This is a genomic window from Mesorhizobium sp. CO1-1-8 (assembly GCF_020164875.1).
Lineage (GTDB): Bacteria > Pseudomonadota > Alphaproteobacteria > Rhizobiales > Rhizobiaceae > Mesorhizobium.
Genome location: NZ_JAIUGZ010000028.1, coordinates 1 through 57428, shown reverse-complemented (window position 1 = coordinate 57428; position 57428 = coordinate 1). Strand labels below are relative to the sequence as shown.

The 57428-nt window shown below is 60.7% G+C and carries 53 protein-coding genes and 10 pseudogenes (1 of these 63 running past the window's edge); 22 read left to right on the top strand and 41 right to left on the bottom strand.

The window, feature by feature from the left end; all coding sequences use genetic code 11:
* The 4 genes and pseudogenes from LB558_RS32020 to LB558_RS32005 form a co-directional block, all read left to right on the top strand.
* Positions 1–1395 carry the 3' portion of a recombinase family protein gene (locus tag LB558_RS32020; RefSeq protein ID WP_318011691.1) on the top strand. 174 nt of this gene lie to the left of the window's left edge, so only the last 1395 of its 1569 coding nucleotides appear in the window; its start codon lies off the left edge, out of view; its stop codon occupies positions 1393–1395.
* Entirely contained in the window at positions 1395–2282 is an 888-nt protein-coding gene (locus LB558_RS32015) for a plasmid partitioning protein RepB C-terminal domain-containing protein (RefSeq protein WP_224701286.1), read from the top strand. Before LB558_RS32020 ends, LB558_RS32015 begins: the two co-directional genes overlap by 1 nt.
* Positions 2279–3181 (top strand): plasmid partitioning protein RepB C-terminal domain-containing protein, encoded by a 903-nt coding sequence (locus LB558_RS32010; protein ID WP_224701284.1) that lies wholly within the window; start codon positions 2279–2281, stop codon positions 3179–3181. The genes LB558_RS32015 and LB558_RS32010 overlap by 4 nt, the downstream gene beginning before the upstream one ends.
* Before the next feature lie 399 nt (positions 3182–3580).
* Positions 3581–3792, top strand: a pseudogene (locus LB558_RS32005) (hypothetical protein); the annotation flags it as partial.
* 178 nt (positions 3793–3970) lie between these two features.
* On the opposite strand, the gene LB558_RS32000 reads toward LB558_RS32005, so the two are convergent.
* Positions 3971–4426, bottom strand: coding sequence for a hypothetical protein (locus LB558_RS32000; protein ID WP_224701282.1), 456 nt, complete (start codon positions 4424–4426; stop codon positions 3971–3973).
* Positions 4427–4927: 501 nt separating this feature from the next.
* On the opposite strand from LB558_RS32000, the gene LB558_RS33285 reads away from it, so the two are divergent.
* The 4 genes and pseudogenes from LB558_RS33285 to LB558_RS31980 form a co-directional block, all read left to right on the top strand.
* The gene (locus tag LB558_RS33285; RefSeq protein ID WP_224701280.1) at positions 4928–5161 is read left to right on the top strand and encodes a metalloregulator ArsR/SmtB family transcription factor; all 234 of its coding nucleotides are present in this window, start codon (positions 4928–4930) and stop codon (positions 5159–5161) included.
* Positions 5106–5264, top strand: a pseudogene (locus LB558_RS31990) (SOS response-associated peptidase); the annotation flags it as partial. The gene LB558_RS33285 and the pseudogene LB558_RS31990, both read left to right, overlap by 56 nt.
* A gap of 5 nt (positions 5265–5269) precedes the next feature.
* On the top strand, positions 5270–5980 hold the full coding sequence (locus LB558_RS31985) for a hypothetical protein (protein WP_224701270.1): 711 nt from the start codon (positions 5270–5272) through the stop codon (positions 5978–5980).
* A gap of 97 nt (positions 5981–6077) precedes the next feature.
* A pseudogene (locus LB558_RS31980) lies at positions 6078–6392 on the top strand (phosphatase PAP2 family protein); the annotation flags it as partial.
* A 70-nt stretch (positions 6393–6462) separates the two neighbouring features.
* Here LB558_RS31980 and LB558_RS31975 read toward each other — a convergent pair.
* The 6 genes from LB558_RS31975 to LB558_RS31950 form a co-directional block, all read right to left on the bottom strand.
* Positions 6463–9072 (bottom strand): EAL domain-containing protein, encoded by a 2610-nt coding sequence (locus LB558_RS31975; RefSeq protein ID WP_224701306.1) that lies wholly within the window; start codon positions 9070–9072, stop codon positions 6463–6465.
* Between the two features lie 659 nt (positions 9073–9731).
* Complete coding sequence (locus LB558_RS31970; RefSeq protein ID WP_224701268.1) at positions 9732–10025, bottom strand: hypothetical protein; 294 nt, start codon at positions 10023–10025, stop codon at positions 9732–9734.
* Between the two features lie 314 nt (positions 10026–10339).
* Positions 10340–10849, bottom strand: a complete 510-nt coding sequence (locus LB558_RS31965) for an EF-hand domain-containing protein (RefSeq protein WP_224701266.1) — start codon at positions 10847–10849, stop codon at positions 10340–10342.
* 375 nt (positions 10850–11224) lie between these two features.
* Complete coding sequence (locus LB558_RS33090; protein WP_224701264.1) at positions 11225–11653, bottom strand: DUF4112 domain-containing protein; 429 nt, start codon at positions 11651–11653, stop codon at positions 11225–11227.
* A 32-nt stretch (positions 11654–11685) separates the two neighbouring features.
* Entirely contained in the window at positions 11686–12159 is a 474-nt protein-coding gene (locus LB558_RS31955; protein WP_224701262.1) for a YidB family protein, read from the bottom strand.
* 171 nt (positions 12160–12330) lie between these two features.
* Positions 12331–12540 (bottom strand): DUF3072 domain-containing protein, encoded by a 210-nt coding sequence (locus LB558_RS31950; protein WP_224701261.1) that lies wholly within the window; start codon positions 12538–12540, stop codon positions 12331–12333.
* Between the two features lie 865 nt (positions 12541–13405).
* Here LB558_RS31950 and LB558_RS31945 point away from each other — a divergent pair.
* The 4 genes from LB558_RS31945 to LB558_RS31930 all read left to right on the top strand — a co-directional run bounded on the left by LB558_RS31945 (position 13406) and on the right by LB558_RS31930 (position 18165).
* The gene (locus LB558_RS31945; RefSeq protein WP_224701259.1) at positions 13406–14692 is read left to right on the top strand and encodes an SDR family oxidoreductase; all 1287 of its coding nucleotides are present in this window, start codon (positions 13406–13408) and stop codon (positions 14690–14692) included.
* Positions 14693–15172: a DUF2269 family protein gene (locus tag LB558_RS31940; RefSeq protein ID WP_224701257.1), complete on the top strand. Its 480-nt coding sequence runs from the start codon at positions 14693–14695 to the stop codon at positions 15170–15172.
* Positions 15173–16259: 1087 nt separating this feature from the next.
* Positions 16260–16514, top strand: coding sequence for a hypothetical protein (locus LB558_RS31935; RefSeq protein ID WP_224701255.1), 255 nt, complete (start codon positions 16260–16262; stop codon positions 16512–16514).
* A gap of 547 nt (positions 16515–17061) precedes the next feature.
* Positions 17062–18165, top strand: coding sequence for an alpha/beta hydrolase family esterase (locus LB558_RS31930; protein WP_224701304.1), 1104 nt, complete (start codon positions 17062–17064; stop codon positions 18163–18165).
* An 84-nt stretch (positions 18166–18249) separates the two neighbouring features.
* Here the strand turns inward: LB558_RS31930 and LB558_RS31925 are convergent, their stop codons facing one another.
* Complete coding sequence (locus LB558_RS31925) at positions 18250–19305, bottom strand: PAS domain-containing protein (RefSeq protein WP_224701253.1); 1056 nt, start codon at positions 19303–19305, stop codon at positions 18250–18252.
* A gap of 376 nt (positions 19306–19681) precedes the next feature.
* Between LB558_RS31925 and LB558_RS31920 the strand changes: the two are divergent.
* Positions 19682–20134 (top strand): annotated as a pseudogene (locus LB558_RS31920) (ABC transporter permease); the annotation flags it as partial.
* A pseudogene (locus tag LB558_RS31915) lies at positions 20107–21103 on the top strand (ABC transporter permease). The pseudogenes LB558_RS31920 and LB558_RS31915, both read left to right, overlap by 28 nt.
* A gap of 216 nt (positions 21104–21319) precedes the next feature.
* On the opposite strand, the gene LB558_RS31910 reads toward LB558_RS31915, so the two are convergent.
* The 10 genes from LB558_RS31910 to LB558_RS31865 form a co-directional block, all read right to left on the bottom strand.
* Positions 21320–21748, bottom strand: a complete 429-nt coding sequence (locus LB558_RS31910; RefSeq protein WP_224701252.1) for a DUF1810 domain-containing protein — start codon at positions 21746–21748, stop codon at positions 21320–21322.
* A 470-nt stretch (positions 21749–22218) separates the two neighbouring features.
* A complete protein-coding gene (locus tag LB558_RS31905; protein WP_263495482.1) occupies positions 22219–22962 on the bottom strand; it encodes an amino acid ABC transporter ATP-binding protein in 744 nt (247 codons plus the stop codon).
* Positions 22959–23933 (bottom strand): amino acid ABC transporter permease, encoded by a 975-nt coding sequence (locus LB558_RS31900; protein ID WP_224701250.1) that lies wholly within the window; start codon positions 23931–23933, stop codon positions 22959–22961. The genes LB558_RS31905 and LB558_RS31900 overlap by 4 nt, the downstream gene beginning before the upstream one ends.
* Before the next feature lie 69 nt (positions 23934–24002).
* On the bottom strand, positions 24003–24830 hold the full coding sequence (locus tag LB558_RS31895; protein WP_224701248.1) for a transporter substrate-binding domain-containing protein: 828 nt from the start codon (positions 24828–24830) through the stop codon (positions 24003–24005).
* Positions 24831–25074: 244 nt separating this feature from the next.
* A complete protein-coding gene (locus LB558_RS31890) occupies positions 25075–25461 on the bottom strand; it encodes a carboxymuconolactone decarboxylase family protein (protein WP_224701246.1) in 387 nt (128 codons plus the stop codon).
* Positions 25454–26275, bottom strand: coding sequence for an alpha/beta fold hydrolase (locus LB558_RS31885; protein ID WP_224701244.1), 822 nt, complete (start codon positions 26273–26275; stop codon positions 25454–25456). Before LB558_RS31885 ends, LB558_RS31890 begins: the two co-directional genes overlap by 8 nt.
* Before the next feature lie 5 nt (positions 26276–26280).
* Positions 26281–27357, bottom strand: a complete 1077-nt coding sequence (locus tag LB558_RS31880; protein ID WP_224701242.1) for an LLM class flavin-dependent oxidoreductase — start codon at positions 27355–27357, stop codon at positions 26281–26283.
* Positions 27358–27393: 36 nt separating this feature from the next.
* Positions 27394–28905 carry an aldehyde dehydrogenase gene (locus LB558_RS31875; RefSeq protein WP_224701240.1) on the bottom strand — a complete coding sequence of 504 codons (1512 nt, stop codon included), beginning with the start codon at positions 28903–28905 and terminating at the stop codon, positions 27394–27396.
* A gap of 17 nt (positions 28906–28922) precedes the next feature.
* Positions 28923–29930 (bottom strand): flavin reductase, encoded by a 1008-nt coding sequence (locus LB558_RS31870; RefSeq protein ID WP_224701238.1) that lies wholly within the window; start codon positions 29928–29930, stop codon positions 28923–28925.
* A gap of 160 nt (positions 29931–30090) precedes the next feature.
* Positions 30091–31884 (bottom strand): helix-turn-helix domain-containing protein, encoded by a 1794-nt coding sequence (locus LB558_RS31865; RefSeq protein WP_224701237.1) that lies wholly within the window; start codon positions 31882–31884, stop codon positions 30091–30093.
* Positions 31885–32063: 179 nt separating this feature from the next.
* Here LB558_RS31865 and LB558_RS31860 point away from each other — a divergent pair, with 179 nt between their 5' ends.
* A complete protein-coding gene (locus LB558_RS31860; RefSeq protein ID WP_224701235.1) occupies positions 32064–32651 on the top strand; it encodes an amino acid synthesis family protein in 588 nt (195 codons plus the stop codon).
* A 133-nt stretch (positions 32652–32784) separates the two neighbouring features.
* Here LB558_RS31860 and LB558_RS31855 read toward each other — a convergent pair.
* From LB558_RS31855 to LB558_RS31830, 7 genes and pseudogenes are all read right to left on the bottom strand, one after another.
* A pseudogene (locus LB558_RS31855) lies at positions 32785–33156 on the bottom strand (conjugal transfer protein TraG); the annotation flags it as partial.
* A 29-nt stretch (positions 33157–33185) separates the two neighbouring features.
* Positions 33186–34911, bottom strand: a pseudogene (locus tag LB558_RS31850) (relaxase/mobilization nuclease domain-containing protein); the annotation flags it as partial.
* 363 nt (positions 34912–35274) lie between these two features.
* The gene (locus LB558_RS32995) at positions 35275–35613 is read right to left on the bottom strand and encodes a lytic transglycosylase domain-containing protein (RefSeq protein WP_263495481.1); all 339 of its coding nucleotides are present in this window, start codon (positions 35611–35613) and stop codon (positions 35275–35277) included.
* Positions 35614–35647: 34 nt separating this feature from the next.
* Positions 35648–35869 carry a transglycosylase SLT domain-containing protein gene (locus LB558_RS32990; protein WP_318011690.1) on the bottom strand — a complete coding sequence of 74 codons (222 nt, stop codon included), beginning with the start codon at positions 35867–35869 and terminating at the stop codon, positions 35648–35650.
* A 427-nt stretch (positions 35870–36296) separates the two neighbouring features.
* Positions 36297–36578 carry a DUF736 domain-containing protein gene (locus LB558_RS31840; protein WP_224701233.1) on the bottom strand — a complete coding sequence of 94 codons (282 nt, stop codon included), beginning with the start codon at positions 36576–36578 and terminating at the stop codon, positions 36297–36299.
* Positions 36515–37080 (bottom strand): annotated as a pseudogene (locus LB558_RS33280) (S26 family signal peptidase). Before LB558_RS33280 ends, LB558_RS31840 begins: the two are co-directional and overlap by 64 nt.
* A gap of 78 nt (positions 37081–37158) precedes the next feature.
* A pseudogene (locus LB558_RS31830) lies at positions 37159–37622 on the bottom strand (DUF2840 domain-containing protein).
* A 520-nt stretch (positions 37623–38142) separates the two neighbouring features.
* Here LB558_RS31830 and LB558_RS31825 point away from each other — a divergent pair.
* Positions 38143–38661: a MucR family transcriptional regulator gene (locus tag LB558_RS31825; RefSeq protein ID WP_224701231.1), complete on the top strand. Its 519-nt coding sequence runs from the start codon at positions 38143–38145 to the stop codon at positions 38659–38661.
* A 98-nt stretch (positions 38662–38759) separates the two neighbouring features.
* On the opposite strand, the gene LB558_RS31820 is transcribed toward LB558_RS31825, so the two are convergent.
* From LB558_RS31820 to LB558_RS31810, 3 genes are all read right to left on the bottom strand, one after another.
* Complete coding sequence (locus LB558_RS31820; RefSeq protein ID WP_224701229.1) at positions 38760–39071, bottom strand: DUF736 domain-containing protein; 312 nt, start codon at positions 39069–39071, stop codon at positions 38760–38762.
* An 825-nt stretch (positions 39072–39896) separates the two neighbouring features.
* Entirely contained in the window at positions 39897–40181 is a 285-nt protein-coding gene (locus tag LB558_RS31815; protein WP_412033510.1) for a hypothetical protein, read from the bottom strand.
* Between the two features lie 79 nt (positions 40182–40260).
* Complete coding sequence (locus tag LB558_RS31810; protein ID WP_224701227.1) at positions 40261–40662, bottom strand: hypothetical protein; 402 nt, start codon at positions 40660–40662, stop codon at positions 40261–40263.
* A 215-nt stretch (positions 40663–40877) separates the two neighbouring features.
* Here LB558_RS31810 and LB558_RS31805 point away from each other — a divergent pair, with 215 nt between their 5' ends.
* Together LB558_RS31805 and LB558_RS31800 are read left to right on the top strand one after the other, a co-directional pair.
* The gene (locus tag LB558_RS31805; protein WP_224701225.1) at positions 40878–41633 is read left to right on the top strand and encodes a hypothetical protein; all 756 of its coding nucleotides are present in this window, start codon (positions 40878–40880) and stop codon (positions 41631–41633) included.
* Positions 41633–42013 (top strand): hypothetical protein, encoded by a 381-nt coding sequence (locus tag LB558_RS31800; RefSeq protein WP_224701223.1) that lies wholly within the window; start codon positions 41633–41635, stop codon positions 42011–42013. Before LB558_RS31805 ends, LB558_RS31800 begins: the two co-directional genes overlap by 1 nt.
* Here the strand turns inward: LB558_RS31800 and LB558_RS31795 are convergent.
* Positions 42010–42609 (bottom strand): SOS response-associated peptidase, encoded by a 600-nt coding sequence (locus tag LB558_RS31795; RefSeq protein WP_224701221.1) that lies wholly within the window; start codon positions 42607–42609, stop codon positions 42010–42012. The two genes, LB558_RS31800 and LB558_RS31795, sit on opposite strands and share 4 nt — an antisense overlap.
* 365 nt (positions 42610–42974) lie before the next feature.
* Positions 42975–43169, bottom strand: coding sequence for a hypothetical protein (locus LB558_RS31790; RefSeq protein ID WP_224701219.1), 195 nt, complete (start codon positions 43167–43169; stop codon positions 42975–42977).
* A gap of 122 nt (positions 43170–43291) precedes the next feature.
* Between LB558_RS31790 and ligD the strand changes: the two genes are divergently transcribed.
* The 3 genes from ligD (at position 43292) to xth (ending at position 46747) form a co-directional block, all read left to right on the top strand.
* Positions 43292–45064 carry a DNA ligase D gene (gene ligD / locus LB558_RS31785; protein ID WP_224701217.1) on the top strand — a complete coding sequence of 591 codons (1773 nt, stop codon included), beginning with the start codon at positions 43292–43294 and terminating at the stop codon, positions 45062–45064.
* 340 nt (positions 45065–45404) lie between these two features.
* Positions 45405–45896: a TerB family tellurite resistance protein gene (locus LB558_RS31780; protein WP_224701215.1), complete on the top strand. Its 492-nt coding sequence runs from the start codon at positions 45405–45407 to the stop codon at positions 45894–45896.
* A 74-nt stretch (positions 45897–45970) separates the two neighbouring features.
* Entirely contained in the window at positions 45971–46747 is a 777-nt protein-coding gene (xth, locus tag LB558_RS31775; RefSeq protein ID WP_224701213.1) for an exodeoxyribonuclease III, read from the top strand.
* A gap of 43 nt (positions 46748–46790) precedes the next feature.
* On the opposite strand, the gene LB558_RS31770 is transcribed toward xth, so the two are convergent.
* Positions 46791–46928 (bottom strand): hypothetical protein, encoded by a 138-nt coding sequence (locus tag LB558_RS31770; RefSeq protein ID WP_224701212.1) that lies wholly within the window; start codon positions 46926–46928, stop codon positions 46791–46793.
* A gap of 205 nt (positions 46929–47133) precedes the next feature.
* Between LB558_RS31770 and LB558_RS31765 the strand changes: the two genes are divergently transcribed.
* Entirely contained in the window at positions 47134–47628 is a 495-nt protein-coding gene (locus LB558_RS31765) for a hypothetical protein (RefSeq protein WP_224701210.1), read from the top strand.
* Positions 47629–48416: 788 nt separating this feature from the next.
* Here the strand turns inward: LB558_RS31765 and LB558_RS31755 are convergent.
* The 10 genes and pseudogenes from LB558_RS31755 to LB558_RS31710 all read right to left on the bottom strand — a co-directional run.
* Positions 48417–49521, bottom strand: a protein-coding gene (locus tag LB558_RS31755; RefSeq protein ID WP_224701208.1) for an IS3 family transposase whose coding sequence is annotated in 2 segments (ribosomal slippage) — positions 48417–49269 and positions 49268–49521 — 1107 coding nt in all. Because the reading frame shifts where the segments join, the coding sequence is not laid out codon by codon here.
* A gap of 496 nt (positions 49522–50017) precedes the next feature.
* Complete coding sequence (locus tag LB558_RS31750) at positions 50018–50647, bottom strand: flavin reductase family protein (RefSeq protein WP_224701206.1); 630 nt, start codon at positions 50645–50647, stop codon at positions 50018–50020.
* 91 nt (positions 50648–50738) lie between these two features.
* On the bottom strand, positions 50739–51515 hold the full coding sequence (locus LB558_RS31745) for an SDR family NAD(P)-dependent oxidoreductase (RefSeq protein ID WP_224701204.1): 777 nt from the start codon (positions 51513–51515) through the stop codon (positions 50739–50741).
* Between the two features lie 205 nt (positions 51516–51720).
* Positions 51721–52545, bottom strand: a complete 825-nt coding sequence (locus LB558_RS31740) for an SDR family NAD(P)-dependent oxidoreductase (protein ID WP_224701202.1) — start codon at positions 52543–52545, stop codon at positions 51721–51723.
* Between the two features lie 14 nt (positions 52546–52559).
* Positions 52560–53063 carry a VOC family protein gene (locus LB558_RS31735; RefSeq protein ID WP_224701200.1) on the bottom strand — a complete coding sequence of 168 codons (504 nt, stop codon included), beginning with the start codon at positions 53061–53063 and terminating at the stop codon, positions 52560–52562.
* Between the two features lie 89 nt (positions 53064–53152).
* On the bottom strand, positions 53153–54124 hold the full coding sequence (locus tag LB558_RS31730) for a LysR substrate-binding domain-containing protein (protein WP_224701300.1): 972 nt from the start codon (positions 54122–54124) through the stop codon (positions 53153–53155).
* A 92-nt stretch (positions 54125–54216) separates the two neighbouring features.
* Positions 54217–55170 carry a LysR substrate-binding domain-containing protein gene (locus LB558_RS31725; protein ID WP_224701198.1) on the bottom strand — a complete coding sequence of 318 codons (954 nt, stop codon included), beginning with the start codon at positions 55168–55170 and terminating at the stop codon, positions 54217–54219.
* Positions 55171–55361: 191 nt separating this feature from the next.
* The gene (locus LB558_RS31720; protein ID WP_224701298.1) at positions 55362–56513 is read right to left on the bottom strand and encodes a branched-chain amino acid ABC transporter substrate-binding protein; all 1152 of its coding nucleotides are present in this window, start codon (positions 56511–56513) and stop codon (positions 55362–55364) included.
* 284 nt (positions 56514–56797) lie between these two features.
* Positions 56798–57148, bottom strand: a complete 351-nt coding sequence (locus tag LB558_RS31715) for a DUF6867 family protein (protein ID WP_224701197.1) — start codon at positions 57146–57148, stop codon at positions 56798–56800.
* A 17-nt stretch (positions 57149–57165) separates the two neighbouring features.
* A pseudogene (locus LB558_RS31710) lies at positions 57166–57428 on the bottom strand (ABC transporter ATP-binding protein); the annotation flags it as partial.

The following is a 57428-nucleotide window of genomic DNA, read 5'->3' as shown; positions in this document are numbered from 1 at the left end:
GACGCGGGTCGCAGCGGCTTGAGCCTTGAAGGTCGCGCCGGCTTGCAAAGGCTGTTGGCGGACGTGGAGGCGAAGATAGCGGATTTCGAAATCGTCATCGTCTACGACGTGAGTCGCTGGGGGCGATTCCAGAACCCCGATGAGAGTGCGTCGTACGAGTACCGGTGCCGTGCTGCCGGCGTGCGGATTGAATACTGTGGAGAACAGTTTGCAAACGATGGCAGCATCGGGTCAGACCTGCTCAAGGCGATAAAGCGCAGCATGGCTGCAGAGCACAGTCGAGTGTTGTCGGTCAAGGTGTTTGCCGGCCAGTGCAGGCTCATTCGAATGGGATACCGGCAAGGAGGGTCGTCCGGCCTGGGTCTGAGGCGCCAGCTTATCGACCAGCATGGGCGCACAAAGACCATGCTCGCTCTCAAAGAGCAGAAGAGCCTCCAGACGGATCGGGTGATCCTCGTGCCTGGACCAGCTGATGAAATCACGACGGTGCGCTGGATCTATAATGAATACGTGAAGGCTGGCCGGACCGAGCTCCAGATTGCGCGGTCGTTGAATGCCAAGGGCGTGGTCACCGATCTCAATCGATCGTGGAAACGCCACTCCATTCATCAGATACTCAGCAACGAAAAATATGTGGGCAACAATGTCTGGAACCGACAGTCTTTCAAGCTCAAGCAAAGGAAGGTGACCAATGACACTGCCCAATTGGTGCGCGCTGATGGCGTCTTTGAACCCATTGTAGACCGCAGACTTTTCGAACGGGCTCAAGTCATAGCCGACGCCCGCTCATCTAAGATGAGCAACGGTCAGATGTTGGTTGTGCTCGCCGAACTTCTGAAGAGGCGCGGCACCCTTTCGGGCCCGATGATTGACGCGGCGGCTGACTGTCCGCCAAGCAGCCGCTACAGGAAAAAATTCGGCAGTCTGCTGCGAGCCTACAAGCTCGTTGGACACGATCCGTCCCAGAACTATCGTTTTCTTGATATCAGAAGGCGGCTTCGGGAGATCTTGGAAGAAATCGTCCAAACGATAGTCGCGACCATTGAGCGGGCGGGCGGGTCTGCGGTGCGTCAGAGCGGTCTCGGCGTGCTTCGCGTCAACGAGGAATTCACCGTATCCATTGCGATGGGCCGCTGTCGCAACACGCCGTACGGCTATCCTCATTGGGTGGCCTCTGCGGAGCGAGGCCCCACTGCGGACCTGAAGGTAGCCATTCGCATGAGCCCGGATAACCAGACGATCCTCGATTACTTGATTGCGCCAGCAAATGAGATTGGCGGAAAGCCCTTAAACCACGCCTTGAACAAAAGACTGGAATTCAACACTTTCTTCTTCAAATCGCTGGATCCGCTGTTCGCCTTGGCTGAACGCGATGCCGTCGCGGTCGCCCGCTGATGGTCACCGCCAAAAGACCAATCTTGCTCCTACGCCTCGACGAGATCAAGATTACCAACCCGCGTGCGCGAGGCAAAAAGTCCTTCCAGGAGATCGTCGACAGCATCAAGAGCGTCGGCCTGAAGCGCCCCATAACAGTGACCAAGAGAGATGTCTACGAAAGCGCTTTCACGCACGACCTGGTGTGTGGTCAGGGGCGGATCGAGGCCTTCAGGCTGCTTGGCCAGACCGAGATTCCCGCGTTTGTGATAGAGGCAACCAAGACCGAGGCGCTGGTCAAAGGGTTGGTGGAAAATTGTGCTCGCCGGTATCACACCGCTTATGACCTTCTTCGCGACATCGGGCGGCTGAAAGAAAACAACTATTCGGACGCCGACATCGCAGCAAAGATCGGTCTTTCGACCGAATATGTCAGAGGGGTTGCACGCCTGCTGTCGCAAGGCGAACAGCGGCTTCTGCGGGCAGTCGACTCAGGCCAGATTCCGCTGTCGGTAGCAGTCGATATTTCCACCGCCGACGAGCCCGGGATCCAGGCCGTTCTTCAGCTTGCCTATCAAAAAAACCAGCTGCGTGGTCATAAGCTTGTGATAGCGCGCCGCTTGATTGAGAACCGCCGCAGGCGCGGAAAAGGCCTGGGAACGTTACTGCCAGAACGCACGAAAAATCCTTCAGCGTCAGCGCTGATCAAGGCTTTCAAAGCGGACACTGACAGGAAACGCATTCTGGTCCGGAAAGCGGATGCAACGCGAAACCGCCTGCTGTTTGTCACCCACGCCTTGCGGCAGCTCTTGGCAGAAGAGGCATTCCAGGACCTTCTTGCGGCGGAAGGACTGGACACCCTTCCACGAAACCTGGCGGCCCGGATCAGCAGGGTTGAGCCCGCATGACCACAAAGCGTCCTACCCTTCCGGACGTAAAATCCGCTTTTGAGCGCGATACAATCTGCCTTCGGCTTGAAGACATCCAGCCGCTTCACCTGATCGCCGAAAGCGCCAGGGAAACCCCAAAATACCAACAGGTCAGGTCGTCCGTTCGCGAGATCGGACTGGTGGAACTGCCCGTTGTGGCAAGGGACAAGGATACGCCGGGAAAGTACCTCTTGGTCGACGGCCACATGCGCATCGAGATCTTGCACGAGATGGGCGCCACTGAGGTTGATTGTCTGGTCGCCAATGATGACGAGGCATTCACCTACAACAAACGGGTAAGCCGGCTCGCCACCATCCAGGAACACTTCATGATCCTGAAGGCCATCGACAGCGGCGTCCCTGAAGAGACCATCGCCAGGACCCTGAATGTCAATATTGCCCAAATCAGGCTTAAAAAGCATCTGCTGAAAGGGATATGCCCGGAAGCGATCGACATGCTCAAGGACCGCTTCGTTCCGACCAACACGTTTATCGAACTGCGAAAGCTGGCAGCCGTCCGTCAGATCGAGGCGGCGCAACTAATGATTGCCATGAACAAGTTCTCGATCAACTACGCAAAATCCCTGGTGGGCGCGACCTCGCCCTCCCAGCTTGCCGATACGTCGCAGCCGAAAAAGCTAGCCGGACTGAGCGATGCGCAGATCGCTTTGATGGAGAACGAATCAGCCAAACTCGATAAGGAATACCGGCTTGTCGAGGAGAGCTACGGATCTGACCACCTGGATCTGGTGGTGGCCACTGGATATCTCAGCCGGCTGCTGGAGAACGCGCGTGTTGTTCGATATCTCGCGCAGAGTTTCCCGGAAATCCTTTCTGAATTTCAGAAAATGACCACTTCTGTCCAAACGCCTGTCTGATTTCTGCGAAGAGGGCATTCCCACTGACAACATCAGCAATCCGCCCGATATGGATGACGCCTGCTTGCCGCTGGTTTTCCAAGTGGTCTTGGCAAGTGCCTCAACTTGGGGCGCGCGGCCTGATAACCGGGCGCGCCGTTCGACGGCACCTACTTGCCGCCCGTACGGCGTTTCAATCGAGGATGCCGGCCTTTCGCAGATTCACCAGGAGTCTGGCAGGGGCATCATTGTAGCTGATGGACCACTGCTCGGCCATGCTCAGCGAGCACAAGGCCGCTATTTTGGCAATCCATCGGCTGGCGCGCTGCGGGCCGAGGCGCAAACCTGCAGAGGATGTCGTAGGCGTTCAAAGTCGTGCTGAGCTGATGGCTTGCCCTGGGCACTGTAGACGACGTGTTCGGGAGCACCCTGGCCAGCGTAATCTGCACAAAGGAGGCACGAACGGCGCTCGGAGGCAACATCCTGAACTTTGAAAACGGATGGGTTGGATTTCCCTCTCGGCCTACTGGCACTCAGTCATCCGGGGGCTCTACCTGCTGGTCGTGGTGCTGCTACAGGCGCGGCTGACCGGAAGGCGCGGCAGCTGGCCCGGAACAAGAAGTGGCGTATGAGCGCCGCAAGGTCCAATCGCCAATTGCCGTTTGTGGTATCTGATCGTTTGCCGAAGAAACCAAGCGGATTCTCCTCCTCGATACGCAAGTCGCAGAAAGCTGGTCCCGGGTTCCACACGAGCGTCCGGAAAATGCTGCGGCACCAGTAGTCGTTGCGCCGCATTACCCGCCACCCAACTTAGCAGCCTTGTGCCTTCAGGGACCGGACCATGCGCACGACAACAGGGTCATATGGTTTCTTTTCGGACTTCCTGTAATTCATCGTGAAAAGAGCGGCGCGGTCGCCGCAGACCATGATTGCGCGGACATAGCGAATCTCGCCATTCTTGACTCCCGAGTAGCTGGCCCACCTGGGGGCTATGCGTCGATAGGTCAGTCGCCAACCGGCCCTTTCGTCCTCGATCATGCGATGCTCAATCTCGGCGCGAAAACTGGCTTTGCCCAATTGTGCGCCCCAAACGACTAGGAACGCTTCTCTCGGCCCCTGAAAAGCCGCTCCCTGATCCGAATGCTGGCTCAGCACGAAACCCGGAGGAATATCGAATGTAAAGCCAAGCTGCCGGACGCCGAAGGGCTGCCATGCTTCGGCCTGAAGCAACGTGCTGCAAAAGAGACAAACTGTAAGGCCCAGCAAGAAGCGTCGCATCCCTCTGATTTAGCGTCCGCTAACATGGCGTCCAGACGGACATCGTCCGTGACGTAAAAAATTCCGCTCAAAGCCAAGCTGACCTGCGCGGGGATCGAGGAAGAGGCGAGTCGTACAACCCTAAATTCGTAATCCGAAATTCCTGCCCCGTCCCGCCACATCGGCCAGATCGCTGATGGGACAGGCGGGTAATCCCTAGCTAAACTGTGACCCCTGCCCGCTGCCGAGAGGTGGCGGGCGTCTTTGAATTGACGGGCGCCAAGCCTCCACGCAACGGTCCGCTTGTTAGGGCAGCACCCACCCCCCAATATGCCTGCCCTTTCAGGAGCCCGCTACCGTGATGGTGGCGGGCTTTGGGGCGCCACCCGCTCCGCCAAACAAATTGGCGTTGAACCATTTAGCACTCTGGGTTTAAGGCACGTGCAAAGCGGCGAGCGTAGGCAACTCGAAGTTGCTGATACATGCTGATGAGGCATCTGATTTCCTCACGTGGTAGGAAGCCCACATCGGCTGTTGATCTTCCGCCATTTGCGCAATGGAGAGGTCTCGCTAAATGCCATTGGCGACAATTTGCAAATTCGGCAGTCGTCGCTTTCAACGCATCTCCGCAAGTTGCGAAGGCTCCGTTTGGTTTGGACCCGCCGGGATAGCCAACGGGTTTACTACCGGCCCGGACGTGGCGCCCATCCACAATCGGCAGATTGTGGTGCTCCGCCCGGATGATTGGGTGGCATGGATTCACCTCACGAAACCCGAGCTGGAGCTGTTGAATGGCCTGCCGGCCGGCTCGTTGGCGGTAGAAACCGTGCGACAAGGAAGCGAGTAGCACAGATGCCCGTGCGTTTTGCGCGAACCCGGAAGATTCGTGGCTGCATCGCTGCGGCTATTGTGACTCCTCGAGATCGCGGCTCTCGCCAAAGCATCAGCACCTCGTTGTCACTGATTGCCGAGTGGCCACTTCAGCCATCAGCGACGCTTGGCTCGTCGGTGCGCACGAAAGGTATCGAGCGTGAAATACGTGCCCGCCTGCCATGGGCGGTGAGGAGGTACATCAAAGCCGAGACTGGTCGCATGACATTGCGGATGCGCGAAGACGATGCCGAAGAGTTCGAGGCCGCCTCGAACAAGATCGCCAAGATGCTGGAAACCATCGAAGTACTCCCGGTCCTGCCGCGCGAGGCCGAGGACATCCTCGCGATCTCTTCGCGTGAGCGTCACAAGTGGCTGAAAGACGGACGGCTGCAAAGCATTGGCACCCGCACCGTGAAGATGCGCGGTCGATCCAAGGCCGTCACCTTCCACGTGTTCGATCCCAAGCACATCGAGGACATCCTTGATCGTGATCTGCCAAGCCTTTGGCGCGAAGAGGACGCGCAGCAAGTTACAGAGAACAGGCGACGCGGTGCCGGCAAGGCTGCCCTGACGCGGGCGGGAAAGGGTAGCGAGAAGGTTCGCGGTGCCGGGAATAATTCCAGAGATGACGCTCCCGGGCCTAAGTTGAAGGGCTGGGACGCGTTCGACGACGAGGGCCTGCTCCGTTAGATCGTCTTGAAAGAGCGAACCGTTCGGAAAAGACAGGGTGTCGGCTTACTCGGAAGGCCGGCTTCGCAAGCAAGCTGCCGGCAATATCAATCCTGGTTTTGATCGCCAGAGACCCGACATTTTCCACACCACCAGGGTCTTTACCGCCAGTTTTCCGAGCGGCCGCGCGATGTTGTCCGCTGTCACTTTCCTTAGGCTTGGAGCTTTGCTGGCCAAGGCAAATCCTGATCGCCGGGTGAAAGGGTATTTCGTTGCCCTGGCCGTGTTCCTGACCATCATGGTCGGAATGAGCCGGATATATCTCGGCGTTCACTACCCCACAGATGTACTTGCGGGATGGTGCGTCGGATCAGCTTGGGCAATCTTTTGCTGGTCGGGGGCCCTTTGTATCGAACAGCGGCGCGGGTCCTGATCCGCCCCTGGACTTGCTGTCGCACGACCTTGTATTCGTGCAAGATCACCAACTCCGCGACACGAGACCGCTATCCCGCGGCCGGCCATTTGCGAGATTGGGCGAAGGATTCTAAAGCCTTAGCGCCCATCGGGCGGCCGAGCGCGTAGCCCTGCAGCAGGTCGCAGCCGAGCTCTTTCAAGATGCGCGCATGCTCCATCGTCTCGACGCCCTCGGCAACCACTTCGATGCCGAGCGATTTGCCGATCTCGATGATGGATGACACCAGGCGCCGTTGCGGCAGCGAGCCGGTGATGGGTGTGATCAGTTGGCGATCAATCTTCAGTCGGCGCGGCTGAAGCTTGAGCAAACTGACGATCGAGGCGTAGCCGGTGCCGAAATCGTCTATCTCAATGTCGATGCCGAGGTCCTTGATGTGCTCGATGTTCCAGGCGACGAGGTCGTCATTCTCATCGAGGAAGATGGACTCGACCAGTTCGAAGGAGACCATCCCTTCGCGGATGTTGAGCTTGCGAAGACCATCGATCAGGTCCTTGTCCTCGAGCCGGCGTGCCGAGACGTTGACCGAAACGCGTGGAATGTTGAGGTGCTGAAGCTGCCAGCACTCAAAGTCAGCCAGCGCCGCTTTGAGGACCGTTCGGTCGATCAGGGCGACAACGTTCAGTTCCTCCGCGACCTTCAGGAAGACGTCGGGCGTCAGGATGCCGCGCGTCGGGTGCTGCCAGCGGGCCAAGGCCTCCACGCCGACGATTTCCAATGTGCCGGCGTCAAACTGCGGCTGGTAGAAGACGATGAATTCGTTGCGCTCGAGGCCGCCCAGGATCTCGTCGGCGGTCCGCTTGGTTTCCACGATTTCGCTTTGCAGCTCCTCGTTGAAGAACTCGTAGCGGTTCCGGCCTGAGCTCTTTGCCCGGTAGAGGGCGAGATCGGCGTTGACCAGCAGCTGCCTTGCGTCGAGCCCCTCGCCCGTATTCGCCGCAACGCCGATGCTGACGCCGAACCGGCACTGGTGGCCACGAAAATTGACGGGTTGCCGCATCTCTTCGATGATGCGGTCGGCTAGTGCGGCGAGCTCGGGATCGTCGCGCCCGCCGCAAATGACCACGAACTCGTCGCCGCCAATGCGCGCGACGAAGTCGGCGGCTCCGGCATTTGCCTTGATGACCTTCGAGGCATGCATCAACATGGCGTCGCCGGCCGCATGCCCCAGCGTGTCGTTGATCTGCTTGAAGCGGTCAAGGTCCAAATGCAGGAGCGCGGTTCGTTCTCCTCGACGCGCGCTCGTCGCCAGCATTTCGTCGAGATAGCGGCGGTTCGGCAGCCCGGTGAGCGAGTCGTGCAGCGCCACATGTTCGATGCGCCCCTTGGCCACTTCAAGCTCAGCGTTCCTCAGTTCGGACAGCTGTCTTTCTCGTACGAGGTTTTCGTTGAGCACGACGTCGCTCGTGACGTCCCATTCAGCGCCGATCATCTTGGGCGTGTCGTTGCGGCCCTGGAAATAGGTCGCACGCGCGCGCACATGCCGGATCTCACCATTCGGGTGGACAATCCGGTACTGCGAGGAATAGGGGCCCTTTACCGCCGCCGCGGCATCGAAATCCTGCTGCGCCCGTTCGATGTCGTGCGGATGAATCGCTGAGGCCCAGTCATCATAGCCGCGTGGCTTCCGGTCAGCCGGCCTGCCGTAGATTTCGTTGACGCGGTCGTCCCACACCAGCTCGTTGGTGGCGATGTTGTGCTCCCAGACACCGATTCCCGACGCATCCAGCGCGAGCTCCAGGCGACCGGACAATCGCCTGAGCTCGGCGAAGTTTTTCTGCCTTTCGCCGAACAGCCGCCCCGCAACGAGAATGGGCAGAACGACGAGCGCACCGGCCAATGCCATGATGGCCCGCAAGGCCCAGGGATTCTTCGCTGATGCGGCCCAGCCACCTCTGGGGATGGCGGCGATCTGCCAGGAACCGGAGGGCAGATGCACCTCTGCGGTCACCGGGTCGGCACGCGTGACGCGCTCGCCACCAAAGAAGCGATCACCCGTCCCGCCAAGGCCGTCCTTGCCGGTCAGGGCGATTTCGATGTCGAGATCGGCGTCAAAAAGGCCGCTTGCCTTGTAGAGGCGCTCAACGTCAACAACGACGGAGACGATGCCCCAGAAGCGCTCGCCACCCCCCGCCGTCTTTACGAAGACCGGAAAGCGGCCGATGAAGCCTTGGCCGCCCTGCGCCAGGTCGACTGGACCGGCCAGCACGGGCACCCGCAGGTCGCGCGCCCGGAGCGCGGCGGTGCGTTGGGCATTGTTCTTGCGGTAATCGAGGCCGATGGCCTTCTCGTTGCCAGGCATTGGATACATCAGCGAGATAACGAGGTCCGGCGCGCCGGCGATGTTGCGCAGCTGAGATTCCTGCTCGAACAGGTTGCTGGCCAGGGCCGCAAACCTCTGTTGCCCCATATAGGGTTCGGTCACGATCGCCGAAACCAGACCCCGCGTAAGCTGGAGATTGCCGTTGATGTTGCCTTCCAGCTTGGCCCTTATGATGTTAACCTTGGCCGAGACGTCGGCGCGCGCCAATTGGTCTGAAACGATCCTGTTTTCCCGGTCCGCCAACACGGCGCAGATCACAAGCACCACAAAAGCGATCGCCGCCGGCAGGTTCGCTGAAGACAAAACGGAGTGTCTCAACCGGCTGAGACTGGATGCGGTGTTGGCCAATTGACCCAAATACCTTTCTCGGGCAATACCCCTGGGCCGAGCCTAGCCGAAAGTACTTAAATTTGGTTTTCCACCAAGCCCGGTAATTTAGCATTAGGTGGCGCTCTCAAGGAGTTCAGGAGTCGAGCTTGGCGTCCGCAGACAGCGGCACCCTTGGAGCAGCGCTCCGCGACGAGCATTCCCCAACCGCGCGAACGAGCCAGACGAGGCGCTTTCTGGGTGCATTGATGGCGGAATGGCAATTTTCTGGCGCGGCCGGCAGCTTGGGAGCGGGTCGTCGGCCCCCGGCGCGCTCACTTCCGATATCGCGCCATGATTGCGCTCAGCCAGCTGAACAGGCTGATTTCCTCCAGTCGCCCATCTAGTTCCTGAATGGCGGTGCGCAGCGTGATCTCCACCAGATCATCTGCAGCCTCAACGGATTGCGCTCGATAGGAGCGGGCGACAAATCTGAGCACTGCTATCAGGCGTGGATCTGTTACGTCGCAACATTCATCTGCCGCAAAATGGGCAATCTTTCGGATATTGCTTTGTTCGGCATGAATGATGCGGTCAAGCTACTCGAACTTACCCTCGGTGAGGAGAAAGAGACCGACGAAGTTTGACGCAGCTACCTAACTAGGCAGGAGCTAGACCAAAGCCATTGGTAAATATCGAATTACAACCTGCTCCTGGCGGAACCGCCGCTCCAGTTCCAAACGCCGCCTTCGCCAATCGTGCAGATCGACTTCTTCAGTCATGACCTCGAAGATGACAATCTCGTCTGCGCCATCCCGCCACACGCCTTCCGCGGGCGCCCGCAAATAGGCGGTGACTCCGTCGAAGCGAAGCGCGAGTTCCTCCTTTACCCGGTCGAACTCTTCCTTGGCGAAGGGCTTTCCCTCGTTGTCGGCGCGAGGAAGCAGTATCTGGATGAGATGCATGTTTACCCCTAACCTCGCAATGCGTGGTCTGAGACCTGCGGCTTGGACCACGCAGGCAAGCTCCCTTTTTCATCTCTGGCCTATCGCCGATGATCCTCCTTCGCGTCGACGGGGATCTGGTAGGTCGATGAATTGGCTCATCACGAGCTGGAACAGCCGTCCAGCCCCCTGCGAGCATTGCGCAAGTCCTACCTCGTTGCTCCTGGCGGGTATCAGGAAGCACGACGACTGCTCGGAGCCAACACCGCCTTCAAGCCATCGCCTGTGGCCCCTCGCTTCAGACGTCGGGCAGGCCGAGGTACAAACCTGTCGACTTAACGCCGGTCCTGGTCTCCTCCGCGATGGAAAAAGGATTGGAGTTCCTGCATGTCGACGCTTTCATCGCCGTCCTCGTCGACAGCGTTGAAGATCCGCCCGATGAAATCCTGAACCTCCGTCCGCGACAGCGTACCATCACCGTCGGTGTCCATGATGGCGAACATGATTCTCATTTTGGCACCCTGCATCATATCGGCTCCGGCCCTGCGGCCATGCCTCATAGGTGCCACATCACGATCGCCCGTTCCGTCGTCTTGAAGCGTTGGGCCGCTATGTCGCCAATCCGGCCCGGGGTCTCGGTCCTTTATTGATCTCTCCTGCAGCATCTCATCCATCATCTCGCGCATCATTTGGCGCATGGCTTGCTGGTTCTGTCCGGCTTCGCCGGCGGTGCGATCCTGGGCTGGTGGCGGAGGTTTGGGAGCATCCCCCGATTGAGCAAAGACTGACGAGGCGAGCATGGCGAACGCGGCGGCCAAAACCGCAGTTCTGACAGGTCGTGTCATTGGGTTCTCCTTTGTGATTGCCACGCCGACCACCCGGCGTATCGACCCAACCAGCAGCTCGGTTCATGGTTCCTGAGCTTGGACGAAAACGGGCACATCTCCGATCATGCGAGCAAAACCCTGCTGTCTTTGTCGCAATTTTTGAACCTTACAGTCACTTATCCGCTGCGCAGATTTCCCGGGGAGCGACAAAGATCGGCCTGCGTTCCCTTCGCCGAACGGCTCGAACCACATTCGGTGCGTAGATCCCGGTCCGACCCCGGAGTCCGGCTAAAAGGATCCAGTCCAAGTCGCGGCAGTGGCATCGTCTCGGGCCGCGACCGCTCTCTTGCCCCCTGGCGATAGAGACGTGCGGAGCGGGCAACGAAGATGACGCTACGGTCCAGCAACCTGACGGCCGAGATGGGCACGAAGCAGTTGGATGTTGCGATTGTTAGCCTTATAGTACACGTCGAAGATCGATCCGAGGATGGGCACACTTCCCAAGACAGTATCAAACAGCACGTTGGCCAACATCCGAGCAACCAACAGGTTTCCAGCGCCGCATTTGCGGGCTCGCAGGACAATGTAGGCCGAAACCAACCCGGTTGCTGTGTCGCCCAGCACGGGCACCAGGCCTACCAGCGCATCCAATCCGAACCGAATGGACGTTCCCGGGATGCGCCAGCGCGAATCAAGCAGTACTGACAAGATGTCGAGCTCGGCAATTGCTTTGGCAGTCTGGCAATCCGCAATAGGCTTTTCGCGTGTCTCTGCATTTCCGACTGGCTTTGCTCGCTCGATCCAATCTCCTCGGTTTCGCACTGCCCTTTCCAGTCCGCTTCCATCACCTGGACTTAACTTTGTTTCGGCCGGGAAGGCACGTCGTCGAGCAGGTTGGGCTGGTCTGAGGCATTTGTTTGCTGGTCTGCTGGAAGGGTACCGTCTGGGGTCATCTGGTTAACCGCATCGGGCAGGTCCCTGGTTATCCTTGCAATCAGCTCCTCGCGCGAGAGGCCGGTCTGGCTGGAAAGGGCCTCGAGCGTCTGCGCGTCAATGGCTGTTTCCACCTCGTGCGGCTCGATTGGCTGGTTCGGCCCAGTGCCAACCCAAGAGTCCACCTTGGAGCCGGCGCCTGCATTTCGAAAGCGATCGAGAATATCGCCGAGTGCGGTGCCGGATACGCTCTTCGAGACCTGCTCCAATATCCCACCCTGGGGATTGTTGGGGCCGCGCTCTGCCGCTCCGCGGATCACCTCTGCGATCTTGTCGCGGTTTTGATACGCCAGGACCCCCAGCATAGCGATCGCAAGTCTTCCTAGATTGGCCACTCTTTCCTCCTGTGGTTTCGAACATGGAGAAGGTCTCGGCCTGCCGAAAGTTCCGCGATTGGCCGGTAATATCAGGGTGGAGTTGGGAAGCGCGGTCGTTCCTATCCCACACGTATCGCGCTTGCCCGCGGGAGACCGAGGGTTCGGAACGGTAGACAATCGATCTGGTGTTTAAAGGTTCAGCTTTGCCCGTAGTGCATCTATGCGCTTGGAGGCCTCAGCCTTGCTGAGGTTGTCCGCAAAGCTTTGCTGATCCTGTGCCTGCTCACAGAGCGTTTTCAGATAAGACGCCTGCGACGGGGTCATCGGGTCGTCACCACTCACCCACTCGTCGGGATCTCTCTCGACGTTTGCATCGGTTTTTGCGCGCAAGTCTTCCATTGCAATCTCCTGTCGTAGCAGTGAGGAATGCGCTTGATCTCCTTTTGTTCCTCCTGATGTTGGCTTTGGCGCGGTGGAGCGTAGCCGGGCATTGCAATCGCTGCATGGTAATCGATCGAGCCGGGCGACAGCCTCTGTGCTGGGACGTGTCGCGAAGCGCCTGGTCACGCATCGCATGATGGCAGGCCTCAGACCCGTCGGTTTTAAATGAAGGGTCGCCGGAGAAGCAGGGCTCCGCGGCGTCCGTGCTTGTCGATTTCCGACCGCCTCCTATTTCACTCTTGAGCTTAATCCACGCTGCACGAGGTCCAATCTAGGTTGGCGTCGACGCACTGCGAGGCTTCCAATCTGATGTGACGCGGAAAGCAGTACGGCGCCGGCACCCCCCACGCACGAGTTTGATTGGATGCCGGCGGAACTGAACGCAAGCGACAGTGTTGGGTGGGGCCGTGCAACTGCTTCGAAACAAGTAAGGAAAATCTTTGCAGGGCTCCCCAGAGAATCCGAAGAGCCTGGTTGCCACTCCCGCCTCGAGTGGCTTCGAGCAATCATGGGCGCGGTCATGCTTAGACCACGCCTCAAGTTTCGACGGCAAGGTCGCTCCCGATTCCGGCTCCCGCTCCCCACCCGGCCAACGCCAACCATTAGTGGGTTCCCTCCAGCCTCGTGCTGACGATCAAACTATCTACGCGTTCTTGCACGTTTTCTCCGGAACTCGCCGCCCAAGCGAAATTGACGCGCGGCCGGTGCTGGAATGTCGAGGTTTCATGAACGCCAAGTGCAGTGCGACCGATCGCGAGTTTAGGGCGTCCGATCCAGCTACCAAGCACAGCGCGTTAGACCGCTCCATGCCAGGTTTGGGGCGATGAAGGCCCTCGTAGCGGGCGCAACTGGTCTGATTGGCACTGCGCTATGCGCGCGGCTCAACCAGGAAGGCCACGAGATCTATCGGATCGTTCGCCCTGGCCGATCGCACCCTTGGGCAGGCAGCCGGGAGATAGTTTTGGATGTCGCGCGAGCTTTAGATCCGGCAGACTGGCAGCCGCATCTGTTAGGGATGGACGCCGTCGTCAACTGCGTCGGCGTGCTTCAAGACGGTCCGCATGATGACCCAGACGCGGTTCACCGCAGCGCGCCAGAAGCGTTGTTCAGGGCATGCGCGCAAACTGGTGTCACGAAAGTCATCCATTTTTCCGCAATTGGGGTGGACCGCCTACAACCCTCGCCTTTTTCGACTAGCAAGCTAGCGGGCGATGAAGTGCTAACGACCCTTGACCTTGACTGGATCATCCTGCGACCCTCTGTCGTACTTGGACGGCCCGTCTACGGCGCGAGCGCGCTGTTTCGCGGGTTGGCCGCTTTGCCACTCCTCCCCCTAATGCCAAATACCGGCCGCCTCCAGGTCGTCCAACTCGAAGACGTCGTGGCCACGGTCATCTTTTTTCTCCGCCCCGACAGTCCATCGCGGCTAGCACTGGAGTTGGCCGGACCGGAGACACTCTCGATGAGTGACGTCATCGGCCAGTATCGTCGCTGGTTCGGCTGGAGAAAGGCTCGAGAGTTCACCATCCCGGACTGGGCGGCCAGCTTGCTCTACGGCGCGGGCGATCTGGCGGGCATGCTCGGGTGGCGACCAGCGATGCGGACCAATGCCGCGAAGGAGATCACGAGAGGTGCGACGGGCGACCCTCAGCCTTGGATTCGCACGACCGGGCTCCGACCGTCGAGCCTGTCGAACGCACTTGCCACCAACCCCGCGACGGTACAGGAACGCTGGTTTGCTCGCCTCTATTTCATCAAGCCAGCGATTTTCGTCGTGCTTCCTTTCTTCTGGATCATGACTGGCATCATCTCGCTCACGAGCGGCTGGCGTAGCGGCGTCGAGCTTCTGATCACCACGGCGGTCAGCGCACTTGCCCAGCCGGCAGTCGTGGCCGGCGCGCTTGCCGACATTGCGGTCGGGACGCTGATTGCCTGGCGACCAACTGCCAGCCTGGGACTTTGGGGCGCGATCGGCATCTCGTTTTTCTATGCCGTTTGCGGCACGATCTTGCGCCCGGACCTTTGGAACGAGCCGCTCGGGCCGCTGATGAAGATCCTGCCAATCCTTGTCATGCACTTTGTCGCGCTGGCGGTCCTGGAGGAGCGCTGAATGGTCTACTTCCTGCTGAAATTCCTCCACATCGTCGGCGCCGCCGTGCTACTCGGCACGGGCGCTGGTATCGCGTTCTTCATGCTGCTCGCGCATCGGACAGGCAACGCCGCGACAATTGCCGCAGTGGCCCGCATCGTCGTCATCGCGGATTTCCTGTTCACCGCCACGGCCGTTGTTGCGCAGCCTGTGACGGGTGCCGCGCTCGCCTGGCAAGCTGGTTATTCGCTGTGGGAGGGCTGGATCGTCCTGTCAATTGGGCTCTACATCGTGACGGGTCTTTTTTGGCTTCCAGTCGTTTGGATGCAGATGGCGATGCGGGATCTCGCGACTCAGGCGGCGGCCGCCGCCGGCCAGCCTCCAACCGAGCGCTATTATCGTTTGTTCCGCCTATGGTTCATCTTCGGCTTTCCCGCATTCGCAGCCGTCATCGCTATTTTCTGGCTGATGATCACGCGACCCGTCATCGAATGGATCTAACGCTACGGCCATTTGAGAAGTCGCGCCTTCGCCGTTTGCCCTCGGTCTCGCTTCATCGGCCTGCCACCTATGAGCTGATGCTGCGCGGACTCGCCGCTACGCGCCCGATGCAAAGCGGCTTGCGGAGCGCATACAAGCGCCTCGTGCTGGCAAACATGCGTGGGCAGCGCTCAACGCTCTCGCCTAGCTGACACGCAACATCGAACCGGCAGGCGCCAGAAGATTTAAATTAGTGCCGAGGTTTTCCCACTTCTCCGCGGCCACTACACAACTCCCCGAAACGGGATCCGCGCAAGGCATCTCGCGAGGGGCGTTGTTTGCCCAGGATAGCCGACATGAGTTAGCCGCCTGCGTAGTCAACCACCCAGCCCGTTGAGGACAAGTCGACCCGTATCACCTAACCGCTTGCCTGGTCGGCCGGCAAGTGCCACTCGCTTAGCACCAAGGCCACTTGAGCATTCATAGCTTTTACCTGGTAATAGCAAAAGCACGACAGCCCCTAGGCGATGCTTGCCGTTCGATTGCGCCGATGATCCTTTTTACGGTGAACGTTGGGTGATACCAGTCGCATTCGGCCGAGGTAGCCAAGCACGCTCCGCTCGGGTGCACTTCTTCTCGTCGGGGCAGCTTCGCAGGCCGCCTATTTTCTTTCCCCTTCAGCGCTCTCACCTGACGGGCGAGGAGGCACGCCATCGTGGATTTCGACATTTGCATGCAGAATGGAACGTTGCCCTAGCCGATCGGTCTTTAGACGAGCCGTCTTCGCTTCGCGGGCTTTGCGCTCCGCATCGATGACGACGCGAGATTCCCGGTCAGTACGTTCGTGCCTGAGCTTATCGACCTTACGTGGCATATCGGTCCCTTAAAACGGTCGCCGCGCCCCATCAGGCGCCCAACCCGCTGTGGTCGTTTAGGTTCCAAACGAAGGCGCCGGCCGCCTTTGCCCATCGCAGTGGGCCCGCCTCACTAGCGAGGGAAGCGAGCCCGGCCAGGTATTGGGGCGCCCGACAATGGAATCCAGAGCGGGGTGCGGCTAGCTGTTGCGCACGGGGTGCTGGAGCGCGCGGGGCTGCTTCAAGGCGTCAACATGAGCTTGCCTTCTCCTCCGATTTCGCTCGGCCCCCAGGAGCTCTTCCTCCCCGATGAGACCGTTCAGGAAAAGCTTCAGGATATGAGACGCAAGCGCCTGCGCCTGTGGGCTATCAAGCGAAAGATCTTTCTCTGTGCAGGCGGTCCGGCATACGCGGGCGAGCATGCCCAATTCGTCGGGCATGACGACTCGACCAGGAAACAACATGGTTTCCTCCTTCTCAAAAAACGTGAATTGGACGCCAATACATGACTCCGCCTGCACCTCCAGTCATTAAGAAATGACAGCGCGGGCAACTTGGTCCGAAATGGTACAGTCTTTCCTCGGAAGCGCGAAGGGTGAAACGGCCAGTGGCCGTTGCCGCAAGGTTGCGATCTGGTCCAGCCGTGGTGCCCTGATCTCGAGGCGGGGTTACGAAGCGCGGTGTGCGCGATGAAGGGCTTATCGCGCAAGCCAAAACGCCGCCAAGACCAGGCCGCCAAGAGGCCAGGACGCAGCAGAAGGACGCGAAAGGCTACGGGCAATCCCTCTGTGGCGCCTGTTCCCCAAGGCCGGCGTGCTGCGACGGGGCGGAGCCCGTTCAGGCGGGCCCTCACTGGCCCCCGCTCCGGAGGACGAGCCTTTCTCGGCGGAATGTCTAGCCTGGATCATGATCAGTTGAGGCAAGTTCGCCGGACTTGCGGAAGGCATGGCGAGGATCAAGGTCCTTGTGCAATTTATGCTGCACCGCAGCAACCAACCTGAAAGCATAGCGTTCCGTTGGTTGGTCCGCTTTGGATTGACGCAAAAGGATGCCAACATGAGAAGTCTCGCCGACACCGTTGCACGCTTGGCTGCTCGGCAAAAGCAGATCGACGGCGTCTTGAATGGTCACGACGAAAACCACCGCTTTTCCCAACTTCAGGAATTCGGGTCAAATCCCGGACACTTGCGAGGCTGGACATATCGTCCCAAGGACCTTGCAGCGCATGCCCCTCTGGTCGTCGTTCTCCATGGCTGCACGCAGTCGGCTGCATCTTATGACCGCGGCGCCGGCTGGTCGAGGATGGCGGACCGCAATGGCTTTGCCTTGCTCCTTCCAGAGCAGCGGCGCAGCAACAATGCCAACCTTTGTTTCAACTGGTTTATCCCAGAGGACACCCGACGGGGCTCGGGTGAGGCACTTTCGATCCGCCAAATGATAGAGGCCGTGGTCACCGCCCACGACATGGACCGCACCAGGATCTTTATCACCGGACTTTCCGCTGGCGGGGCAATGGCCGCCGCCATGCTAGCGATTTATCCGGAAGTCTTTGCGGGCGGGGCCGTCATAGCTGGTCTACCCTATGGCAGCGCCAGCAGCCTGCCACAGGCCTTCGACCGGATGCGAGGTCGCAGCGGCCCAACCGCGAGGCGATTGGCGGCGACCGTCCAGCAAGCTTCCGGTCATTCCGGATCCTGGCCGAAACTCTCCGTCTGGCATGGAAGCGCCGACACAACAGTCAGCCCGGTCAACTCCGATCAACTCGTCGGGCAGTGGCTCACATTGCTGGGGCAGAGTGGATCCCAACCCGAGACCGAGGAGCGTCAGGGCTATCGCCATGACGTCTGGAAGGATGCTGCTAACGAGGAAGTCATCGAATCGTACCTTATCCAAGGCATGGGGCACGGGACACCTGTGGACTCCGCAGACGGATTGGGGCACGGCGGATCCTTTATGATCGACACCGGCATCTCCTCCACCTCGCTGATCTCCCGATTCTGGGGGCTAGAAGATGCGAGCTTCGAGGGCCAGTCGCCAAATGCGCATCTGCCAGCAACATTGGCAGTTGCGCACCCGCCGTTCGAACCGCGCGGCGGTCCGGCCGCAGGGCCTGGTCAGCTTATCGAAAGCGCTCTTCGCGCTGCGGGCTTGATGAAATAGGTCACGGCGAGACTTTGACTCGATCGTCGTCTAGCGCGTGGGCCGGCATGTCATACCGGGCTGCTGGATTAACGCGCGTCGTAGCTACCCTTTGCTGCCGAAATTGGCAGCTGTGCCGGGGATGCTAATGTTGATTTTCAAACCGTCCGATGTCCACTCCCGCAGGATCTCACCCTGAAGCTGCTTTTGGATAATTGCATTGACCATGGTGGTTCCGAAACCGGGCCCCCCTTGCGGAGCTCCAGCTTTATGTCTCCCGGTTTCTTCCCACCGCAGGTTAAAGCCGCCATGACGGCCCGTCGCCTGCCAGCTTACCTGCAACCGCCCCGTATCCTTGGCTAGGGCTCCATGGGTGGCGGCGTTGACGATCAATTCATGGGCGACGAGAGCCAGTGGTTGAACGACCACCGCTGGGATCAGAACTTCAGGACCGGTCATCGCTGTCCTGCCAGACGCGAAATGGGCGACCTGCCTGGAGACGATTTCGTCCAGCGGCACATCGCGCCAGCCGCGCTCGGCCAATAGGGCGTGTGCGACCGCCAAAGCCTGGACCCGGCGTTGAACGGACGCGGCATAGAGCGGTGCGCTGTCTGCCTTGCTCAGCCGAACAATACCATCGACAACCGCAAGAACGTTCTTTGCGCGATGATCGACCTCCATCAGGAGGCGGTGCTCCGTCGCTTCCAGGCTCTGAATTTTGCGATACTTGGTCACATCAATCTGCGACGCGAAATAGTAAAGGAGATCGCCTTCATCGTCCTTGATGGGGCTCAGATGGAGCTGGTTCCAGAACGGCGATCCGTCCTTGCGGAAGTTCAGTATCTCTACATTCGTCTCGCGTTCACGCTCTATCGCCGCTCGAATCTCCGCAACGGTCGCGGGCGATGTTCCCTCCCCTTGTAGGAAGCGGCAATTTCGGCCCAGGACTTCATCGGATGTATAGCCGGTCAGATCGAGGAACGCCCTGTTTGCGAGCACGATGGGATTGTCAGGTTGCCGAGCATCGGTGATGACGATGGGCATGCGCGTGCGCTCGAACGCCGCCGATGCCAACTCCTTGCGATCCGCCCACGCGGTGGTGGCTGCTGCCGCCGGCGCGTCGCCATGTAGGGCCGACGATGATTTGGCGTTGTCAGGCACTCTTTGCTCACTTGACAGAGGTCAGCGATAACGCCCGACTTCCTACAAGGTTTCCAATGTGATGCTTTCGAAGCGGACTGATTACCGGAGTAAAGCCGCGCAACGAAATGTTCACTTGACGCGAGGCACACAGAACTTATGCCCCAGCTTGCAACAAGCATCGCAACATGAGGGTATATTTCCCGCCAGCCGGACGGCGCGACGTTCGAACGTGGCCAACCAGGTCTCATTTTATCGCCGTGATCCTGCCAGCCCTGTCCAGTCGACAATCGACCACGGCCTGCCGAACCTCGACGCCCCCATGCCTCGCAAAATCTATTTGCACCTTGATTGGTGCTGTGAGTGTACCTCCACGCCGCCGCAACAACCCTGCGCTCCTGCCCAGGTCATCATCATGATCGCCCTTGTTGCGGCCGCGGCTTGCGTCTTGAAACGCACCGTGTTCGGGCGGAGTATCCTGGCGGTCGGCGGCAACGAGAAGGCCTCTGAACTCGCTGGCATCGACGTCGCGAAAATCAAGCTGGCGGTCTATGCCATCAGCGGAATTTGAGCCGGGCTGGCCGGCCTCATCGTCTTGCGATCAACTCGTCAAGTGACGCAAATCTTGTCGGGTCGGGTGAACTGGATGCGATCGCCGCGGTTGCCGTGGGCGGAACTTTTGCTCAACGGCGGCAAGGCAACCATCATCGGCACCCTGCTCGGCGCGCTCACCATCCAACTCGTTCGATATACCCTGCTTGCCAACGGGGTGCCCGACGCCGCGGCCCTTCTGGTCAAGGCGATTATCATCGCGCTCGCTGTATGGCTACAGCAACAGCATCGGGCATAGACCGTGAACCGCGCCCATCTGGTCGCATCATCGGCACCTATGGTGTGCTGGTCGCCCTCGCCGCGCTCGTTTTGTTCCGATTCTTACGCTACGGCCCTTCCTGAGCTTCTTTAACGTCATGAGCATCATGCGCTATAATTCGATGTTCGCGCTCGGCGCCCTTGGCATGTGCTTCGTTATCATGACCGGCGGCATCGACCTGTCCGTCGGCTCCGTACCCGCCTTAGGCAGTGTAGCCTCGGCACTGGCCAGTCCTTTTGGAATCTTAGCAGGACTGGCTGCTGGTGTGGGCGTGGGGTTGCCGCGGGTCTGATCAATGCCTTCCTTATCACCCGTGGCAAGCTGATGCCATTTATCGCAACCCTGGCCACGATGCTGGCGGCCAGCGGCTCGGCGTTGCTGCTTACCGGCAATCAAACCGTCTCGGTCTCTTATGACTCGGGCTTCACTAAAATTAGTCAAGGAAACCTCTGGGTGTTTCCTGTCCCGGCGGTGATCGCGGCGGTTGCTTATTTGATCGCCTCGGTTGTGCTGAATTATACCGGCACAGGGCGCACAGTGCTGGCTGTCGCGGTCGCGAGGACGCCTCGCGTTTGATGGGCCTGCGCACGGGCCGCGTCAAGGTTGTCGTGTACGTCGCGAGCGGCGGCTCGCGGGATGGCCGGCGTCATCCTTGCCTCGCAATTCGGTGCCGGCCAACCGATTGAGGGCGTCGGCTGGGAACTCTTTGCAATCGCGGCGGTCGTCGTGGGCGGGACGCTGCTCACCGGCGGCTCGGGCTCGGTCTTGACCACCCTTGCCGGCGTCCTCCTCCTGGGCATCCCTTTCAACGTCTTGAATCTTGAGCACGGCATGGGTTGGATTTCACTCTCGGCGTACTGGCAGTCGGTAATTCGTGGGCTGTTCCTGCTTGTCGTGGTCCGGCTTCAAGCGAGGCTGACGGGGAAACGCGTTATGGCCGCCTCGTAAGAAGTCCGGCAATCGTGGATCAAAATTCACGGTTGGCCATAGTTCGACTAGCGCGTTTGCTGAGGGAGCAGCGGCTTTCGTTTCGTCCCGTCACGACATTGTAAGCTCACTCGCCACCTTCATCAGTGCAAATCAAGTTTGCCGGGGGCGTCAGCATGCGCGGACGTCCAACCCCCAGGGCGCCAAAGATCGCGCGACCGTTGCATGCGAGCTCCTTCACAGCAGGTCCAGCGTGTGCAGGTCGCGCTCGCCGTCGAAGAAGCGGTCTAGCGCCTGGTGGAAGATCGAGCCGCCAACGCCAGCGGTTTCGCCAAATAGCGTCATTGATGAGCGGAACTTCAAATGGTCTGGAGAGCCGAAGATTTCGTGTGCTGAGCGGCCGTTTACACCAAGAACCACCGCAGTCGCGTGGTGCAGACGTTCACCAAGGACGGCGTCGGCGAGATACGCCCGCGCCTCATCCTGGGACGAGATCCCGTAGTGCTGCGCTGTCGGCGAGCGACCAAGTCCGCGCAGCTGCGGGAAAACGAACCACATCCAGTGCGAACGCTTGCGCCCGGCGTGCAGCTCTGCCAGCGCGGCTTCGAAAATCGGCTCCTGTGCGGAACGAAAGCGGGCCAGATCGAATGGGTCATCAAGCGCCATGCCTACGCCTCGGCAAGAACCAACATCGCGGGAGCTCAGCAGTCCGTGCTTCGATCCAATGGATGCGGGGCCTTTGGATATGTTCAGTACAAAGCTGCAGCGACGAAATTGAGTTGGGGATTTCGAGGTAGATTCCGAGTCCCTGCGCCGCACGCTTCTAGTGTCCGGCAGGAGGAATGGCGCGCGTCGTTGACCTCAACCAACTGCCAAAGATTCGGTTCCAAGCCCGCTTCAAAGAAGTGAACCAGAAGAGCCAACCGGTTTCGAAAACTAGCTTCCACTCAAGAAGATCTTATCTCGGGATTGTAGTCGAATTGGTTGCCGCCGGAGTGTATGAACGAAGAAGACGAGCCGTTTGCAAGTTTATGCGCTGCGCAATGGCGAGCCCCATCCTGAAGCATCGGAGGTGTGGGCACTGGGGCGAACAGATGCTCCATGCTCAGCCGGCTTCGGCTTTTGCAAAGTTCGCGTCAGTGCTTCAAAATCTGGCTCAGAAACAGCTTGGTCCTGGCATGCTGGGGGCTGCCGAAGAAGCTGTCCGGCTTGCCTTCCTCGACGATCTGGCCGCCATCCATGAAGATCACGCGGTCGGCCACGGCGCGAGCAAATCCCATTTCATGCGTGACGCACACCATCGTCATGCCATCGCGGGCAAGGCCCGTCATGGTGTCGAGCACTTCGGAGACCATTTCAGGATCGAGCGCCGAAGTCGGCTCATCGAACAGCATTACCGCCGGCTTCATGCACAGGCTGCGCGCAATCGCGACGCGCTGCTGCTGACCGCCCGATAGCTGCACGGGGAACTTATTCGCCTGTTCGGGAATGCGCACACGCTCGAGAAACTGGAGCGCGGTCTTGCGTGCCTCGGCGGCGGAAACACCCTTGACCCACATCGGGCCGGCCATGCAGTTCATCAGCACCGTCATGTGGGGAAACAGATTGAAGTGCTGGAAGACCATGCCGACATCGCTGCGCACGGCCGCGACGTTCTTCATCTTGGGGTGAAGATGTATGCCGTTCACCGTGATGTCGCCCGCCTCATGCGCTTCAAGGCGATTGAAGCAGCGGATCAGGGTTGATTTTCCGGAACCGGATGGCCCGCAGATGACGATGCGTTCCCCCTTGTGAACTGTCAGGTTTATCTCTTTCAGTGCGTGGAACTGGCCGTACCATTTGGACACCGCCTTGGCCTCAATGATCGGCTGAGCGCTCATCGCACCTTGCTCCTGGCGTAATGCCGTTCGATGCGGGACTGGATCAGCTCGAGACAGATCGACATGACCCAGTAGATGAGCGAAGCCGAAATCAGCATCTCCATGTGTTGGAACGTCTTCTGGCCAAGAGTGCGGGCCAGGAACATCAACTCCCAGACGCCGATGACCGAGACCAGCGAGCTGTCCTTGAGCATGGAGATGAACTGGTTGCCGGTCGGCGGAATGATCACCGGCAAGGCCTGCGGCAGGATGATGCGGCGCATCGTCAGCGAGAAGCCGAAGCCCATCGAGCGCGAGGCCTCCCACTGGCCGCGATCGATACTCTGGATGCCGGAGCGGAAAATCTCGGTCATGTAAGCGCCGTAACACAGCGACAGGGCCAGTATGCCTGCGGGCACCGCTCCGACAACGAAACCGAGTTGTGGCAGGCCGAGATAGATAAGATAGACCTGCATCAGAAGCGGCAGGCCGCGAAAGAACGAGGTGTAGAAGGTGGCGATGGCATAGGCGAAGCCATTGGTGGACAATTTGGCGACGGCCCCGAGGATGGCGATCAGCGAGGCGATGACGATCGAGATCGCCGAAACGTAAAGCGTAGTGACCACGCCCTGCGATATCAGGAAGGGCAGCTTTTGCCAGATGAAGGGCAGGCTGAGGTGGAACGTTGCGAAAAATGCGAAGAACAGCAGCAGCAGTTCGAGCCACACGATTCCGATCTGAACGCGCAACGGCGCAAAGCCGATCAACACCATGTTCACCGAAAACAGCAGGGCGACGGTCAGGGCAGTCGCGAAGCGGCCGTATGTACCGCTGTCAGCCGGCTCGCCAATGATCGGCCGCATGAGTTCACCGAAGCTGGTGCCGCTAAGATTGAAGGCGAGGAAGATCAGGAAGACCACACCAAACATCGCTGCGACAAACCACGGCTTGTGCACGATCACCTCGGATTCGACGGTATCCGGATAAAGCATCGCTTGCCCCGCAAACGTTGTGAAAGCCATACGCCGCGCGGCCGCTCAGGCGACCGCACGGCGCGCTGGTCATTTGGTGACCGAATAATCCACACCGTACCATTTCTTGGAGAGCGTGCTGAGTGTGCCATCTTCCTTCATCGCCTTCACGGCTGTGGCGATGCTGGCCGAGAATTCCGAGTCGCCATGTTCGATGGCGATGGCCAGCGGTTCGTAGAACACCGGATCACCAACCTGCTTGATCGGGTAACCGGCCTTGATCGCATCGTTTATGCTTGGCAGGGATGAGACAACCGCATCAATGCGCACGCCGTCGCCGAGACGCAGATCGTCGAATGCCGTCGTGGAGTTCTCGTAGGAATGCACCTCTTTCGGGTTGAGCTTGTACTCGAAAGCCGGAGCACCGGCCGCGTCGAGCGTCAAGTCCCGCTTCGCGTAGGCCTCGAACGTTGAAGTCGAGGTCGCGCCGATGACCTTGCCTTCGAGGTCGGCCAGCGAAGTCGCTTTGCTGTCCTTGTGCACGGCGACCGCGGCGGGCGTGTAGTAATACACCGCCGGAAAATCGAAGATCTCGGCGCGCTTCTTGGTGGGCGTCATCGAGCCGACATGCATGTCCCAGCGCCCGACCCAATTGCCAGCGGTGATGATATCCCAACCGGGCGTGACGAACTCGACCTTGACCCCGATGCGCTTGCCGATTTCCTTGGCGATATCGACATCGAAACCGTCGAGCTCGTTGTTGGCATTGACGAAAGACTGCGGCGCCCAGTTGGCGTCGGTCGCGACCTTGAGGTCGCCTGCCGCCTTGACGCGGTCAAGCACGGCCCCGGCCTTGGCCGGCAAGGCGCCCAGCGAAAGCGCCAGCGAAACCGCGGCCAGTTTGAGAATCGTCTTCATATTGTCTGTTCCCTTTGTTGTCGTTCAGTCCCCACGGCGACGCCGCCTTTACCGGTGACGGCTCCGCAACCCCGTCATCGCGCCGGACACCGGCTTCCCATTTGCCTCTTTGCCCGTGCGATATTCCCAATTGTTGGCCATTTAGAAGCAAGCCGGCTGCCCACGTCTTCCAGTGACACGGAGGAGCTTTCCGCCGCCGTTTGCTCGGAACGATGGGAAGCCGGAAGATCGCGAACCAATGCGCTCATAGGCCTTCTGCCTTTGTTTCATTGAGCACGGCGCTGGCAACGCGAAAGCTTTCGACGCCGGCGGGAACGCCGCAGTAGACCGCTATCTGGATCAGGGCGGCGCGAAGCTCACTCTCGCTCAGTCCGTTTCGGACGGCGCCACGAACATGCACGCCAAATTCATGCATCCGGCCAAGTGCTGCAAGCATGCCCAGATTGAGCAGACTGCGCTGTTTGAGATCGAGTGCCTCGTCCGTCCAGCACATGCCCCAGCAATATTCGTTGAGGATATCCTGGAATGGACGTGAGAAATCGCCGGCATTCTCCCGCGCCCGATCGACATAGTCGTCGCCAAGGACTGTGCGGCGGACGTTCTCTCCGGCGGAGCGCATTTTGCTATCCATGGCTGGCTGTCTCTCGCTTTGCCGCATTGTCGTCGAGGAAGTCCGATATTAATCCGGCGACCAGCGCCGGTGCCTCGATGAGGATCGAGTGACGCAGCCCCGGCAGGATTGCCAGTCTCGAACCCGGGATGTGCTCGTGCATATGATGGGCCATACGGGGGCTGGAACCGAGATCGTCGGCGCCGGTGACAACCAGTGTCGGCGCACGGATCTGGTCCAGGATGCCGCCGAAATCCGTTTCCGCCAGGACACGGTAGGCCGCCGCATAGCATCTGGGATCGTTTTCGGCGTCCCTGCCGCGCAGCCGTGCGATCACCTCAGGATTCTGCTCCTGAAACGCCTCGGTCAGCCAGCGTGACAGGGACTGGGCGTGGTGGGTGCCCGGTTCGTTCGCCATCAGTGCGGCAAGGCGGTCAAGCACGGCCTGACGTTCCTGCGGTGTGCGGCCGGCGACCGTCGACAGCAGAACCAGTTTTCTCAGCCGCTTCGCATGCGTCAATGCAAGACGCTGGGCAATCAGCCCACCCAGCGAGAAGCCGGCGAGATGAAACGTCCCGAACCCGACATGATCGGCCAGCGCCAGCGTCTCGGCGACGAAATCATCAATCTCGTAGCGGCCACCTATGCGGCTCGAATGGCCATGGCCACGCAGGTCGAAAGTGAGCACCGTGAAGCGGTCCGCAAGCCGGCTGACGACGCCGCTCCAGGCCTCCAGATACGACCCGACGCCATGGATACAGACAAGCGGCTCCGCGCCAGAGCCATCGACCCGGTAGTTGAGCGTCACCTCGCCGGTGTTGAAGAGATTTGCCACGTCCTTTAGTACCCGGCAGCCGCACGGTTGCGATCACGTTCGCGCGCCGCGAAATGGGGCATCACCTCGTCGACGAACAGTTTCAGCGTTCTTGCCTGCAGGGCGAATGGCAGGTTGAAGGTCAAGCCGAGGCAGTACTGGTCGACACCGGCCGCCTCGTAGTCCTCCAGCTTCTCGATGATCTCGTCGGGCGTGCCGAACATCAGGTTGCGGCGAATGTTGTCGGGGTTGTAGTTGTCCTTGCCCTTGACGCTTTCGTAGGAGACCGCCTCGGGAAAGCCATTCGTCACCGTGCCGATGTTCTGGAACAGGTTCTCGAACATGCGGCCATAATCGCTGCTGTGGCGCGCCGCGACCTGCCATTCGTCGGGACGGTCGTAGATGCAAGTGCGGCGCTGCATCATGAAGCGCGGGCGTGGCACGTCGGGATGATCGGCGACCGCCTTGCGGAACTTCTCGCCCAGCACCGCGATCTCGGGTGCCGGGGCGGAAAGCGGCGTCGACAGGATGTTGGCGCCGGCAGCGATTGCCCAATCGAACGTGCCGGGATCACGGGCTGCCACCCAGATGGGCGGATGCGGCTGCTGCAACGGTTTCGGCACCGAAGTCGCCATCGGAAACTTCCAGTAGTGGCCGTCATGGGCATAGTCGCCGGCCCACAATTTCCTCACCGCCGGCACCAGTTCTTTGAGATAGGCGACGCCTTCCTGCTGTGGCATGCCGCCGGCCATGCGGTCGAACTCATACTGGTAGGAGCCACGGGCAATGCCGAACTCAAGACGTCCGCCGGTCAGGTGGTCGCAAAGTGCAGCTTCGCCGGCGAGCCGGATCGGGCTCCAGTAGGGGGCGACCAGCGTCGAAGTTCCCAGCCGGATCCGTTGCGTGTGTTGGGCAAGCCAGGTCAGAGTCATCAGCGGGTTTGGCGAGATGGTGCATTCGATCGTGTGGTGTTCGGCGGTCCACAATGTTTCGAACCCGCCTTCGTCGGCCATGCGGGCCAACTCGAGAAGATTGCCCTTCACCGCCGACATTGGCGTGTCCGGCGAAAAGCGCTCCATGGTCAGCGAAACGGCAAATTTCATGTTTCCTCGCTAAGCGTCTGGATGATGGTGTAGCGGTCAGCGCAAGCGGATGACGAACGGGTCCTGCATGGTGCCGGAATAGTCGACGACCACGTTCTTCACTCTTGAGAATTCCTGCATGACGTCGAAGCCGCCGCGCCGGCCGTAGCCGCTTTCCTTGAAGCCGCCATTGGCGGACATGAAGGACGACGCCCGGTAGGTGTTGATCCACACGGTGCCGGCATCGACATTGCGGGCGAAGCGCAGTGCGCGGTCGATGTCCTTGGTCCAGATTCCGGACGCTAGCCCATAGTGAGTGTCGTTGGCGAGCGCGGTCATCTCTTCTTCCGATGAGAAGGGGATGACGCCGACCACCGGACCGAAGATTTCGTCGCTCATGAAGTCCATGTCGTTGCGGGCGTCGGTCATGACAGTCGGCTCGAAATACCACCCTCCTGTCAGGTCCGATGACTGCGGCCGCTTACCGCCAACGGCGATCCGGGCACCCTGGCGAACACCCGAGGCGACATAGGATTCAACCTTGGATAGCTGCGCCGACAGCGCCAGCGGGCCGATGTCGGTGTCCTCCTGCATGGGGTGGCCAACCCTGATCCGCCGCGTGCGTTCGACCAGCGCCTCGATGAAGCGATCATAGATTCTGGCTTCGACAAAACAGCGGGAGCCGGCGACGCAGCTTTGACCAGCTGCCGCGAAAATGCCGGAGACGACGCCGTTGACGGCGTGCTCCATCTCGACATCGGCGAAAACCACATGCGGCGACTTCCCGCCAAGTTCCATCTGACACGGAATTAGGTTGGCGGCGGCGTTCTGGGCAATCCTGCGCCCGGTCGCCGTGCTGCCAGTGAAGACGATCTTGGCAATACCGGAGTGGCGGGTCAGCGCCTCGCCGGCAGAATCGCCGTTGCCGGTGACGACGTTGACCACGCCCGGCGGAAAGCCGGCCGCCACAATGAGCTCCGCGAGCGCCAGCGTCGATGCGCTGGCATGCTCCGACGGCTTGATCACCACCGTGTTTCCGATTGCCAGGCAAGGCGCCAGTGTGCCGGTCAGCAGCATCAGCGGAGAATTCCAGGGCGTGATCATGGCGACGACGCCGATCGCTTCGCGCAGGTTGAAGTTGAGCATATCGAGCTTGTTGACCGGGATCGTGTCGCCCAGCAGCTTGTCGGCCATGCCGGCGAAATAGCCGTACGCGTCAGGCATGGCGCGCATCTGCGCGCGCATTTCCTTGATCAGCTTGCCGTTGTCACGGGTCTCGATCGCAGCCAGTTCGTCGGCATGTTCAAGAACCAGTTGCGCCAGTCTTTGAAGCAGCTTGCCGCGATCGGTCTGCGTCATGCGGCGCCAAGCCGGATTGACAAAGGCTGTCTGCGCGGAACGCACGGCGGCATCGATATCGGCGGCATCGGCTTCGGCCAGTTCATACCAGGGTTCGCCGGTCGTCGGGTCAAAGCTTGGGATGTAATTTCCGCTTGCAGGTGCGACGAAAGCGCCACCGATAAACAGGTTTTGACGGGAGTTTTCGAGGGCTTTGACTGTGGTTTTCATGCGGGTCCTGTCAGGTTCTATTCTTGCGCGCTTTGCGCCCAGGGCAGCGTTGTTCCGTCCACCCTGGCCAGGCGGCCGCCGTCGTTGGAATCCATGTAGATGCTGAAGGACTCGTCGCGCCGTTCACGGCTGTAGCGGCGCAGCAGGGAGCAGATCTCACGCGCTGGAATCTCGTCATAGGGAAGGTTGGCAACCGGGAAGAAGCGAAAGCCCGGCGGCATCGGGATGCCGCCCGAGATCCCGGCCAGGCGGGCCCGATAGATCAGATAGCCGGGATCGCTGTCGGCGACATCGAACACCGAATAGAGAAACGTTTCCTCCGGCAGCAGCGTCAGCGCGTCGCCACCTTCGAGCTTCAGCTCGTTTTCGGCTTTCCGGCTCTTGGCGCTGGGCAACACCCAGCCACCCTTGCCGTCGGAGCGCAGCAGGATCTGGCCATCGGCCTCGATGAGATAGCCGACGATCATGCTGTGCGATGCCAGCCAGCCGGGCGGCAGCGGATCCTTGATCGCGGCATAACGGCCACGGCAGAAGCCAAGCGGCGCCGACGGACTTGTGCCGAAGGCCTGTACCGCGCCGATCAGCACGACATGATCGCCGGCCTCGATGCGGTCATGCACGGTGCAGTCGAACCAGGTCAGGCATTCGTTGAGGATCGGCGCCCCGGTGTGGACGCGGTCATGCACGATCGAATGAAATTTGTCCGGCGACTTCGAGGCGAAGACTGAAGAAACATCGGTCTGGCCCTCATGCAGGAGATTGACGGCGAAACAATCCGATGTGTTGAAGGCGGCGAAGCTGGCGGCCGCCCTGCCGACGCAGACCAGAAGAAGCGGCGGATCGAGCGACACCGAGGTGAATGAGTTGGCGGTCATGCCGCGCGGCGTGCCATCGCCGTCGCGCGTGGTGATAACCGTGACGCCGGTAACGAATGTTCCGAACGCCCGCCGCAACGCGATCGGATCGATCGCCTGCGGAACCGGCGGCTGCGAGGTTGACGATGACGTTTCTGTAGCGGCGGTCATGGGACGAAGCTAGCCGCTCGCCAAGAGGCGCGCTTCCTCCTGTTGCGAGGAATGGAGGAGCTGTGCGATGCTGTGTTTCAGAGCAAACGGCAGCAGGCGCAAGCCGTCGGCCAACCGTCGCAAGCGACGGCAACGGCTTGCGGTCAAATCTGACTTTGGATCAGGCGCGGCTGTCGATCACGCCGCGCAGGCGGATGGCGAGTTCAACCGCGAAGCGCCGCTCCGGCGTGTCGAGATCGATGCCGAACAGTTCCTGGATGCGCGACAGCCGGTAGCGCAAGGTGGTGACATGGAGGCCCATGGAATCGGCGCATGCCTGGCTGCGGCAACCCTCCCGCAGATAAGCGAACAGCGTTTCCATATAGGGCGTGCCATGCTCCCGGTCGTGCTCGGCAATCGCGCCGATGCTCTCATGCACGAAACCGCGCACGTCCTCGACTTCGGCGGCGGCCACCAGCATCGGCAGCGGCCCGAAATCCTGGCTGGCGAAGACGCCGGTGCGGCCGAACGAACGGCCGATGCGGATCATGCGCCGGCAACGATCCCAGGCCGCCGGATAGTCCGAAAGCATGCCACAGACACCAGACAGCACGACGAAGGGTTCCTGGTCGAAGTAGCGGCCCAGTTCCTCAGCGGTCTTATGCAACAACTTGTTGACGCGCTCGGGATCGCTGCCGAGTTCCGCGGGGATCAGGCAAACCAGGCCATTCTCGACGGCGACAATGCCAGCCGGCACAGAATTTTGCTGCATCAGCCGGATCACAGCATGATGCGGGTCGAGTGAATAGCCGGCGCCGCGTTTGCTCTGCGCGGGCAGGTCGATGACGATCATCTGCCGGGGCGAGCGCAGGTCGATGTCGAGGCGCTGCGCCCGTTGCAGGACATCATTGGCGTCGTGCCAGCGTTGCTCGACGATCTCCAGGAACAGATCGCTGAGGGTGCGCGTCTCGAAGCGGAAGCGGATGAAGCTGCGCATCATCTGGACGCTGAGCGCGAATTTGGCACTGTCCAGCAACAGCAATTCCAGCTGGCTGAAGGGCCGTTGCGCGGTGAAAATCACCAGTGCTCCTACGTCCTCCGCATCGACGCTCAGCGGCTCGATCTTGGCGGTCAGGCGCAATCGGCGCACGCCGTCGTCGAGGAAGAGAGTGTAAGCTTCGCGCTGCGCCTGATCGACCGCGGCGCGCGCGGCCTTGATGATCTGCCGGTGCAGGCTTGAGGTTGCCGCGAGCTGCCAGGCGGCATCATCGAAATGGGCCCCGCTTGGGGTGTGGCCGGCGACGATCAGGTTGGCGGTAAAGTCCACGACCACGATCGGGTTGGGCAGCAGGTCGCTGATCTTGCCGGCGAGCGACGGAACCGAGGCTTCGGCCAGCGCCTGCTGCAGCAAGGACGTGTGCGCCTGCAACGCCTGCTGCAGGCGCGCGGCGGCGTGCTTTTCCTCGCGCAGCTTGTGCTGCTTCTCGACCGCGATTTCGCCCAGATGGACAATCATGCCGATGAAGGCCAGATCGTCCGCCGTCACTTCCATGATCTCGCGCGAGACGACGCTGAGCACCATCGGCCGCCCTTCGTCATCCCTGCAGTTCATCGGCATGACGAGCACACTGCGATAGTCACGCTCGAAGGCTTCGCGCCTGTAGCCCGAGAACTCCTCGGAGACGCGGGCATCCCTGATGTAGACAGGCTCATTGCGCTGCAGGGCGATGATCGACGGGCTGGTCGCCAGCTCCCATCGGTCGGGCAACGGCCGCTGGATCAAGGTCGGGTCGTGGCGGACGATGACGAAAGCGTGGCCATGCGGCGCGTCGATGCTCATGATCGACCCCATTGTCCACTTGGCGTGCCGACAGGCGGCAAGCACCAGATCGCGCAGCACGGTGCTGAGGTCGCCGCCCGAATTGATCAAACTGGCGGCGTCACGCAAGGACAGGATTTGAGACTGGTGATCCAAGTCCGGGGCTCGTCTCCTGGGAACATTCAGATCCGGTAATAAGGCCGTCTGACCGGCTGCGACGCTACACCGCTTCCGAGCGCGGCGCACGCTTGTTTTCCTCTGAAACGGAGGAAGACATCCATCGCCAGCGGTCTCTAAGGTCGCCCTAGCAAAGCACTGCGGAGGGAACTGCCGGCATGGATTTCGGTATCAGGAAGATTTCCACTTTCATCGAGGAAACCTTCGTGGAAGGTGGCAAGGCGGCGCCGACGCCGGTGACCATGATTGTCGTCGCGGCGGTCCTGAGGAACCCTTGGGCCGGCCAGGGCTTCGTCGAGAACCTGCGGCCGGATATCCTGCGCCTTGCGCCACGGCTCGGCAGTGAACTGACCAACCGCCTGATTGTCCTGATGCCAGCAGAGAAGATCCAAGCCTATGGCAAGGCCGCGGCCACCGGCGTCAACGGCGAGATCGAGCACGCCTCGGCGCTGATCCATACGCTGCGCTTCGGCAATCTTTTCCGCGATGCCGTTGGCGGCACGACCTATCTCGAATTCACCAACACCCGCATCGCGCCGGGCGCCTCTATCTCGGTGCCGATGATGCACAAGAGCGAGAACGGCAGGCGATCGCATTTCCTGACCGCCAGTTTTCAGATCTGCGACGGCCCGGCCCCGGACGAGATTGTCGTTGCCATCGGCGCGGCCGACGGTGGCCGGCCACATGCCCGCATCGCCGACAGGTTCCAGGACATGGCGGAGATGGAAGCAGAATCCACCCCTTGACGGTGGCGCCCTTAGACGGCTTCCGGCTAGCCGGTCGAGCACCAGCGGTATTGGTTAGGTGCGGCCGGGTTCCGTTCGCCACTGCTGATTTCATCAAGCTGCCGGCTGCCGTGTTGGTCAGCAATGAAGATTTGAGCGGTCCCGCCGCCTTGACCTCGCCTTTTTCGGCCCAGCGTGCCGAGCCATAGGTCTCAGCATTCTTGGCTTCACGAGCTCGCCAGACCGACATGCCGATGGCGACCGCGATCGAGACGAAGCCGCCTGATGCGGCGATGAAAGCACCCCTGGTGAAAATCTCCAGCGCATAGGCGTCGTAGGAAAACCACCACGCGAAAAACGCTGGGGGAAAGTAGACCGGCATCCCAGCGACCCTGAACCAGGGCGATCCAAGCTGCGCCTGAAATCCAAGCTGCCAGGCCACATACTGCGTCGATGCCCACGTCGTGATGAGCACGATGAGGGCGACGATGAGGATCTGGCCCCAAAGGATTTTGGTGGCGGACATGACGGCGCTCCTTTCTTCCTGGGACGGGACAGCCCGAGCCCGCGCTTGCGGCCAAACTCCAATCGATGCCGCCATTGCCGCGTGCCACGCCTGAGAGGTGCTGGCCGAGCTGGTTTTCCAGCGAGGGCGGCCAGGGCACCAGTTGGAAGCCAAGTTCATCCTCGATCATGGCGAAGCGCCCGGAGGCGAGCGCGGAACGCTGGCGGTAAGTGCCGGCGACATAGTCGTCGCCGGTGGAAGGGACGCCCGGTCGCGGCGGCAAGCTTTTCGCCCAACGCCTCAATGTCGCGCTTGCGCAAGCTGTCGATGAGGTTTCGGGTGAAAACCACGCTGCCGCCCTGCCGTTCAGCAAAACCTTGTTCGATCAGGTGCTCGGCGCGGCGTTCCAGGGCGTTGCGCACCTCGGCGCCGAAGCCGCCACCGCCGAGAGCCACCGGCTCACGCGCGATCGCCTGACGGTCGAGCCAGGTGGCGCCGGTCGCCGCGATCTGCCGTTCGATGTCGAGGTCGGAGCGGACAGCAAGTGCCACCCGGCGGTAACCCTGCGCATCGTCGAACCTGCGAAGCTCGACAATTGAGCCTGGTTCGCTGTCGCCGGCGGCGTCGAGGTCGGGCAGCTTGATCTGATGGGTGCGTCCGTCCGCGCCGTCGACCACGGCATAGGCGGTTCCCTTCAATTCATTGTCGAGACCCCGATCGACCAGACGGCCGATGATGGGAGCATCGAGACTTTCGCCAGCCAACACATAGTTCGCTGCCCCACGTTCGATACCGCGCACGGTCAGGCCGCGATGGATGCGTTTGATGATATCGCCGCGCTCGCCGAGTTCGTGCAGCGTCACTTCGGCATTCTCCGACATGACCCATTGGCCGGGGCCGACCTGATCGGCGAGACCGAGGGTTTCGAGTTTATGAAGTCGTCCGACTTTCATTGCATGGAATTCGTCTGGCCGGCGGTCGGGATGCGGCGCCATGTCGATCACACCGGTTCGATACCCGTCGCGCGCAAGCTGGCGGTCGAGATTTGTCCAGCGTTCCGCTTCGATCTGCCGTTCGAGATTGCGGCGGATCTCCTGGTCGGTGCGCGGCCCCAGCTCCTGCGTGATGAGATCCTGCGCCCGGTCGCGCATTCCTTGCTTGATGTAGTCCTTGGAGACGACGAGGTCCTGGCCGTCGTCGGTTCGCCCGCGCAAGATGATATGCACGTGCGGATTGTCGGTGTTCCAGTGATCGACTCCCACCCAGTCGGCTTCGTGCCGAGGTCCTTTTCCATCTGCCCCATGAGGTCGCGGGTGAAGGTCATTGAGATCGGCCATCTCAACAGCGTCCTCTGGCGAGACAATGAAGCGGAAGTGATGCCGGTCATCCTTGGTACGCTCGGCAAAGTCCTTCGGATCGGCGTCGCCGGTATCAGGCCCGAACAGCTTGGCTTTCTGCCCGTCCCGGGTGACGCCCTCGCGCCGGAGGTAGCTGAGGTGAGCCGCTAGTGGCGCCGATCGCGCCAGGTGCCGAACCACGCGCGTCTTGATGACTGTGATCCGGGAGCGTCCCGTCAGCAGGCGGTTGGCTTGAATGGTCGCACGAATGCCGCGGCCGAAGCGCGAGCGATTGCCCGGTGTGATCCTGCCGGATCGCGAGACGTGGCCGCCAGCCTTCTGCGCGGCGGCGAGCGCCTGGGCGATGAAAGGCCTGGACTTGGGCGCGGGTCGAGCGAATGCGGCCCGGCCGAATGCGGAAATCGTCCTCGCTTGTCATCCCAGGACCGCCGCACATCGCAACAAGTTCCTGAAATCGTTGTTGAAGCCTCGAAGTCGCGATGTACGCGGATGTTGCGCACCTCGCGCAATCGGCTTGTAACCCACTGAAAACTCACGACCGTCATCCGTCGCACATCGCGGCCTTTTATCTCGCCATCCCTCCCCGACCTCCCCGACGAACCGCCCTTCCGCCGCCAATCCCGCGACAGCACAGGCCAAAGTGCGATTCGCGCAAAATCCCGTGATCGTCGCGATGCACCGAGTGATCGCGGGATGAAGAGGCTGTTTGCCGCCAGCGTCAGTGTGTGACGAGCATCTTTGGACGCAGAATCTGGCGGCGGTTCAAGCGCCGTCAGATCGTTCACCGCGGTGTCGCCCCGCGACGGCATGTCGGCCGAACGATGGCCGTAAAAACGGTTTGGTGGATGTGATCGACGCCTCCGTTGTCATGGGAAACGTTGTCATTCATCGCGGCCGCGCCGCGCCCAAAAAGCTGCCTACGATCTGCGCTCGACGTGCGTCCCACTGCTTTCGAGCCGGGCGGGACCTCAACAGCTCCCCTGATCATCGGCGTAAGCTTCGCAACATAGTCGATCGTTTCGCGAGGCAGCGGACGGCCGTTCGAAAGATGCTCCTGATACCGTCGTGGTCCGGCATTGTAGGCGGCGAGAAAGCCCTTCGGACCGAACCGATCGAGCATCTGGCGCAGATAGGCCGCACCGGCCAGGATGTTGTCACGGGGCGAGGGGATCCTTGCCAAGATTGTGTTTGATGCGCACTTCTTGCCACGTCGCCGGCATGACCTGCATCAGCCCCATTGCACCTTCGGACGAGACAGCGCGGACATCCCCGCCGCTTTCGACATATATAACGGCGGCGCGTATCCAGCGCTCGGGCAGATCGAAAAGTTTGGCAGCCTCACAGACGTAAGCCGACCACTCGCCGCTCGCCCCCACCGCACTTCCGACGCAGGATATTGACCCTGGTGGTGACGCTGCTTCCGCGGCGTCTGCTACAGGTCCAAGTATGAGCAACGTGCATGCGGAGAGCATCGCAATGCATCGGCGAACGGTAATGCTGGCACCACCGTCCCGACACGCCGACAGCCTGCCGCCGTGCTCGCGTCCGTCAGGGCAAGGCTCCGCCGGCCGGACCTGCTTCCCACGCGCAGCAGCGCAAACAAGTGCGCGATCGATGAAGACGCGTCCAGCCGCCCTTGACCTCCGCTGCGCGCGACGGCGGCCTGACAGGCGATCGGGTCGAAGGGTTTGACCAGCATTCGATCGATCAAAGGGTTTGCCAGGGTAGGATCAATGCAGCGCAATCGAAGCATCGGATTCAGGCTCGCTCTTCGCGCTTCGAGGGCCGGCTCCAGTGCAGGTTTCAGACGTCCTTTTCCGTGGGGACCTGGAACAGGTTGGCACGGATCGGCTGCGTGAACGACGGATCGCCGATGAGCACAGACAGATAGGCGCCGGCCTTCTCGCCGGTGCGATCCCACGCCGCGCCGGTCTCGACGCCATCGCAATAGATGCGGTGTTCCGGCGCATTTTCAGCGTCGGATTTCTGGACAGGCAGGATGGCGAGCTTGGCGTCAATCGTCAGCGTGCAGATGTTGCCGAAAAAGCCGTCATGGTTGCGGGTGAAGGTGCCAATCTGACACATGCTGATATCCTTTCGTGGTGAGAAAACGAGCCGTCATGGCTCGCCGGGAGCCGCTTCGCCGGACGCCTCCGGCGCCGGCAATGTGCGGTTGGTGGTCCAGATCGGAACCGCGCGGCCAACGATGCTGGTGATGGGACTGGGCCGAGATACCGACTGTCAAAACTGTCGGCGACGTCCCAGTTCATGAGGAACACTTCGCCATCGGCCAGTACACGGCAGCCCTGCCAGGCAGCGGTCGACCCTTGCTGTCGCGAACGAGCGCGGTTCCGTAGATCTTGCCGTGCGCGGTGATGGCAGCGCCACGACGACAAAAGCTTTGTCCACCGAGCGCCAGGACATGCTTCATGAGCGGCACGACGTGCGGCAGATATGTGCGTTCGGCTAGGAAGCCAGCCAGCGGTTCGGGCGGGATGACGACGGCGATCTCGCCGACATCGATCTTGCGGGCGCGATGCGATAGAGCCCGATTGGAACGCTCGCCGAGGCATTCCAGATCAGCCACGGCGTATGTCTGCTCAAGGCCGGAGCAACGTAAGAGCCGCGCCGGCGAGCATTGCCGCGAAGATCCTGCCGCGCGCGCTCATGGCTCGATCCGACGGCGCAGCAGCCACGCTTGATGCCGCTGCCGTGTGTAGGGCCGAGGACTTTCCCGCGCGGCGAGCCGGCTATGGACGTGCCGCCAATACTCCGGTGGAACATCTATCGCGTCAATGTCGAGCGCTTCGACGGCATCGATGATCTCGAGCACTCTCTCGACCTTCGGCCAGCCAATGGCGGTCAGCAGGATGTCGGCGCCGGGCCGCACATAGGCGATCGTCGAGCAGCGCTTGCCCGGGACGACGGCGCGCAGAATGTCGATACGCGAAGCGATGGTGCCGAAATCGTTGGCCCTCCATCGAACGAAGGCGAAGATGCCCATAGGTGCAAACGCGACGACGCGCGGCTTTTGTCGATGATCCTGTTGTCGACGGTTTTGCCGAAGCGGAGGTAGTTCTCGATCCGCTTCTTCAGCCAGAGCAGTTCGACATGCGTGAGCTCGCTCATGCCGTCCTCCAGTGCAGGAGGCAGGCGCGCGCACCGGCTGGCGACCTGATTGACCGAGCGATGGGTTCAGAGGCGTCTGTGCGGATTTTGCTCTCGCCGAGCGCTAACCGATGGTCGCTTTGCGGCGGTCTTCCACAGTCTTCTGGAACCCTGCGTCTATCGCTATCTGCTGGCCGGTGGCGCACCACACTAAGCCGTACCGAGCCAAGAGCTGTGCTAAACCGGGCTGCACGGCGAGCGGATTGAGGTTGATACAAGTATTACCCCAGTCAGCCGCTCTGCGAGCCGGCGGCCCTGCTCTGCACAGGCGGCAATGGCGGGGAAGCGAGGGGAAGTTCCTCGCTTCCCAATGGGTCGCCAAGGTTATCCGCAGTCGATCAGAACGATGAAAGCGAAGCTTGCCGAATGAGATTGGCGAATGGAGTGATTTGTAGAAAGAAAACGGACTATCTGCCAAATTGGCGGAACGGGTAAATCACACGTCTTTAGGCGTCCGAAAAGACAAAAAGGGATTAACTGCATGACCATTTCAGCCGAACAAGGCGGCCAAACGGATATGGTGTCGATCGCTGCCGATATCGTCTCCGCCTATGTATCGAACAATCCACTGCCGGTCGGCGAGTTGCCGAAGCTGATCAGCGATCTTCATGCCGCTCTGCAAGGGATAGGCACGCCAGTGGCGGAATCTGTGGTCAAGCAGGAGCCGGCGGTGTCGATCAGGAAGTCGGTGACGCCGGATTACATCATCTGCCTCGAGGACGGAAAAAAGTTCAAGTCCCTGAAACGCCATATCGGAGTCCACTACAATCTGAGCCCCGAGGAATACCGGCAGAAGTGGAGCCTGCCTGCAGACTATCCGATGGTGGCGCCGAACTACGCAGCCGCACGCTCAGTTCTGGCAAAAGCATCCGGGCTCGGACGCAAGGTTGCGGCGCCAGAAGCAGCCAAACGGGCACCTCGCGCTGCTGCCGCGACCGTAACCTCGCCGACTGCAAAGTCGCCGGTCAAGAAAACACGCAAAGTTGCTGCCAAGGCCTAGCCTGCCCCATCGAACTGGTTACGATTGGGCGGTGGCGGACCGAGCATGGTGAAACCCCGGCGCGGCGCGCCGGGGTTTCTTTTTTGTTTGAGCCGATTTCACTCGGCGGCGCGGCGGGACCAGATGAGCGAGAACTCGCCCTGGGTTTCGGTCTCGACCAGGCTCGAGTAGATCGGAGCGGGGAAGCTCGGATCGTCGAGTTTGACCGAGTGGTAGTCGCGGCCCTCGCGCGAGGTCTTCTTCCATGCCGCACCGAACTCGGTGGCGCCGGCGAAGATGCGGTAGTCGGGACCCTTTTCGTTGTCACCCTCGGCGGGGACGAAATCCACGGCCTTGACGTTGAGATTGAGGGTCTTGACGGAGCCCTTGAAGCCCTTTGCGGTGCTGGTGAAGATGCCGATCGTAGCCATTGCGGTGTTCCTTCTGTTGCTCGAGCCGCGCCCATCGCGGCCTCGATGGTGGTCTTGAGACTGGAGACGATCGGTCCGCATCCCGAAGGGGCTGAAACGAAGTGGAGGACGGCGGGGCGAGGCTTTCTTGGACTGCGAGGAATGGCCGCGCAGCGGACAGGGGAAGAAAACGCAGCGCCGCTGTTGCGGGAAGACGATCGAGGCGAAGCCGGTCTTCGGTCAGACCCAATCCATTCGAGGACGCCGTGGGCGTGGCTTGCCGGCAGACGAAAGAGGAGCCGTCACAATGGCGGTCCATCGGATTCACAGCGCAGAGGGCACATTGATCAGTAAGGAAGCCAATTCACGGCTAGGGAGGGATCCCTGCCCCGCAAAATAGGATGGTGAGAATGGAAGGCCGAGACTTTCACCGCTCCTTGCCTGAACCCCATTTGCATTCGATGCAGCAAGGAAATTGATACTTGTGTCAATGCAACGACTGCCACCCCCTCCAGCGGGATATCCGACCGTCGTCGCTCCGGTCTGTGCGAGCCTGGTCGAGACCAGAGCGCGGACGATGCATTCCAAATGATCCTCCGCAGCGTTGCCGCGTGATTAGCTAACCGTGAAGCGCGCGTGCCTCGCCGGAGCTTCGGCGGGAAAGTCCGCCGCAGTCTGCCGCGTCGTGGGATTGAAACGTATCGCGTTCGGAATGGCTTTTCGTTGTTCCGATTGATGGTGTCGTGCTGTCGAGGTCCCGGCCGCGCGGAAGCGCGGCCGGGAAATTTTTAGTGCCTGTCAAAGCAACTAAACCGGAGCCGCCGAAGCAGCTCCGGCCTTTGCCTATTACTCGGCTGCAATGTGGAGCGGTTCGCCTTGCTCGGCCACGCTCCCGCTATCGGTTGCGGCCAAGTCCGTCTCGCACTGAGAAGGCTCAAAATCCACCCCGGACGGTTCGTCTGCTGCCGCCGCTGCCTCACCGGTCACGTCACGCGGCTCTCCAAGCGCAGCGGGCTCCGTTGTGCGCATGAGTGCCGGGAGCCAGCTTGTTCCGGCCAGCAACTGCTCGGCGGCTTCGGCCATCGGCTGCTTCTTCAAGGCGGCAAGCCTCTCGGCCGCCTCGTCGCTCACTGCCTCCCATACGGCGGCAAGAATATGTGCCTTGGTGATACGCCCGAGGTAGGTGCAAGTCTTGCACCCTTTCGCCCCCTCAATTGCGTGGCAGCTTGTGAATTTCCAACCTGACAGGCCCGCCCCGGTCACAACTGGTGCAGAAAAGCGCTCGCTCGACCGAACCGAACAGAGCGTCTTTTCCATAGCGCTTGATGAGCCCGGCAGGCTTCACCGTCGCATGGTGCGAACAGGATTTGCACCATGCCCGCAACACATGCCACTCACGAAGATCGCCGAGCGACACATCGAGACCAGCATGCACGCTGCCGTCGATGATGGTCTGTGGCGGGATCGTCACCTCGCCCGGTGTCAAGATTTTCTCCATCACATGTCGACTGTTGTAGTGGATCAGCAACATGCCTGGCCGGCGCCGGATGGCGGCTTGCCAGGCCGCCTGGCTCACCGTTGAATCGGGCGAACGCGAAATGGTTTCGGCCAAAGCCTGCTCCTCGCGATCCCAGACCTCGATCCGAAAATTGTCTTCCGCCGTCTTTGCCATAGCTTCGCCGGCCAGCGTGATTGACACCAAGCCGTGGTCCCTTGCTGCTCCGAATCATGCTGAAATAAGGAACATATTCCTCTCTCGTCAAGGGCGCTTGACTCTTTGTTCTCATTTTGTTCACATTGGCAGGATTAAGCCATAGGAGGCGAACCATGGAACTTCGCTTGAACATCGAGGACGCAACACCCGACGAGCTCGCACGCGGCCTCGCCGCAGCCGAAGCCGTGTTTGCACGCGCCGGCGTTACGGCCCTGCAGGGCGCGGAAGGACTGTTCGCGTTGGAAGGCTGGGACATCAAAGGCTTTCCCGAAGACGACAAGCCTACGGAGGACGAGGACCGAGCGGCCGCAGTTTGGCTGGAGGCCGACGAGGCTGCGGCGGCGGCATGTTGTGCGGGCTGGCCGGAGGACAAGATTCCGCGCCGTCAGGTCATGGAACTGATCAACGTTCCCCACACGAAGTTGCAAGCCGAAGCAAGTCCAGACACCTGGCCAGAGCGGAAGCAGCTCTATGCTGAGGTAGTCAAGCGGTTGGAGGTTACAGCTGGCCCAGACCGCCAGATCGATTTCGATATTGCCTTCGTTCTGGGTTGGGTGCCCGAGCGGCCGACGTTGGATGGGGTTGAGCCGCTTTCGGAAGAGGGAGACCGTATCCCCTTCTTCACCAGCGACCTTGCCCAGGTCGAGGAGATGGCTAGCAAGGCACTCAGGGACTGGACAATCGAGATTGACTCAGACCCCTGTGATGCCCACGTTTTCGACCCGAGGGCCAGCGATGACGATGATGAATTGCGAATGGCGGCGTGGCGCAATTTTGACGGCTCCTTGCATATGCAAAAGCCGCCGGCAAATCCTGCAATTGCGCTGACGCTGGCAATGATGCGCGGCCAGTCCATGCATTTCGAATAATGGTCAAGCGTAGTCGGGCCTCACCAACGCCATCGGTCATCGACCGCGATTGGCCACACCAAGTTGCGCTGCCGGATGACCTTTGCACGGACCGGAACTTCACTGTCATCGCGAAGTTCTGCCAGGAACGAGGGCTTCGACAGCAGACGCGGCATGTGCAGGCGATATGGCTGAACGGCAAATATGAAACCTATCGACTCCATTGCTTCAGCGAGGCTGCATCCGCAGCAGCGTTCCGCGAGCATTTCGAGGGGCTGATGTTCCATCCAAGGCGCGATCGGGAGGGTGGAAAGGTGCGGGGCGTCTGGCGCCGCACGGGCCAATACGCGCCAGTTCTCGATCTTGGGCCGCTCAGCCTACCACACATTTTGCGCAGCTAAGTCACGAGCTTTTCGGGACGAACTGTCTCCACCGAGAGCGATCCGGCGGGAAGCGGCCGCAACAGTTCGGCTTCCGGCTTCGACAGATTGATCCAGGCGGACCAATTCTCAGGCTGAAGGACTACGACCTGTCGATTGTGATATGGCGCGACATCTGGCCCCGGATCGGTCGTCAGCATGGTGAAAGTCGGCGGCTTGTTGCCGACAGCTTCACGCCAAAGCCCCGCGATCGCCATGAACGGAGAGCCGTTGAGCGTGAAGCGATGTTTCGCCTTCGGATATTTCGTACCTGTGAATTCGAAGAAAGCGGACGCTGGAACGAGACAACGTCTGCTGTTGCCGAATTGCCGGCCTTCGGAGCGGAAGTTGAACACAGGCCCGCCTTTTGGTCCGGTTGGCGGAAACCCGAACGTCATCGAAGCAAGCTCGATGGCATCGCCGGCGCCGCGCATTATGGGCGCCGGATCATTGATACGAACGTCGTCCGCCTGAGGCAGATCGAGTTCGGTTTGGTGGATTGGAATGTCGAGAGCGAGCGAGGCCATCATCCGGCAATATTCAGCCCAGGCGATATGCTGTTCGTAGTCGTTGCACATGGACGGCTCCGGACTTGGCCTATCTATTCAGGCTAGAGCATGCGAAGCGGGATGGAAAGCGGCCGGCACACCAGAAAAACCGATCTGGCGCCGGTCAGACCACAAGTTTCCGGGGCACAGCGCCGCCAGCATTGCCAACGAACGGGAGGCGGAGGCGGTTCCACTCTTTCGGTTGCCTGAGGATGACCGCAAACAGCACAATCCGTTGAGGCAGGCGGCGCACCGCAAGTGATTGTCGATAGTGAAGCGCCGGGCGGATGGGACCAGCAAAACATGTCATCGAGACTGACGTACCGAAGGCGCGGACTCCTGTGACACTGTTTCGACATCGACAGTAACGAGCCCTCCGCCATCGATTCTGACGGTCACTTTGCCACCTCGTCATCGATCCGGGTCACAAAGCCGGTGATATCGACCTTCTCGCCGGCCCTTGCTCTCTTCGGTGTGTCGATCGAAAAGGGAAAGCTGTAAGAAGGAATGCTTATGTTCGACATGCCGTCGTTCAGCACCTTCAGGATTGTCACGGTAAGTGTCACTTCATCGCCGATCTTCAAAGCCATTGCCTAGCGTCCATTCCCAGCTTTCGTCGTTCCCATTCTGCTAAACATTCAATTTTGCTAAAATGTCACGGAACCGATTGCTGGCCTTGCCGCTTGAGTCGGGTTCCGGGAGTGGCCAGTGCATGAGTAACGCCGCAGACCAGCTTTCATTTATTGAGTTTCAATCACCCACGTTGGTCGAGAAGGCGCCTGAGGGCAGCGACTGGCTTCACGAGATCAAGTATGACGGCTACCGCACCGAGCTGATCATCGAGCGCGGCAAAGCACGGGCCTTCACGCGCCGTGGCTACGACTGGTCGCATCGTTACCGACGAATTGTTCAAGCAGGGGCCGCCCTGAGGGCCAAGGCAGCAATCATCGACGGGGAAGCTGTCGTCCTTGGCGACACTGGCCTGCCCGATTACCAAGCCTTGGAACGGGAATTGGGCAACCCAAACTCGCCGAAGATCATCTTCTATGCGTTCGACCTGCTGCACCTCAACGGGCGCGATCTTCGCCAGCAGCCACTGGCGAAGCGGAAGGCCGCGCTCGAGAAGCTGCTAAAGGAAACGGCGCCGACACTGACCTTTGCAGAGCATCTGGAGGTGAGCGGCAGCGACGTGTTTGAACATGCATGCCGGATGGGCTTGGAGGGCATCGTATCCAAGCGAGCGAATGCCCCCTACCGCTCCGGTGTCCAGCCGAGCTGGCTCAAGGTGAAATGCATCAAGAGCGATACTTTCCCCATTGTTGCTTTCGTCGAGAAGCTCGGCGCCCAGCCCCGCCGCATCGCATCGCTGTACATCGGCCGGCGCGAGCGCGACCGGTTGCTTTATGCCGGCAAGGCCCAGAGCGGATATACCCTCGAGGCGGCGCGGCGTGTCCGTGAGCGGCTTGACCCATTGATCGTTGACAAGTCGCCGTTGTCGATAGCCGTCGACAAACCGAAAGCGACCTGGGTGAAGCCGGACGTCCTGGCCGAGGTACAGTTCAGCGGCGTCACGGATCGTGGCATCCTGCGCGAGGCAGTGTTCAAGGGCCTACGTGAAGACCTCGTGTCGATCCCGGCAAAGCCGCCCGCTCCATCAAAGAGACGAGAGGCGGAGCGGGACCATGGAGTTCCTCGCGAGAACATCCTGCAATTGCTCCCCGATGCGGTTTCGCCGTCCAAGGAACAGCTTGTGCGTTATTGGGAGCGGGTTGCTGACCAGGCATTGATCCACCTCGGCGGGCGACCGTTGAAGCTGGTCCGCCATACGTGGGGCGCCACCTTCTACCACAAGGGAATGCTACCGGGGATCCCCGCGGCCGTGCATCAGTTGCGTGTCCAGAAGCGCGAGGGGGGCGAAGGCGTTCGCGTGTGGGTGGACGACGTTGCCGGGTTGCTCGGATTGGTCGAGATGGATGCCGTGGAGCTGCACCCCTGGAACGCTACCGTTGACGATATCGAGCTTGCTGATCGCGTCGTTCTGGACCTCGATCCTGGCGAGGGCGTCGAGTGGGCGGAAGTAATCGAGGCCGCCCTGGCGCTCCGCGACATCATCGCATCGGCAGGTCTGGAGAGCTGGCCGAAGGTGACCGGCGGCAAGGGCATTCACCTGATGGCGCCGCTTGCGACAAAGATGACCCACGACAGTGCCCGGCAAATTGCCAAGTCACTAGCCCAGTGCCTCGTCGATGCACGTCCCGATCGTTATCTACTGTCCGCCGCGCCGGAAGCCCGAAGAGGCCGCATCTTTCTAGACTACCTTCGCAACGGGCGCGGCAACACCGCGGTGGGCGCCTTCTCCCCACGAGCCCGACCGGGCTTGCCAATCGCTCATCCTGTAACCTGGAGCCAGGTTGAGCGCGGGATTCGGCCCGACAGCTTCACCATCGACCACCCTTTCCGAGCGGCTGCCCGAAAGACGGCGTAGCCGGCGGCATCGGTAAGGTTGTTAGAGCGAACCTTTCCGGTGAGGTCGCGTTAGCGGAGCAAAAGGTTTGTCACCATCGTTTGACGAAGCGGAACCAATGGGTGCGGTGACAAAACGCTCCAACAGACCTCGACATTCCCGGCGAAAGGCTCGCGTATTGAAACGGACCTCTCGAACGCCGCCTCGATCGTTCTTCGTCGAATATGAGGATCCGGCTGGCCGTCGTCGCCTTCGCCGCGTGACTTGTTGGTCAATCAAGTACAATCGGGACGGCACTCCGCGCCTGCTGGCCCAGACTGACGATCGACAGCAGCTCCGATCATTTCGGATCGACAGGATTTTGACAATCACCGATGCTGCCGGAGTGGTCCAAGAGCCGTTGGCGGATTTTTATCGGAATGAACTTGGGCTGGTTTGCCAGCCGCAGAATAATCAGGACACTGAGGCCAGCCAGCGCGCCCGGAGATGGAGGACAATTCGCAACGTTATTCGCGACGGGGGCTTGGTCCTGCTGTCTGCGGTTGCGAACGCCGATCACGATGTGGCTCCCGAAGAGGTGCAGATCATGATCGACCATGGCACGGCAACCTGTGTCGCGGAAGGAATTAAACTGAGCCTTGATGAGGCCGCACGTTTGCGGAGATGGGCGCAGCGCATGCGACCGTCGCCGGAGGCAATAGATAAATCACTTGCCAGCTTGAAAACCTGCGGCCGGGAGAAGCGGGCTGCGATCATGGCTGCTTGCACAGAGATAGCCGACGCAGACGACTTTCGGCATCACGGCGAAACGCTGTTGCTGCGCAGGTTCTCCGTTGCATTGATGATGGATTAGCTGGTCTTGCACGGAGACCGGGATCGTAGTGACCGGTCGGGCGTTGAGAGGCGCGGCCTAGCCATGGAAATGCAATGACTCGCATCGCAACATTCAACGTGAACGGCGTCAACGGCCGCCTGCCCGTGCTGCTCAAGTGGCTGGGTGAAACCCAGTACGACATCGTCTGCCTTCAGGAGCTCAAGACGTCTGACGAGAAGTTCCCTGCCGACGCGATCAGGGGCGCCGGCTACGGTGCAATCTGGCACGGCCAGAAATCTTACAACGGGGTAGCTATTCTCGCTCGGGGGGCCGAACCACTAGAACGTCGACGCGGGCTGCCCGGGGATCCAGACGACACGCACAGCCGCTACATCGAGGCCGAGGTGAATGGGCTTGTTGTGGGTTGTCTCTATTTGCCCAACGGCAATCCCGCGCCAGGCCCAAAATTCGATTACAAGCTCCGGTGGTTCGATCGCCTGATCAGCTACGGCCAGCTGTTGCTTGGAGACGGCGCCATGAGCATTCTCTGCGGCGACTATAACATCGTTCCGACCGAAATCGACGCCGTGGTGCCCCGACGGTGGCTAGGGGACGCAGTGTACTTTCCGGAGAGCCGGCAAGCCTACGCCGAAATGCTTGGGAATGGTTGGATAGACGCCGTCCGCCGCATCCATCCTGAGAAGGGCATTTACACCTACTGGAACTTCTCATACCGGGGTGGTTACGATCGAAGCTCCGGCCTTCGAATGGACCATCTGCTTGTTAGCCCTTCCCTTTCGGACAAACTCCGCAATGCCGGCGTGGACGTCGAGTTGCGCGGGTGGGAGAAACCAAGCGACCATGCCCCAGCTTGGATCGAGCTCGATTGACCGCCACTAAGTCACTCACGCAGCTCCGGAACAGAGCAGCTACCTAGGCCAGCCAGACCGCGGCGCCAATCACCGCTGCCCTGGCACCTCTGACGATCACCACGTTCAGCATGATGCCGGCGGCACCACTGCGCTGTGCTCTGGCGGCAAAGGCCTGTGCGACGTTGCTAACCCCACGCACCGCCACCGGCAACAGAGCTGGCTAACGCCGCTGCCGTCCTCTCGCAGGACGTGAGTGCGGGCAGGCCCGGCCTGGTGATCCTGACCCTGGCAGTATTGACTGTCGTCGGCTTCGGCGCCGAGTGGCTGGTCCGGCGGGTTTGGCGCCGGGCGGTTCCAACGGAACAGTTGACCCCGGACAGGCGATCCTGTCCGAGGTCGCTGCCTTGCTGACATTTGCTCTGGCCGCCATCGGCTCGTTCCTCGCGTTCGAATGGCCGCCTTTGCTGCGCCGCACCGTGCTGACCTTGCTGCTCGCCTTCATCGCCGTGCGGGTCGTCCGCGCAACTGCCAGGTTGCTGTTTGGACTAGCCGGCGCGGGCAACGGAACGTCGGATGAGACGCTGACGGCAACTCCTGTCGCAAGCGAGACCGGGCAGCGTTTCTGGCTTCGGCGCGTGAGCGTCATCGCCGGCTTCCTACTGTTTGGCTGGGCGGTGATCAGCCTCATGCCTGGCATCGGTTTCTCGATCGACGTGACGCGCTTGGTCGCCCTGCTTGTGGCTTGGGCATGTTGGCCGTCGCCGTCGAAATGGTCTGGCGGCGGTCGGGCAGCGCAGCGTTCGCTGTCAAGTCGTGCGGCATGTCCCCTACGATCAAGCCGAGGATGCCGGCGCCACACGTCGTCTTCAGGCTCGGTCCAGAGCCTATGGCCGTTATAGGTTTGTCCTTGTCTCTGGATCCTGGCCCTCGACTTCTCGCCCCTGGCTTGGTAGTCGGCAATCTCAGCTAGATACATTGCGGCACCTCCGCTCTGGTTGCGAGCCCCCAGCCAAAGCAGCATGATGATTGTGCGCCCGAAGTAATGAAGCCAGCGCCGCAGTTCGTTTGTGCCCGATAATCCAGCATTGAATGCCCGCTAATCCCAACAGGTGGATGGCATGATCATTTGGGCTTTTGGAAGTGTCCAGAAGCTATTTGAAGTTATCACGCAGCCAACTAACCCGCCCTAGAGTATCCACCCGGCCCTCGCCGTGCTCGTCGAAGCGCTTGCGCGTCAGGCGGTACGGGACGACTATGGATCGATGAATCAGCAGATGGCAACGAGCCGGTCATTCCGGAAGCCCAGCGTCATGGTGTACGATAGCATCAAACACCGCTTCATATACGCTGCCGGTTTCTTCTTCGATTTTCGGTGCTGCTGATGCCGATCGTTTTCGCGTCAGCGAAGAGCTTCTGGATAGCCTCCGCCACCGAGATCACGTCTGAACTCGCCAGGGCTGACACATTGCTGTTCAGCCACTTGTCGAGGAATTGACCCCGCGAGTGCTCATCCTGACACAAGTCGCTGGGGGATATTAGGTTCCTCTTAAATCCGCCCTCATTTGGAGGCCCCCCAGCCTGAAAATCTCCAGCTTGGCGCTGCAGGAGAGCCGCACCTTTTCACCGCACCGATTGCATGGGAACGTGGTTACAGACTTGACTGACGTCCTCCCCGTTTTGTCCGCGTCTATAAGTTAGCCCTGTTCACGTTGTGATCCTTGACGGATCGGGTTGCATATTCAATCGGGGTGAGCCCATCGAGGCTCGTATGTGGGCGATTCACATTGTAGTCGATCCTCCATTCTTCGATGCTGTTGCGGGCATGCCGGTAGCTGGTGAAGAGCCGCTCATTGAGGCACTCATCGCGTAGCCTCCCGTTGAAGCTTTCCACGACATTCTGCATCGGCTTGCCGGGCGCGATGTAGTGCCATTCGACACGCCGATCTTCCTGCCACGCCAGGATGGCGTTCGAGGTCAACTCGGTGCCGTTGTCCGACACGATCATGCAGGGATAGCCGCGATGCTCGGCGATGATGTCGAGTTCGCAGCCGACACGCTCGCCTGAGATCGATTTATCGACGGCCGTCGCCAGACACTCCCGGCTGAAGTCGTCGACGCACGAGATCCGGAAGCGGCGGCCATCGGTCAGCGTGTCGGAGACGAAGTCGAGGCTCCAGCGCTGGTTGGCGCCCTGCGGGATTGCCATCGGCGCTCTGGTGCCCAAGGCCCGCTTGCGGCCACCTCGCTTGCGCACCGTCAGCCGCTCCTCGCGATAAAGGCGATAGAGCTTCTTCCAGTTCACCGCCACGCCTTCGCGCTTCAAGAGCAGGTGCAGCCGACGGTGGCCAAAGCGCCGGCGTTCAGCGGCCAATTCCCGCAGCCGCTCGCGCAGGCCTGCATCGTCCGGCCGGCTCGAACGGTAGCGGTAAACCTGCGGCTCCATACCGACGAGCCCACAAGCCCGGCGCTGCGAATAGCCCTTGTTCTCGATCGCCCAGGTCACGGCGGTCCTCCTCGACCCATGCGTCAGAAGTTTTTTCGAGCATCTCGCGCAAGGTCGAGACGTCGAGCATCGCATCGGCCAGCAGACGCTTCAGCTTGCCGTTCTCCTCCTCAAGAGCCTTCAGCCGCTTCGCCTCCGACACATCCATGCCGCCATAATTTGAGCGCCACTTGTAGAAGGTCGCGTCGCTCACGCCGTATTTGCGGCAAAGCTCCATCGCCGAGAGCCCGGCCTGGTGCTCCTTCAAAATGCCGATGATCTGTTCGTCAGAAAATCTCGATCGTTTCATTGCCTGTCTCCTCATCCGGGGAACAGGCTAACCTCAAAGCGAGGACAATTCAGGGGAGCACGTCAGGCCCTATGGTAACACGTGGGGACGACCGATTTTGAATGGCGTAGCCGGACCGCAGGAGAAGCTGAGTTGCGCCGGTTCTTATCAATCGAAAGTCGTCGACTAAGTCTCGTCCGTTGGAACATTTCGGCTGGCCCGCTCGCGCATGCCGCGACAACAGCATTTTACGAAAGAAGGCTCCAGACTACCGATCGCGGTTGGGCACTGAATGGTCTTCCACGCATCGGACCGCACTATGGAGTAACGAACGACTGAATGCGGCGCCAGGCAGACAGCCGTTATGCACGCCGCTGCCTTCGCGTGCCTGCGGAAGCGATTTGCTTGGTTTGGCATGCTAACCAGATCCGAGATGAAGAGCCGCGACCGCAACTGCTCCTTTAAAAGCATCGCCTCGGCAACTCTCCGCTGCTGGGGTCATGGTTCGAGGCTGACCCTAGCGTTTCTCGCCCGAGGCATGGTTTCCCATGACGCCCGCGTACCCCGGCGGGGTGGGGCGAAGGCTGGACATCAGGTCGTCGACCTCGGATCCCAGTTTCACCGTCGTGCGCTCGAAGGACGACGTGAACGTCAGGCCGTAAGGGCCGCCGCAATAGGTCGCTGGACGGGCCACCTCCCAGATGAGTTTTCCGTGCTCGTCCATCACGTCCGATGAGCAGGATGCGGCCACCACCTCACCGACGATGGTGAGCCGGTCACGCCACTGCATGTTCCACAGGACGCGGCATTCGAAGTGGCGGTCGTATTCGGCGATGCGCGGCGGCTTGACGACCCTGCTGTCCATGGCCGTGAGACCGGCATAGTCCAACTCGTTCTTCCCGGCAGGGAGGTCAGCGCCGGTGAGGCACATCGAGCGCAGATCTTTTGGCGAGAACGACGGAATGTTGACGACGAACTCTCCGGTGGCGGACACATTGTAGGCGGTATCTCGGCCGAGCCCGATGGTGAACGTGACAGCAACCGGGTCATGCGCAATTCGCACCACCGCGCCCATAGCCGAAGCGTTGACGTTTCCATCGAGATCGACGGTGGTCACGACGGCGGGCGTTGCGCTGAGTGCGTACATGCTGTCCCAGTGCGCAGGGTCGATATTCACGAATGTGCGGGGTCCCGCATGTGTCATAGCGATTCCTTCGTCGGTCTTCGGGTTGCTGGGGTCAGATGTGTTTGACGCTTCCGCCGTTCACGGGCAGATCGGCACCCGTGATGTAGGAGGACTCGTCGGAGACCAAGAATGCGATCGTGTTGGCCACGTCCGCGGCACGACCGGGCCTCCCCAGGGTGATGCGCCGCTCGTCGCGGACATAGCGCTCGATCGCGGTTTCGATATCGGTGCCAAGGCGCTTCGCCAGTTGCTCGGAGAAACCTCCTGGCTTGTCCCACAGCGGTGTCCTGATCGACCCAGGGGAGACCGCGTTGACCCGTATCCCGTGAGCGCCGAGTTCTTCGGCCAGACCGCGCGTGATCGCCAGCAGACCAGCCTTGGTTGCCGCATAGTCGACGAAATATGGATCGACCACACGCGCGGTGGACGAACAGGTCATGACGATCGAGCCATTGCCGGATTGCCGCAGCATCGCAATCCCCGCTCGCGTAATTCGGACCGCGCTCATCACGTTGACGTTCCACACCAGCAGCCAGTCGTCATCGGTGATCGTCTCGAACCCGTTGCGCGTCGGGGCGATGCCAACATTGTTCACGATCGCATCGAGCCGACCGTGCTCGTCCCGAACCCGGTCGACGAGTGCCGCGCATCCCTCAGCGGTGGAGAGATCCGCGACAACGCCGGTGACGGCGTCCAGGGCCTCCGGGAACGGTGTCAGATCACCCGACACAACATGCGCTCCCAGCGACCTCAGCTTGCATACCGTGGCTAATCCGATACCCGATGATCCTCCGGTAACGAGTGCTATTCGTCCAGACAGGTCGGTCATATTAAGTCTCCCAGTAGAGATGCGGCGGAGCGTCGGTGCCCGATGTCGAAAGGCTGCCGAAGTCCTCCCTCCAACATGTGGTCGTCGTTGATCATGTTCCGCGGATACCGGATGGTCACCCGCTCGTCGAGTTCAGATGATCCTGCGGCTACGACCGGATGGCGCAAGGTCCTCAGAACCGACGTGTCTGGCAATGGAATATTGCTCAGTCTGATATCTCCTGGCGGAATATCGTTTCAGGAAGGGCGCCCGGGCCACGCTCCCGTCTTACCCCGCCGTAAGGGGCCCAGGTCTGGGCGATCAGCCAACCACAATCGATCGGCAGGTTCACCCCGGTGACCGCGCTTGCCGCTGGCCCGGCGAGGAATGCAACAACGCTGGCTATCTCTTCTGGCCTCGCCATGCGGCCGAGCGCGGAATTTTCAAGTGCGCCCGCGACGCGCTCGCCCCTGTCGATTGCCTGCTGAAGCGCTGGCGTCAGCGTATACCCAGGCGACACCGCATTGACCCTCACACCAGAGCGACCCCATTCCGCAGCCAGGCATTGCGTGATGGACACGACCGCCGCCTTCGATGGCGAATAGGCGTGCAACGGCATCGATGCTTCGGCAGCGATCGATGCTATGTTGACGATGCTGCCACCGCCATGGGCAGCCATGCGACGGCCGAAGGCCACACAGGCAACGTAAGTGCCGCGCTGATTGATGGCGATGACCTTGTCCCACAGCGCTATATCGAGCGTCTCTGGCGGCAATGGCTGCTGAAAGATGCCCGCACAGTTGACGAGAATGTCGACCGCACCGAACCTGTCCTCGATCTGAGCCGCGGCAGCCTTAACCGCGTTCTCGTCTTCGATATCGCAAGACCAACCGTGCCCGTCGATCGCCTTGGCCAGCACGTCCGCCGCTTGTCCGTCGCGATCGAGAACAATGACGCGCGCACCACATCTGGCCAGCTCACGGCAGCATGCGGCGCCGATGCCGCTGGCGCCGCCGGTGACGACCGCGATGTTTCGGGAAGCCTCTGTCATCTGGTCCTCCTGTGTCAGGGTACCGATCCGCTGGGAGGCGACGGCCAGGCATTTCGCGGGCTTTCGATGAACTCGATCGTCACACCGTCATGATCGCGCATATAGCAAACCCACCGGCCGCCATTCGGACCGCCGGACCCGATCTTCACCGGGCTTGCCACTGGCTGGAAGCCATGTTCTCCCGCCGCGGCGATCAAGGCGTCGATGTTCACCACATCGAAGGCAAGGTGCGCGAAACCGGTATCGCAAGGGCGGGACTGAATACGATGTCGATCGTCCGGGGATAAATACTGGATCAACTCGACGACATGACCGGCTCCAGCCAGGTAGGCGACCTCGATGTCGGCCCCGATCACGCCAGCGACGATCTCGATGATCCGCCGGTCGCGTCCGGCGCGCGAGGTCAGCGTGAAGCCGAGGCAATCCCGGTAGAAGGCAACCGACCGACCGAGGTCGGAAACCGTAAAGCTGGTGTGATTGGTGCCAAGAATTTGGTAGCCGGCCTCGGTTTCGACCAATGGAAAGGCCTCCCCGACAAGGTCGCCGATGACCGGCCGCCCGTCCAGCTCCCATCGGTAGATGCATGGCCGGGTGGCGGCAATTGAGTTTAGTTCCCGCTGCTATTGCCTTCGCGAATGCCCGGAAGCAGCGGACAGACATCCATAGTTGCGGCAACGCTGCGAAGCGTCTCGAGAAATGCCTTCGCGGCCGGCGCCATGGGCGCATCGGTGCGGGCAGTCACGCCCACCGAATTAATCGTTTCGCCTATAACGATCGGCAGCACCATCAGGCGGCCAGACAGGACGTCACGATTCGCCACTTGCCATGGCCAGACCGCGAGATAGTCCGAGGACGTCAGCAGTTCGCTGTTGGTGAGCAGCGACACCGACTCGATCGCGTTGCCGGGCGTTTCTAGTCCGGCATCACGAAATGCCTTGTCGATCTGCCGTCGCAACACCGTCTCGCGCCTGGGGAGTATCCAGTCGGACTTCTCCACGTCGGCAAGACCGATATCAGGCCAATCGGCCAGAGGATGGCCGTGCCTCACAACCACACAAGCCATGTCCTCGAACAATGTCTCGTGGGCAACATCGTCTCGTTCGAGCATGCCTGGCAGGCGACCCACGATCATGTCCAGTTGACCCAGATGCAACTCTGGAATCAGCGCGTCATTGGTGCCCTCGACAATCGAGACGGTAAGCTTCGGGCGTGTGCTGCGCAGCTGATGGATTGCCTTCGGAACGAGTTCGGCGGCGGCCGACCACTGCGTTCCGATCGCCACCCTGCCATTCGCTCCGTCGAGAAGCTCGACCAGCTCGGTGGATGCCTGCTGCAATTGGGCGAACACCTGGCGGGCGTGCACAATCAACCCGTGCGCGAAAATGGTTGGAATGGCACCCTTGATGGTTCGTTCGAACAAGGTGATGCCGAGCAGGGCTTCCGCCTCCTGCAGCGCCTTCGTCACGGCGGACTGGGTCATGTGAAGGTGCTGGGCCGCGGCCACGAGACTGTTCTGCTCGGCGATAGCCACGATCAGGCGCAGATGGCGGATGGTCAAGCGATGGACAAGTGTCTGCACCAAGGGGAGCGCCTTCGAACTGCGCCATCGCGCCAGCCTCGCCAACGCGAGGGACATCGCACGACTGTCGGCGAAGGGCTATTGAATTTAAGCTATGCCGGTATAACCGGACGGTCTTGCGGCAGTGGAAATGCCGGGATCTCCCCAGCCACCTTGCGCAACATGGTCACCAGCATCTTGGCCGCGGGCGACAGGCGCGCGCCAAGCCTTGTGGTGATGCCGACCGGACCTTCCGTCGGTCTGAGCCGCACGGGCAGGATCGCGATGCGGCCGGTCTGCAATTCGCGCTGGGCAACCTGCCACGGCCAGACCGACACATAGCCGGAGTCGAAGATCAGTGCCCTGTTGGTCAGAAGCGAGACCGATTCCACCGCATTCGAAGGCGGCGCCAGGCCCTGGTCGAAGAAAGCCAGGTCGATCTGCCGCCGTAGTGTCGTCTGCTGGCGCGGCAATATCCAGTCCAGGGCCAGAAGGTCGTGCAAGCCGAGATAGTTTCGGCCGATAAGCGGATGCCCTGCGCGGACGACGATGCATCCCGCATCCTGAAACAGCGTTTCCTGCTCGAGACCTTCGCAGTCCCATATCTGCGGCAATCGTCCTAGCACCAAATCCAGTTCCCCCTGGCGCAATCCCGGTAGCAGCAGGTCGTTGGTGCCTTCCTTGATAGAAATGGCGAGTTTCGGCCGCTCCTTCTTCAACTTGACGATAGCGTCGGGCAGCAGACTGGCCGATGCCGCAAGCAAGGTTCCGACCGCGATCCGGCCGCCAGTGCCGTCGCGGAGATCACTGATCTCCTCCGCGGCACGACTGAGATCGGTCAAGACCAGGCGGGCATGAGCCACGAGTGCCTCGCCATAGATGGTCGGGATCACACCCCGGTTGGTGCGCTCAAAGAGGTCGACGCCCAGCATGGACTCGATTTCACGCAGCGCCTTGGTCACCGCCGGCTGCGTCATGTTCAGCCGCTTGGCCGCGCCGACAAGATTACGCTCCTCGGCAATCTTGATGACCAGTCGCAAATGGCGAAAGGCCAGTCGTTTCAGCAAGTGCTCCAGTGAAGGATCCTCGGCGCCCCGTTGGTATGTCATATATTTATAACAGTGCCTGAAGATAGGCAACGAAGGGCGATCAAAGCAAATTCCCTCCCATTGCTGGGAGGGAGTATGTGGCTTTATGCACTAGGCGATGTAGCACTCGTGCCGGGCCAGGAAGAAGCGTCCGGTCCGGCAGGCCAAGGTCAGTCGGTCAATTCATTGCCGGCGTAGTCGAGACCGCCGGAAGCCGTCGGCTTCCAGACATACATGACGTAGTTCGCTTCAACCATGTCGCCGCGCTTGTCGTATGAGATCTTGCCGATGACGGTATCGAATACATGCCCGGAGTGCATGTATTCCGCGATCTTTTCCGGATCCGTCGATTGGATGGCGTTGGCTGACTGCACCAATATCTGGACCGAAGCGTAGCATTTCACGGTGAATGCCTCCGGTTCAAATCCCGCCGCGCGCATCCGCTCGACAATCTGCTTGGCCTCCGGATTCTCGCGAGGATCAGGCGTGTACGTCATCAATGTTCCGGCACCGCCGGGACCGGCGATGGCGCCGAAATCGGTGGTCACCAAGCCGTCACCACCCATCAGTGGCGCTTGGACGCCCTGATCACGCATCTGCCGGATGATCAGACCGGCCTCCGTGTAAACGCCGCCGTAATAGAGCACGTCGACGTCGGCTTCCTTCAGCTTGGTCACCAAGGCTGAGTAGTCCTTCTCGCCGATGTTGATGCCTTCGAACACAACCTCGCTAATGCCCTTGTCGTTGATACCTTTCTTGACGATCTGTGCCAGTCCTTCACCGAAAGGGGTCTTGTCGTGGACGATGGCGACGCGCTTGCCCTGGAAATGCTTCACGAGGTAGGCAGCCGCCACCGCGCCTTGTTGATCGTCACGACCCGTTGTGCGGAAGGTGTTCCACAGGCCGCGATCGGTGAAGGTCGGATTGGTCGATGCCGGCGTGATCTGGATTATGCCGTTCTCCGCATAGACGTCGGACGCCGGAATGGAAACGCCTGAGTTGACGTGTCCGATCACCCATTTGACGCCGTCGGCGACGAACTTGTTGGCGACCGAGACGCCGGCTTTCGGATCGGCGACATCGTCACCGATCTCGTACGACAATTGCTGGCCCGCGGCTCCGCCGGCGGCGTTGAAATCCTTGACGGCCATTTCGGTGCCGCGCTTGAACTGTTCGCCCCAAGGGGCGCTCGAGCCGGTGAAAGGGGCGGCAACACCGATCTTGACGCCTGCACCGTCAGCCGACGCGGGCATGGCAAAAACAAGACCTGCGAGTGCGAGGCCGGCAAGCAAGGCCAGCGGCGAGGCAAGACCCTTTGACAGGAATTTGGACATGAGGTTCTCCCATTTCGTCAGAACTGCGATGCCGCGCTGCCGGTTTGTTTATTCTTCGCTCTGCCGGGCCTCGGCCCAGGTCACGTCTTTTCCAAACGCTTCATCACGATCGCTGGCCAATAGGAGCGCGGCCCTCCATTCCAATCAATTGAAATTCCTTCACCCTGATATTACCGATCGAGCAGGAATGCCGGCCGAAAGCGAAAAAGGCGCATCGCCTTCCGGCGGTGCGCCTCGAAACAGGGCCTCGCGCTGCGCGCGAAGGAGCGGCCCTAGGATTTGACGCGTCTCCAGCTCAAGATTGAAGCTCTTTCGTACAGCCAATCATACTGTGTGACCATCTGGTTGGTTCGTGTGTATTGATAGCCGACGAAGCCCAGTATCATCAGCACGATGGTGTCGACGATATAGTAGTGCAGCGAGAACATAGTGCCGCCGAACAGCGCGTGATGGATGAAGCGGATCGCGATGCCGAGCCCGAGCATATAGGCGAACAGCTGCATAAAACTGCGCCATGTCTCAGCGCTGGCCTTGCCCGTCATCCAGGCCGCCCAGCCGCCCAGCAAGCAGGTGACGAAGAGGAGCTGCCAGATCGAGGGTTCCTCGTAGAGAATGCCTTGCATGGTAAGGACTCCTGAACTCAGTGATGTCCGCCTTCGAGATAGGCGGCGCGCACTTCGGGATTGGCGAGCAGTTCCTTGCCGGTGCCGCTCATCGTGACATTGCCGTTGACCATGACATAGCCGCGCGTGGCGAGCTTCAGCGCCCCGAACGCATTCTGCTCGACCAAGAACACGGTCAGCCCCTCCGTCTTGTTGAGCTCGCAGATGGCGTCGAAGATCTGCTTGACGATCAGCGGCGCAAGGCCCAGCGACGGCTCGTCGAGCAAAAGCAGCTTCGGCC

Coding starts and splice junctions, on each gene's coding strand:
- LB558_RS32015 (WP_224701286.1), top strand. CDS start 1,395: ATGGTCACCGCCAAAAGACCAATCTTGCTCCTACGCCTCGACGAGATC.
- LB558_RS32010 (WP_224701284.1), top strand. CDS start 2,279: ATGACCACAAAGCGTCCTACCCTTCCGGACGTAAAATCCGCTTTTGAG.
- LB558_RS31985 (WP_224701270.1), top strand. CDS start 5,270: ATGCCCGTGCGTTTTGCGCGAACCCGGAAGATTCGTGGCTGCATCGCT.
- LB558_RS31970 (WP_224701268.1), bottom strand. CDS start 10,025: ATGCATCTCATCCAGATACTGCTTCCTCGCGCCGACAACGAGGGAAAG.
- LB558_RS31965 (WP_224701266.1), bottom strand. CDS start 10,849: ATGACACGACCTGTCAGAACTGCGGTTTTGGCCGCCGCGTTCGCCATG.
- LB558_RS31950 (WP_224701261.1), bottom strand. CDS start 12,540: ATGGAAGACTTGCGCGCAAAAACCGATGCAAACGTCGAGAGAGATCCC.
- LB558_RS31945 (WP_224701259.1), top strand. CDS start 13,406: ATGAAGGCCCTCGTAGCGGGCGCAACTGGTCTGATTGGCACTGCGCTA.
- LB558_RS31940 (WP_224701257.1), top strand. CDS start 14,693: ATGGTCTACTTCCTGCTGAAATTCCTCCACATCGTCGGCGCCGCCGTG.
- LB558_RS31935 (WP_224701255.1), top strand. CDS start 16,260: ATGAGCTTGCCTTCTCCTCCGATTTCGCTCGGCCCCCAGGAGCTCTTC.
- LB558_RS31930 (WP_224701304.1), top strand. CDS start 17,062: ATGAGAAGTCTCGCCGACACCGTTGCACGCTTGGCTGCTCGGCAAAAG.
- LB558_RS31910 (WP_224701252.1), bottom strand. CDS start 21,748: ATGGCGCTTGATGACCCATTCGATCTGGCCCGCTTTCGTTCCGCACAG.
- LB558_RS31905 (WP_263495482.1), bottom strand. CDS start 22,962: ATGAGCGCTCAGCCGATCATTGAGGCCAAGGCGGTGTCCAAATGGTAC.
- LB558_RS31900 (WP_224701250.1), bottom strand. CDS start 23,933: ATGCTTTATCCGGATACCGTCGAATCCGAGGTGATCGTGCACAAGCCG.
- LB558_RS31895 (WP_224701248.1), bottom strand. CDS start 24,830: ATGAAGACGATTCTCAAACTGGCCGCGGTTTCGCTGGCGCTTTCGCTG.
- LB558_RS31890 (WP_224701246.1), bottom strand. CDS start 25,461: ATGGATAGCAAAATGCGCTCCGCCGGAGAGAACGTCCGCCGCACAGTC.
- LB558_RS31880 (WP_224701242.1), bottom strand. CDS start 27,357: ATGAAATTTGCCGTTTCGCTGACCATGGAGCGCTTTTCGCCGGACACG.
- LB558_RS31875 (WP_224701240.1), bottom strand. CDS start 28,905: ATGAAAACCACAGTCAAAGCCCTCGAAAACTCCCGTCAAAACCTGTTT.
- LB558_RS31870 (WP_224701238.1), bottom strand. CDS start 29,930: ATGACCGCCGCTACAGAAACGTCATCGTCAACCTCGCAGCCGCCGGTT.
- LB558_RS31860 (WP_224701235.1), top strand. CDS start 32,064: ATGGATTTCGGTATCAGGAAGATTTCCACTTTCATCGAGGAAACCTTC.
- LB558_RS32995 (WP_263495481.1), bottom strand. CDS start 35,613: ATGCTCGATCGGTTCGGTCCGAAGGGCTTTCTCGCCGCCTACAATGCC.
- LB558_RS31840 (WP_224701233.1), bottom strand. CDS start 36,578: ATGTGTCAGATTGGCACCTTCACCCGCAACCATGACGGCTTTTTCGGC.
- LB558_RS31825 (WP_224701231.1), top strand. CDS start 38,143: ATGACCATTTCAGCCGAACAAGGCGGCCAAACGGATATGGTGTCGATC.
- LB558_RS31820 (WP_224701229.1), bottom strand. CDS start 39,071: ATGGCTACGATCGGCATCTTCACCAGCACCGCAAAGGGCTTCAAGGGC.
- LB558_RS31805 (WP_224701225.1), top strand. CDS start 40,878: ATGGAACTTCGCTTGAACATCGAGGACGCAACACCCGACGAGCTCGCA.
- LB558_RS31800 (WP_224701223.1), top strand. CDS start 41,633: ATGGTCAAGCGTAGTCGGGCCTCACCAACGCCATCGGTCATCGACCGC.
- LB558_RS31795 (WP_224701221.1), bottom strand. CDS start 42,609: ATGTGCAACGACTACGAACAGCATATCGCCTGGGCTGAATATTGCCGG.
- LB558_RS31790 (WP_224701219.1), bottom strand. CDS start 43,169: ATGGCTTTGAAGATCGGCGATGAAGTGACACTTACCGTGACAATCCTG.
- ligD (WP_224701217.1), top strand. CDS start 43,292: ATGAGTAACGCCGCAGACCAGCTTTCATTTATTGAGTTTCAATCACCC.
- xth (WP_224701213.1), top strand. CDS start 45,971: ATGACTCGCATCGCAACATTCAACGTGAACGGCGTCAACGGCCGCCTG.
- LB558_RS31750 (WP_224701206.1), bottom strand. CDS start 50,647: ATGTACGCACTCAGCGCAACGCCCGCCGTCGTGACCACCGTCGATCTC.
- LB558_RS31745 (WP_224701204.1), bottom strand. CDS start 51,515: ATGACCGACCTGTCTGGACGAATAGCACTCGTTACCGGAGGATCATCG.
- LB558_RS31740 (WP_224701202.1), bottom strand. CDS start 52,545: ATGACAGAGGCTTCCCGAAACATCGCGGTCGTCACCGGCGGCGCCAGC.
- LB558_RS31715 (WP_224701197.1), bottom strand. CDS start 57,148: ATGCAAGGCATTCTCTACGAGGAACCCTCGATCTGGCAGCTCCTCTTC.